Origin of the sequence: Mycobacterium sp. P7213 (genome assembly GCF_900604305.1) — a bacterium.
Lineage (GTDB): Bacteria > Actinomycetota > Actinomycetes > Mycobacteriales > Mycobacteriaceae > Mycobacterium.
Map to the genome: position 1 here is coordinate 1 of NZ_UWOA01000015.1, position 57,475 is coordinate 57,475.

The window sequence follows — 57,475 nt, forward strand, 5'->3', positions numbered from 1 at the left end:
CCCAGCGCCCGCCAAGGCCGCTCCGGCCCCGGCGGCGGGGTCTCTGCCGCGGGCGCGGGCGGAGCCGCTGGAGCTGCCGGAGCTGCCGGCTTGGCGGCCGCGGGCGCGGCGGGCTTGGCGGCCTCACCGTCAGCCGCCGGGGCCGGTGCCGGCTTGGCCGGTCCCGGAGTCGCCGCCGGGGCCGGAGCGGCCTTGGCGGGCGCTGGGGCTGCGGCCGCTTCGGCCTTGGGCGCGGGCTTGCCGCCGCCGAAGGACTCGCGCAGGCGCCGCGCGACGGGGGCTTCCACGGTTGAGGATGCCGATTTTACGAATTCGCCCTGCTCGCTCAGGCGGGCGAGAACTTCCTTGCTGGTGACACCGAGTTCCTTGGCCAACTCGTGTACGCGGGCCTTTGCCACTACATCTCCTGTCTATGAGGCGACAGCGGTGGTGGGCCGCGCCTCGGGTTTAGCTATGACGCATGGTCATCGGGACTTCACGGTGTGCTCATGTTCTTCGCTACCTGTTCTGTTGCCCGGGGAGGTGAGCGGACCTTCGAATCCTTCGAAGCACTCCTCCACCCCGGATACATCCGGAGAACCGCTGATCCGCAGCGCGCGCACGAATGCCCGTCTTCGAATCGCCGCGTGCAGGCACTCCGATGCGGGATGCAACCACGCACCCCGCCCCGGCTGGTTGCCCGCGCGGTCAATAATCACGGCGCCGTTGCCGTTCTCCGTTGACACCGCGACCACCCGAAGCAATTCGACGGTCAACGCACGTTTCCGGCATCCGACACACGTGCGCACCGGTCCATCTGGGGAACGGTGCGTCCGCGAGGCGGTTGTCGAAGTCTCGCGCTGGATCACGGCTCAGTCTACCCATACAACGGCGATGACCCGAACCACCTGAATCCGGCGGCGCGCTGGTCGCGTTCCGCTCAGGCTTCGTGCGGCACGCCCTGGCCGGCCTCACGCTCAGCGCCATTGGCGCCGGGCTCCGGGACGTCGCTGCGGATATCGATGCGCCAGCCGGTGAGCCGGGCCGCCAACCGGGCGTTCTGGCCTTCCTTGCCGATGGCCAATGACAGCTGGAAGTCCGGCACCACCACGCGCGCGGCCCGGGCGGCCTGGTCGATCACGGTCACCGACACCACCTTGGCCGGTGACAACGCGTTGCCCACGAAGCGCGCCGGGTCCTCGTCGTAGTCGATGATGTCGATCTTCTCGCCGGCCAGTTCGCTCATCACGTTGCGCACCCGCTGGCCCATCGGGCCGATGCAGGCGCCCTTGGCGTTGAGTCCGGGAATCTGCGAGGCCACCGCGATCTTGGATCGGTGGCCTGCCTCGCGGGCGACCGCGACGATCTCCACCGATCCGTCGGCGATCTCGGGGACCTCCAAGGCGAACAGCTTGCGCACCAGGTTTGGGTGGGTCCGCGACAGCTCGATCCGCGGTTCCCGCAGGCCCCGAGTCACACCGATCACGTAGCAGCGCAGCCGGTCGCCGTGCTCATAGGCCTCACCGGGTGCCTGTTCGGCGGGGCGGATGACACCGTCGAAGCCCTTGGCCTCGGTACCGAGTCGCACCACGATGACACCGCGCGCGTTCTCCCGGGCGTCGCGCTGGACGACTCCGGCGACGATGTCGCCCTCCCGCGCCGAGAATTCGCCGTAGGCCTTCTCGTTTTCGGCGTCCCGCAGCCGCTGCAGGATCACCTGACGGGCCGTGGTCGCCGCGATACGCCCGAAACCCTCGGGAGTGTCGTCGTATTCGCTGATCACGTTGCCGTCGTCATCGGTCTCGCGTGCCATCACCCGCACCACGCCGGTCTTCCGGTCGACATCGATCACCGCGTCAGCCTGATGACCTTCGGTGTGGCGGTACGCGGTGAGCAACGCCGATTTGATCGTGTCCACGACCACGTCAACCGAAATGCCCTTGTCTGCCTCGATAGCGTGCAGCGCGGCCATATCGATGTTCATTGGCGCCACTCCTCTCCGTAGCTACGACCTCCTAGCCGCTGACCGGCTTGGGGTGTCCCCACCGCATCGTCGCCGGCGCAGTTCATGCTCCGGCCTCCGTTTCCCCCGCAGGGGCTTTGATGCCCGCCAGCTCCAACTCACGTTCGCCCGGCGGCGAGAATTCGACTTGCACCACGGCTCGGCTGATCTCGCTCAGCGGCAGCCGGCGACGATTCCAGTCCCGCCCGGCACGCACCACCAGCGTCACGACGTCGTCGTCGACGACGCCCACTCGACCGGTCAGCCCCGACCCGTCGGACAGCGTCAACTCAACTTTGCGACCGTGCGCACGCCGAAAATGTTTCGCGGAGGTCAGCGGCCGGCCCACGCCGGGCGAGCTGACCTCCAGCACGTATTGACTGTCGAATTCCAGGGTGTCGAGCAACTCCGACGCCGAGCGGGCCAACGCCGCGGCGGTGTCCAGATCCAGTGGGGTGTCGCCGTCGGCTACCACGGTGATTCGCGGCAGTGCGTCCTGATCGTCGACCACGACGTCCTCGATCTCGAATCCGGCGCGGGTGAACTCAGCATCGAGCAGCTCGATCACCTGAGTCTGGGAAGGTAGCCCGGTGGCCACGGCGAGCTCCTCATCTTGAGTTGTTCAGTCGGCGCGTTCCCACGCGCCAGGCGCGGCCGGGAACCAGTTATCAACGATACGCCGTGGGAAACACAGCCACAGCAAACCGGCAAAAGCGCCCGTCAGCGTACCTTGGCACGCTCGCGGCCACGTCGCGTCCCTACCGCGCAGCCGCAATGGCAGGATGTCAGGGTGCCCGGCCCCCTGTCCGCCATCGACCGACGGCGCGTGCTCACCGGCGCCGGGATGCTCGCCCTGCTGGCCCTTGCCGCGCCGGCCTGCAGCTCGGCTCCAACGACCCCCGCCGTCGACGACCTGGAAGCGCAACGCCAACTGGCAATGCGCGACAGTGAGCTGGCCGCCGCAGCCGCCGCGGCACTGGTCGACCCGGAGTCCAAGGCGGTGGCCGCAGCACTGGATCAGGTGGCGCGGGAGCGAACCGAGCACGCCCGGGCACTGGCAGCCGAGATCGCCCGCGCCGCCGGGAAGACACCGGCGGACGAGGCCGAAACCACCACCCCCGGTGCCGCGCCGGACGGGCCCGCTCCACCGGTCTCGCAGGTGGTCAACGCGTTGCGGGCCGCCGCCGACAGCGCCGGGAAGCTGGCGGTCGCCTCGTCGGGTTACCGGGCCGGACTGCTGGCCTCCATCGCCGCAGCGTGCACGGCTTCCTACGCAGTAGCCCTGGTGCCGCAGGCATGACATCTCCGCAACCCCGCCCGGCGTCGGGCCCCGACGCGGCCCTCATTGATGCCCTGGCCACCGAATACGGCGTCGTCTACGGCTACGGACTGGTGTCGGCGTACTCGCTGCCGGAGTTCAACGCCCTGGTGGTCACCACCATCCGTCAGCACCGTGAACGCCGGGACCGCACCATCGCGATCCTGACCAGCCGCTCGGTCGCCGTCCCGCCCGCCGCGGCCGGGTATCAGTTGCCCCTGCCGGTGACCACGTCCAACGAGGCCCTGCGGTTGGCGGTCCGGATGGAATACGACACGGCGGCGGCCTGGCGCGCGGTCGTCGAGCAGGCCAGCGAGGCCACCGACCGGGAGTTCGCGGCGACCGCGCTCGGCCAAAGCGCCGTGCTGGCCGCGCACTGGAACCGCGCGGCGGGCAACTGGCCGATCACCCAGGCCTTCCCGGGCGGCCAGGACTGAGCGAGACTGACCTCGACCCGCGTTGCGCGCGGCACCATGCGCAGCCAGCCGTCGGGTTAACCGTCTTCGGCGCGGACCGCGGCCACGATCTGCCCGGCCAACTCCGCCCCGACGGCCAGCTCGCGGGTCTGCCCGGAGAAGCGGTCGCGCAGTTCGACAACGCCGTCAGCCCAGCCGCGGCCCAGCACGACGATCCATGGCATCCCGATCAGCTCGGAATCCTTGAATTTCACCCCCGGCGAGGCTTTCCGGTCGTCGAAGAGCACCTCCAGACCAAGCCGGTCCAGTTCGGCGGCCAGCTCGGTCGCGCCGGCGCGCGCGGCCTCGTCCTTGTTGGCAACAACCACGTGTACGTCGAAGGGAGCGACCTGCGACGGCCACCGCAAGCCCAGCTCGTCGTGCTGCTGTTCGGCGATGACAGCTACCAGCCGGGAGACGCCGACGCCGTAGGAGCCCATGGTGAGCCGCACCGGACGGCCATCCTCGCCGAGGACGTCGGCGGCAAACGCGTCGGTGTACTTGCGGCCGAGCTGGAAGATGTGGGCGATCTCGATGCCCCGGGCGCTGACCAGCGGGCCGGCCCCATCCGGTGACGGGTCCCCGTCGCGGACCTCGGCCGCCTCAATGGTGCCGTCGGCATGGAAATCGCGCCCGGCGACCAGCCCCACGACGTGTTTGCCGGGTGCGTCGGCTCCGGTGATCCAGCTGGTGCCATCCACCACACGGGGGTCCACTAGGTAGCGGACGCCATTGTCCTGCAGTGCCTTCGGGCCGATGTAGCCCTTCACCAGGAACGGGTGCTTGACGAAATCACCGTCTCCGAGCAGGGCGTATTCGGCCGGTTCGAGCGCCGCGCCGAGGCGCTTCTCGTCGATCTCGCGGTCGCCCGGCACCCCGATGCCCAGCAGCTCCCACTCGCCGTCGGGCTGGCGGACCTTGAGCAGGACGTTCTTGAGGGTGTCGGCGGCGGTGACAGTACGGTCCAGTGCGCCGTTGGCCCAGTCCACCAGGGTGGCGATCGTCGGGGTGTCACCGGTGTCGTGAATCTGCGGTTCCGCCAAGCCGTCCACCGGTTGCGGCTCGGGGCGGGCGGTGGTCACGGCTTCGACGTTGGCGGCGTAGCCGGACTCGAGGCAGCGCACGAAGGTGTCTTCACCGACTGCGCTCTCGGCGAGGAACTCCTCGGAGGCCGACCCACCCATGGCGCCCGAGACCGCGGAGACGATCACATACCGCACGCCGAGCCGATCGAAGATCTTCTGATAAGCCACCCGGTGCGCGTCATAGGCGGTGGCCAGACCGGCGTCGTCGACATCGAAGGAGTACGAGTCCTTCATGACGAATTCGCGGCCGCGCAGGATGCCGGCCCGGGGCCGCGCCTCATCGCGGTACTTGGTCTGGATCTGATACAGCACCACCGGGAAGTCCTTGTAGGAGCTGTACTCCCCCTTGACAGTCAGGGTGAACAGTTCCTCGTGGGTGGGGCCCAGCAGGTAGTCGTTGTCGCGGCGGTCCTTGAGCCGGAACAGTCCGTCGCCGTACTCGGTCCAGCGGTTGGTGGTCTCGTACGGTGCGCGCGGCAGCAGCGCCGGGAACAGGATCTCCTGGCCGCCGATGGCGTTCATCTCTTCGCGGACCACCCGCTCGATGTTGCGCAGCACCCGCAGACCGAGCGGCAGCCAGCTGTACAGACCGGGCGCGATCGGCCGGATGTAACCGGCCCGGATCAGCAGCTTGTGGCTGGGGACTTCGGCATCGGCGGGGKCGTCGCGCAGGGTGCGCAGGAACAGTTCGGACATCCGGGTGATCACAGGCCGAGAGCCTATCTTCAGCCGCGAGGAGGCGCGGACCTGCCCGGCGCCCCTACAGCTGCCCAGCCTCCATCGCCTCCAGGGTGTGCTGGGCGCGGGCGATCTGGTCGGCCGAGAACCTGATGAACAGTGCCGCCGCACCCACCAGCACGGCAAGCGCGGCAACCCACAGCAGTGAATAGGTGTAGCCGTGGCCGAGCGCATCCAGTTGGCTGTCGGTCATGTTCTTCACCGGGCCGGTGGTGCCGCCCAGGTACAGCGTTCGCGAGGTCTGCACGGCCTGGATGATCACCAGGACCACCGGGCCGCCCAGGTTGTAGACCATCAACGTGACCGCCGAGACCGGGCCGATCTCGCGTGGGCCGACGTCGGCCACCGCACACAGCGGCAGCACCACCGAGATCACGCCGATGCCGAAGCCACCCACGACGAACAGCATCACCAGGTCGGGGACGTACGGCACGCCACGGTCCAGCGTCGACCCGAACAGCATGGCGGCCCAGACCAGGCTGCCGGCGCCGATGATGAGCCAGCGCGGCGCGATCAGCGCGGCCGCCCAACTGGTCAACAAGTTGCCGACACCCATTGCCACCGCAAACGGGATAAAGCAGATACCGGCGCGCAGGGCCGAGTAGCCCAGCACGTCTTGAACCAGTAGTCCGATCATCACGCTCACCGTGAGCATCACGCCGCCTGCGATGAAGTACGCCGTGAAGGTGGCGACCCGGCTGGGGTTGTCGAACACCGCTGCCGGTACCAGTGGGTTGGCGGCGTTGCGTTCGACGAGCAGAAAGGCCAGTAGGAACAGCGCCGCGGCGGCGCCAGCGCCGATCACCCACGGGCTCACCCAGCCCTGGGGCGGGCCCTGGGTGAAGACCAGCACCGCCGCGGTGCACGCGCCGGTGGCCAGCAGTGCCCCGGTGAGGTCCAGCCGGAGCCGTTCGGCGTTGGTTTCGGTCAACCGCGACACCGCTATCGTCACGATGACGATCCCGATCGGGATGTTGATCAAAAACGCCAGCCGCCACGAGATGACCGTGAGGGCACCACCGAGCACCAGGCCCATGACCGAGCCGATGCCCTGCATGGCGGCCGACACCGCCATCGCCCGATTCCGGGCCTGACCGGGCGCGTAGGTCGTCGCGATGAGCGCCAGGCCGGTCGGTGCGGCTATGGCGGCCCCAATGCCCTGGACCGCCCGGGCGGCGATCAAGGTGGCAGAGTCGGTAGCCACCCCGCAGACCAGCGAGGCGATAGTGAACACCCCGACCCCGGAGACGAACGCCCGCTTCCGTCCGATGGCGTCGCCCACTCGGCCGCCGAGTAGCAACAAGCCGCCGAAGGTCAACACGTAGGCGGTGATGACCCAGCTCTTGGCAGCGTCGGACAGATCAAGGTCGGCCTGCATCCGCGGCAGCGCCACCACGACGATGGTGCCGTCCAGCGTCGACATCAGTTGCATACCGGTGATCGCCACGATGGCGATACCGAGCACGCTCGACGACAACGACCGGCCGGCCGACTGGGATTCCCCCGGCGCGGCCATAGCAGGTCAGCTTAGCCACCGACGGCCCCGCCGACGTGACCTCCGGGCGAAGTTACAGGGCGCCGAACGCGTCCTGCACGTCCTGGGCATGCGCGACCTGCTTGGCGGTGTAACCGATCAGCAAGGAGATCCCACCGACCAGGACCGCCACCGCGGCAATCCACAGCAGCCCATAGGTGTAGGCGGAATCCAACGCGGCGATCTGCGCGGGATTCATGGTCTTGACCGGCATGTTGGTGCCGCCGAGGTACAGGGTGCGCGACGTGATGACGGCCTGGATGACCGCCAGAACCATCGGCCCGCCCAGGTTCTGCAGCATCAGTGCGATCGCCGAAGTCGGGCCGATCTGGTCGAAGCCCACGCCGGCGATCGCCGACAGGGTCAGCGGCACCACGATCACGCCGATACCGAGCCCACCGAGCACGATCAACGTGACGAAGTTCGGGAAGTACGGGAGGTTGCGGTTGATCGTCGAGCCGTAGATCATCGCGCCCAGCAATACGACGCCGCCGGAGATCACCAGCACCCGGGGCGGGAACCGGCGCACCAGCTGGGACGACAGGCCCAGGCCGACACCCAGCCCGATGACGAACGGGATAAATCCCACGCCGGCACGCAAGGCCGAATAACCCATCAGATCCTGCACGTACAGACCGATGGTCACGGTCAAGGTGAACAGCACGCCGCCGGCGAGGAAGATCGCCGCGAAGGTCAGCAGCCGGTTGCGGTCCTTGAACAGGCTGAACGGCACGACCGGATTCTCGGCGGTGCGCTCCACCACAGCGAACGCCAGCAGCGCCAAGACCGCGACCACACCCGAGCCGATGGTGATGACCGAGATCCAGCCCTTCTCCGGGCCAATCGTGAAGGCAAACACCGCGGCCGTGCAGCCCAGCGTCGCCAGCAGCGCGCCGGCGGCATCCAGCTTCATGCGCTCCCGGTGGGTCTCGGTCAGCGCGGTGCGGGCCAGGTAGACCATCAGCAGGCCGATGGGCACGTTGATCCCGAACGCCAGCCGCCATGACACCTCGGTCAGCGCGCCGCCGACCACCAGGCCCATCACCGAGCCGACGGCGGTCATGGCTCCGAATATCGCGGTGGCGGCATTGCGGGCCGGCCCCTTCGGGAACGTGGTGGCGATGAGCGCCAACGCCGTCGGTGAGGCGATGGCTGAGCCGACACCCTGCAGGAGTCGCGCGATCACCAAGGTGGGCGCATCCCAGGCCACGGCACAGAGCACCGACGCGATGGTGAACAGCGCGACCCCGCTGATGAAGGTGCGCTTGCGGCCGATGGTGTCGCCGAGTCGCCCGCCCAGCAGCATCAGGCCGCCGAAGGTCAGGACGTAGGCACTGATCACCCAGCCGCGACCCGCGTCGGACAAGCCCAGGTCGTCCTGGATCTTAGGAAGCGCAACGATTGCGACAGTGCTGTCCATGGTGGCCAGCAGCTGCATGCCACCGATGGCGATCACGGCGTAGATAAAGCGACGAGACGGCAGCCAGGACGACACATATTTGCTGGTCCAGCTCACGAGATCGGAGCCGCTACGTCCAGGGGGAACCGCCCCGGTCGCACCTTCGGACCACTGCGCGCTCGCCCGCCCTGCATCATCGAGTGCAGTCATAACCGGCTACCCTACAGTAATATTAAGAGCTGTTTAAACCCCGAGACCTGCGACGGCGCCGATAATCACGATCGCGGGAGGTCGGATGCCCTCCGCGCGGATTTTCTCGGGCGCGTCGGCCAGGGTCGCTCGCAGCGTGTGCTGGGCCGGCGTGGTGCCGTGTTGCACTACCAGAACCGGCGTATTCGCAGGTCGACCGCCCTTTTGCAGCACCGCGCTGAATTGCTCGATGCGTTCGACAGCCATCAGCAACACGATCGTTCCGCGCATTGCGGCCAGGGCGTCCCAATTCACTAACGATTCGGGATCGTCGGGTGCGACATGCCCGCTGACCACCACAAATTCGTGGTTCACGGCCCGATGGGTGACCGGTACCCCGGCCAGGGCCGGGACCGCTATGGCACTGGTCACACCCGGCACAACCGTCACCGGAATCCCGGCGTCGGCACAGGCCAGCACCTCTTCATAGCCGCGGGCGAACACGAACGGGTCGCCGCCCTTGAGGCGCACCACGAACTTGCCGGCCTTGGCACGTTCGATCATCAGGGCGTTGATGGCGTCCTGGGCCATGGCCCGCCCATAGGGGATCTTGGCGGCGTCGACGACTTCGACGGTCGGGGGCAGTTCGGCGAGCAGCTCCGGCGGCGCGAGCCGGTCGGCCACCACGACATCGGCGTGCGCAAGCATGCGACGGCCACGCACCGTGATCAGTTCTGGGTCGCCCGGCCCGCCACCCACCAGCGCCACACCGCCACGCACCACATCGGGGGTCGCCTCTGCGTCCACGGTGATGGTGCCGCTCTGCAGGGCCTCCCGGATCGCCGAGCGGATCGCCGCCGACCGGTTGTGCTCGCCGCCGGCCAGCACGCCCACCGACAGCCCGGAGTAAGCGAAGGTGGCCGGGGTGACCGCGGAACCCTCGACGGCCAGATCGGCTCGCACACAGAAGATCTGGCGACGGTCCGCCTCGGCCACGATGGCGGCGTTGACCTCCGGGTCGTCGGTGGCCGCGATCGCGTACCAGGCATCGGCCAGATCCCCGTCGCGGTAGGTGCGCGAGACCAATGTGATGCCCGGCCTACGCTCGCCCAGCGCTTCGACCGCCGGGGTGGCGCTGGGTGCGATCACCAGCACCTGCGCGCCACTGTCCACCAACAGCGGAAGACGCCGCTGCGCGACGCTTCCCGCGCCCACGACAACAACCTTGCGGCCGGCCAGCCGTAAACCGGCTAGGTAGGGATTCTCGGTCACCCGATAACTCTAGTGGCGACCGTCAGCGCGGCGAAGCCGGGCGCAACGGGTCGCCACCATCAGCCCCCGTGCGGCCGTCAGCGCGGCGAAGCCGGGCGCAACGGGTCGCCACCATCAGCCCCGGCGCGACCGTCAGCTGAGTTGCAGCTTTTGGCTGCCCCACTCCCACACCTGCTCGAACAACACCGGCTCGTCAGACAGTCGCGCACCCAGCGAGGGCACCATCTCTTTGAGCGCCGGCAGCCAGTCGGCGAACCTCCCGGCGAAGCAGCGCGCCAGCACCTCCAGCATGGTCGGCACCGCGGTCGATGCCCCGGGCGAGGCACCGAGCAGTCCCGCGATGCTGCCGTCGCCGGCGCTGACGATCGTGGTGTCGAAATCGAGCTGTCCGCCGCGGATGACCTGCACCCGCTGGCCGGCCCGGATCTCGTGCCAGTCCGCGTCATCCGCGGCCGGAAGGAACTCCCGTAGTGCCTCGATGCGGGAGCCGTGGGTTCGCCGCAGTTGGCCGAGGAGGTAGCCGACCAATTCGCGCTCCCGGATCCCGGCGCCCAGCAGTGACCGCACGTTGTCGAAGCGGACCGATCGCGGCAGGTCGGTGGCGCGGCCGTGCTTGAGGAACTTCGGCGACCATCCGGCAAACGGTCCGAACAGTAGCCACGACGCACCGTTGACCAGTCGGGCGTCCAGGTGCGGGGCGGTCGTCGACGGCGCGCCCGGCACCGGAGCCCCGTACACCTTGGCGCGGTGCGCGGCGGTGAGCTCGGTGGCCCCGCAGCGCAGGAACACCCCGCCGATCGGGAAGCCGCCGAAGCCCCGCGCTTCGGGGATTCCCGCGCGCTGCAGCAGGCCCAGGGTCGCTCCCCCGGCTCCGATGAACACGAATTTGGCATTGAGTCTTCGGGTTTCGCCGATTCTGCGGTTGACCAGAGTCAACGTCCAGCTGCCATCGGGCTCCCGGCGTAGCGAGCGCACCTCGTGGCCGAAGAGCACCGCGGTGCCGTGCCGCACACCGTAGCCGATCAGCTGACCGGTCAGCGCGCCGAAGTCGACGTCGGTGCCGTGCCGCGCCCAGTCCAGGGCCACCGGAACGTTGGGGTCTCTTCCGGCGGCCATCGCGGGCAGCCGCGCGGCGAACTCGCCGAAGTCGGTGATGAAGTCGGTTCCGGCGAACAACGGGTTGTCGGCCAGCGCACGATGACGCCGACGCAGGTAGTCCACCCCGTCGGCGCCGTGGACGAAGCTGACGTGCGGGACCGGGTGCACGAAGTCGCGCGGATCCTCCAGCAGTCCGTTCTCCACGGCATAGGCCCAGAACTGCCGGGTCACCTGGAACTGCTCGTTGACCCGCACGGCTTTGGCGGTGTCGATCGAGCCGTCGGGCCGCTGCGGTGTGTAAAACAGCTCGCACAGCCCGGCGTGGCCGGTGCCGGCGTTGTTCCACGGATCGCTGCTCTCGCCGGCCGCGGAATCCAACCGTTCGACGACGGTGATCGCGGCACCCGGTTCCAGCCGGCGCAGTATCGCCCCCAAGGTGGCGCTCATGATGCCCGCGCCGATCAGCGCTACGTCGGTCATCTCGGTCTGAACCGATGGGGCCACGCCACCAGCCTATCCAGGACGGCGGCGCCCGGCTCCGCCGCGCTTGCGATCCCCTCGGCCAGGATGGCGGTGACCTGCGGCCCCGCACACCGTTTAGGCTGACGCAATGGAGAGCTACGACCTGGCGATCATCGGAACCGGTTCGGGCAACAGCATTCTCGACGAGCGCTACGCGGACAAGCGGGTGGCGATCTGCGAACAGGGCACTTTCGGCGGCACCTGCCTCAATGTGGGCTGCATCCCCACCAAGATGTTCGTCTACGCCGCCGAGGTAGCCAAGACGGTGGCCGAAGCGTCCCGCTACGGGATCGATGCTCACATCGACGGTGTGCGCTGGGACGATATCGTCTCGCGGGTGTTCGGGCGGATCGACCCGATCGCCGCCGGCGGCGAGCAGTATCGCCGCAGCCTGCCCAACGTCGACGTCTACGGCGACCACACCCGGTTCGGGCCGGTCGGCTCCGACGGCCGATACCTCTTAGTCACCGCGGGCGGTGAACAGTTCAGCGCCGAGCAGGTGGTGATCGCGGCAGGGTCGCGCTCGGCGATCCCGCCCGCCATCGCCGACAGCGGGGTGCACTACTACACCAGCGACGACATCATGCGGATCGCCGAGCTGCCCGAGCATTTGGTGATCGTCGGCGGTGGCTTCATCGCCGCCGAGTTCGCCCACGTGTTCTCCGCCTTGGGCGTCCGGGTCACGGTGGTGATTCGTGGCTCAACCTTGCTGCGGCACTGCGACGAGACGGTTGCAGAACGGTTCACCCGGATCGCCGCGGCCAAGTGGGATCTGCGCACGCACTGCAACGTGGTCGCCGCCCGCAACGATGGGACCGGTGTCGTCGTGGAGCTTGACGACGGCTCGGTGCTGCAGGCCGGCGCGATGCTGGTGGCTACCGGACGAGTGCCCAACGGCGACCTGTTGGACGCCGAGCAGGCCGGTGTCCTCGTCGCCGGCGGGCGGGTAAGCGTGGACAAGTACCAACGAACCTCGGCGCGCGGGGTTTTCGCGCTCGGTGACGTGTCCTCGCCCTATGAGCTCAAGCATGTCGCCAACCACGAAGCCAGGGTGGTGCAACACAACCTGCTGTGCGACTGGGACGACGTGGACTCGATGCGGGTCACCGACCACCGTTATGTGCCCGCCGCGGTTTTCACCGATCCACAGATCGCCTCCGTGGGGCTGACCGAAACCCAAGCGCTGGCAAAGGGTCTCGATATCTCGGTGAAGATCCAGGACTACGGTGACGTCGCCTACGGCTGGGCCATGGAAGACAGCACCGGACTTGCCAAGCTCATCGCCGAACGCGGCACCGGACGACTGTTGGGCGCGCACATCATGGGCTACCAGGCGTCATCAATCATCCAACCGCTGATTCAGGCGATGAGTTTCGGTCTCACCGCGCCGGAGATGGCCCGCGGTCAATACTGGATCCACCCGGCACTGCCCGAGGTCGTCGAGAACGCGCTGCTCGGGCTCCAGTGAAAGGTTCGCCAGATGAAGTCCACCCTGCTGTCCCGGCAAGACCTCGACTTCCTGCTGTTCGACTGGCTGCGCGTCGAGGAACTGACCGGACGGGACCGGTTTTCCGAGCACTCCCGGGAGACCTTCTCCGACACCCTGGATCTGTGCGAACAGCTGGCAACCCGCTATTTCGCCCCGCACAACAAAAAGAGCGACGCGAACGAGCCCACCTTCGACGGGACGAAAGTCACCATCATCGGTGAGGTCAAGGAGGCACTGGCAGCCTGCGCCGACGCCGAGCTGATGGGCATGGCCATGGACTACAGCCTCGGCGGCGCGCAGCTTCCGGCGACCGTGGCCCAGGCCGGCTTCGTGTGGCTGATGGCTGCCAACGTCAGCACCGCGGGCTACCCGATGTTGACCATGGCGAACCTGAACCTGCTCGCCAAATTCGGTACCGAAGAGCAGATCGCCGCCTTCGTCAAACCCATGCTCGCCGGCCGTTTCACCGGGACGATGTGCCTGTCGGAGACTCAGGCCGGATCATCGCTGGCCGACATCACCACCCGAGCGGAGCGGCGCGCCGACGGCACCTTCCGACTGTTCGGATCCAAAATGTGGATCTCCGGCGGCGAGCACGAACTGACCGACAACATCGTCCATCTGGTGCTGGCCAAGATCCCCGGCGGTCCGGCCGGCACCAAGGGGATCTCACTGTTCATCGTGCCGAAGTATCTGGTGAATCCCGATGGCACGCTCAGTGAGCGCAACGACGTCGTCCTGGCCGGGCTCAACCATAAGATGGGCTATCGCGGCATCACCAACACCGTGCTCAACTTCGGTGAGGGCGTCCACCAGCCCGCCGGCGAACCGGGTGCCGTCGGTTATCTCGTGGGCGACGAGCACCGCGGGTTGAACTACATGTTCCACATGATGAACGAAGCGCGCTTGGGTGTGGGTATGGGTGCGATCGCGCTCGGTTACACCGGCTACCTCAAGTCGCTGGAGTACGCGCGCACCCGGCCACAAGGCCGACCGGCGACGACGAAAGACCCTGCGGCGCCGCAGGTTGCGATCATCGAGCACGCGGACGTCAAGCGGATGCTGCTGGCGCAGAAGTCGTATGTCGAGGGGGCGCTCGCGTTGGCGCTGTATTGCGCGCGGCTCGTCGACATTCAGCACACGGCCCAATCCGACGAGGAACGCGAGCACTCCACCGCCCTGCTGGACATCCTCACCCCGATTGCCAAGAGCTGGCCTTCGCAGTGGTGTTTGGCCGCCAATGATCTGGCCATCCAGGTACACGGCGGGTACGGCTACACCCGCGAGTACGACGTGGAACAGCACTACCGGGACAACCGGCTCAACCCGATCCACGAGGGCACCCACGGCATCCAGAGTCTGGACCTGTTGGGCCGCAAGGTGGTGCAGCGCAATGGGGCCAGTCTGGCCGCACTACAGCGGACGATGAGCGAGAGCATCGCGGCCGCGCATCGGGCCGGCGGCGAACTGGCCGAATTGGCAGCACGACTCGACGCCGTGGTCCAGCGCCTGGTGGCCGTCACTGCGGGGATGTTCGCCGCCGGTGACATCGACGCCGCACTGGCCAACAGCGCGATCTACCTGGAGGCCTTCGGCCATGTGGTGATCGCCTGGATCTGGCTGGAGCAGTTGATTGCCGCAGACGGACGCACCGGAGACTTCTTCGACGGCAAACGCCAGGCTGCGCGCTACTTCTTCCGATACGAGTTGCCCAAGACCGGACCGCAGCTGGACCTGCTGGAGAGCCTGGACCGTACGACCCTGGATATGCGTCCGGAGTGGTTCTGAGCGCCGTCTGACGGGAGAGGCCAACCACCCTGGGTACCAAAGTCCCCGGATGCCCCGATGTTCACCCATGCCACAGTCTGGTCCATACTGCGACTTGACACCCGTCAAGTTTTCGACGACCGCGAGGAGTCCCCAGTGAGCGCGCTGACCACCCACCGCAACACCAGCGAGCACGGCCGAGTACTCGCCGACCCTCAGGCCTACACCGATAACGAGCGCCTGCACAGCTCACTGGCCTGGCTGCGCGCCAACCAGCCGGTGTCGTGGGTGGACGCCCCGCCGTACCGGCCGTTCTGGGCAGTCACCAAGCACGCCGACATCATGGACATCGAGCGCGACAACGAACTCTGGGTCAGTGAACCGCGTCCCATGCTGCTACAGGCCAAGGTCGAGGACCGGGTCAAGGCCGACCAGGAGGCCGGCATCGGACTGCGCACGCTGATCCACATGGACGACCCGCACCACCGGGACATCCGCAAGATCGGCGCGGACTGGTTCCGCCCCAAGGCCATGCGCGACCTCAAGGTCCGCGTCGACGAACTGGCCAAACGCTACGTCGACCGGATGGCCGAGATCGGCCCGGAGTGCGACTTCGTCACCGAGATCGCCATCAACTTTCCGCTGTACGTGATCCTGTCACTGCTGGGCCTGCCCGAGGAGGACTTCCCGCGCATGCTCAAGCTGACACAGGAGATGTTCGGTGGCGAGGACGCCGAGCACCAGCGCGGCCAGGGCGGCGCAGACGAGATCATGGCCGTGCTGCTGGATTTCTTCAATTACTTCTCCGCCCTTACGGCCTCGCGGCGGGCCAACCCCACCGGGGACTTGGCCTCGGCCATCGCCAACGGCCGTATCAACGGCGAACTCATGTCCGACATGGACACGCTGTCCTACTACGTCATCGTCGCCAGCGCCGGCCACGACACCACCAAGGACGCCATCTCGGGCGGCCTGTGCGCGCTGGTCGAGCACCAGGATCAGTTCGAGCGTCTCCAGAACGACATGAGCCTGATACCGCTGGCTGTCGAGGAGATGATCCGCTGGTCCACGCCGGTCAAGCAGTTCATGCGCACCGCCACCCGCGACACCGAGGTGCGCGGCGTGCCGATTCCCGAGGGTGAGTCGGTCCTGCTGTCCTACGTCTCGGCCAACCGCGACGAGGACATCTTCGACAACCCCTTCACGTTCGACATCGGCCGCGACCCCAACAAGCACCTGTCGTTCGGCTACGGCGTTCACTTCTGCCTGGGCGCGGCTCTGGCCCGTCTGGAGCTCAACAGCCTGTTCACCGAACTGGTGCCGCGCCTGGAGTCCATCGAGTTCGCCGGCACGCCCGAACTGTCGGCGACCACGTTTGTCGGCGGCCTCAAGCGCCTTCCGGTGCGGTACTCGATGCGCTAGCCGGACCGGGCCAGGCGGCTACAGCGGCGTGACGTACGCCGAGCTGATCCCGCCGTCCACCAGGAACGTCGAGCCAGTGATGAACGAGGCGTCATCGCTGGCCAGAAAGGCGACCGCGGCCGCGATTTCCTCCGGCTCGGCGAACCGGCCCACTGGCACGTGCACCAGCCGTCGCGCGGCGCGCTCCGGGTCGGCGGCGAACAGCTCCTGCAACAGCGGAGTGTTCACCGGCCCCGGGCACAGCGCGTTGACCCGGATGCCCTGCCGGGCGTACTGCACACCGAGCTCACGGGACATGGCCAGCACGCCGCCCTTGGAGGCGGTGTAGGAGATCTGGGAGGTGGCCGAACCCATCACCGCCACAAACGATGCGGTGTTGATGATCGATCCCCGCCCGGCGGGCGTCATGTGCCGCAGCGCCGCCCGGCAGCACAGGTACACCGACTTGAGGTTGACGTCCTGAACCCGTTGCCAAGCAGGCAGTTCGGTGGTTTCGATCAGGTCATCGTCGGGCGGCGAGATGCCGGCATTGTTGAAGGCGATGTCCACCGACCCGAATGTCTGGGCCGCGGTGTCGAACAGCGCGTCGACCTGGTCCTGATCGGAGACGTCGACCTGGACGAACAGACCGTCGAGCTCGTCGGCGACCGCGGTGCCCGCCGCCTGGTCGAGGTCACCGACCACGATCTGGGCGCCTTCGGCGCGCATCCGCCGCGCGGATGCCAAGCCGATTCCGCCACCGGCACCGGTCACCACGGCCACCCGTCCGGCCAGGCGTTGGGTCAGGTCGGTCACTGCGTCTCCTTCACTGCGATGAATACGTTTTTGGTCTCGGTGAACGCCAGTGGGGCGTCCGCGCCCAATTCCCGGCCCAGCCCCGACTGTTTGAAGCCCCCGAACGGAGTGGTGAAACGCACCGAGGAGTGCGAATTCACCGACAGGTTGCCCGCTTCCACCGCCCGCGAGACGCGCAGCGCCCGGGACAGGTCGTTGGTCCAGATCGAGCCGGACAACCCGTAGACGGTGTTGTTGGCCATGGTGATGGCGTCGGCCTCGTCGTCGAACGGCAGCACCGTCACCACCGGGCCGAAGATCTCCTCGGTGACGGATCGGTCGGTGGCCGCGGGAGTCAGAACCGTGGGCGGGAACCAGAATCCGGGTCCGGTGGGCGCGTGACCGCGGAAGGCGACCGGGGCGTCGTCGGGCACATAGGAGGCCACCTTCTCCCAGTGCGGGCGGGACACCAGCGGGCCCATCTCGGTGTCACGGGAGGTCGGATCGCCGACCACGACACCCGTCACCGCGGGCTCCAGCAACTCCATGAAGCGGTCATAGACGCTGCGCTGCACCAGGATCCGGCTTCGTGCGCAGCAGTCCTGTCCGGCGTTGTCGAACACGCCGTAGGGCGCCGTCGCCGCCGCCTGCTCCAGGTCACAATCGGCGAAGACGATGTTGGCGCTCTTGCCACCGAGTTCCAGCGTGACCCGCTTGACCCCGGCCGCCCCCGCCTGCAGCACCCGGGTGCCGGTGGTGGTGGAACCGGTGAACACGATCTTGGCCACGCCCGGGTGGGTGACCAGACGCTCCCCCACTTCCGCCCCGCGGCCCGGCAGCACCTGCAGCAGGTCGGGGTCCAACCCCGACTCAGCGGCCAGTTCCGCCAAGCGCAGCGTGGTCAGCGGCGTCCATTCGGCGGGCTTGATCAACACCGCGTTACCGGCGGCCAGCGCCGGGGCGAAACCCCATGCGGCGATCGGCATCGGGAAATTCCACGGGGTGATGATCCCGACGACGCCGAGCGGCTCGTGGAAGGTGACGTCGAGACCGCCGGCGACCGGTATCTGCTTGCCGGACAGCCGCTCCGGGCTGGCGGCATAGAACTGCAGCACGTCGCGGACATGGCCGGCTTCCCATTCCGCGGCCGACACCGGATGGCCGGAGTTGGTGACTTCCAGCGCAGCCAGCTCGTCGATGTGGGCGCCGACAATCGCGGCGAAGTCCCGCAGCGCGGCGGCTCGCTCGGCCGGGGCAAGCTTGGCCCACCGCTTCTGGGCGGCCTGCGCCCGGCGCACCGCGTCGTCGACGGCGGCGGCTTCGACATGGTCGACGGTGGCGAAGGCCGCGCCGGTGGCCGGGTTGATCAGGTCGGTACTGATGTCTCGGCTCCTTGCTCGTTCGTTCCTCGCTCGCCGTCGCCTTCGCGGATCATTCGCTCACCCGTGTTGCCGCGTACTTGCCCGCTTCGGCCACGATCGCGGCGAACAGCCGCAGATCGTCCGGGGATTCCTCGGGATGCCACTGAACCGCGAGCACGAAGTCCTCCCCGGGAAGCTCGATCGCTTCGATGACCCCGTCGTCATCGCGCGCACTGACGACAAGTTTCGCACCCACCTCGGCGATCGCCTGATGGTGGTAGCACTGCACCTGGCAGGTCTCGCCGAGAAGCGCGGCCGCCCGGGTGCCGGCCACGGTGCGCACCGGCATCGGGGTGAAGACGCCGTTGCCCGCCCGGTGCCCGGATTTGCCGATGACGTCGGGCAGGTGCTGGTGCAGTGTCCCACCGAGGGCCACGTTGAGCACTTGGGCGCCACGACAGATCCCCAGCACCGGCATTCCGCGCCGCATCGCCTCGGCCAGCAGGGCGAATTCCCATGCGTCCCGGGTGGTGTCGGGCCGATCGGTCTCGTCGTGCGGCGTCTGGCCGTACCCGAGTGGGTCGAGGTCGCGCCCGCCGGTGATCACCAGGGCACTCACCCCGGCGAGCACGCCGGCGGCGATCTCGGGCGTCACCGGCTGCGGCGGCAGCAGCACTGCGATACCGCCGGCGGCGGTGATGCCCTGGATGTACTGGGCGGGCAGTAGGCCGGCGCGCGCATCCCAGACCCCGAACTTCGCTCGGTCCAGGTAGGTCGTCAGACCCACCACCGGGCGAGGGGGTTCAGAAGCGTTCAAAACCCCGGACCCTCTCCCAGTCGGTCACCGCGGTGTTGAATGCGTCCAATTCGACACGGGCGCTGTGCAGATAATGCTCGACCACCTCGTCGCCGAACGCCTTGCGCGCGACTGCCGATTCGGCGAACAACTCCATAGCCGCGCCCAGCGTGGTAGGCAGGTGCGGCAACCCGCCCCGGTAGGCGTCACCGTCGACCGGTTCGGGCAGCGCAAGGTCATTGTCGATGCCGTGCAACCCCGCCGCGATCAGGGCGGCCACCGCCAGATAGGGATTCACATCGCCGCCCGGCACCCGGCACTCGACTCGCATCGAGTCGCCGCGGCCGAGAACCCGCAGCGCACAGGTGCGATTGTCCAGGCCCCACGCAATCGCCGTCGGAGCGAAGCTGCCCCCGACGAATCGCTTGTAGGAGTTGATGTTCGGTGCGTAGCACAAAGTCAGCTCGGGCAGCGTGGCCAGCACGCCCGCCAAAAAGGCGCGGAACAACGCCGACATACCGTGCGGGGCGGCAGGATCGGCGAACACCGGAGCACCCTCGGTGCTGCGCAATGACAGATGCACATGGCAGCTGTTGCCTTCGCGTTGGTCGAACTTCGCCATGAACGTCAGGCTCTTGCCGTGTTGGTCGGCGATCTCCTTGGCACCGCTCTTGTAGACGCTGTGGTTGTCGCAGGTGGTCAGCGCCTCCTCATAGCGGAAGGTGATCTCCTGCTGGCCGGTGTTGCACTCCCCCTTGACGCCCTCGCACCGCAGTCCCGCGCCGGTCATCCCCAGCCGAATGTCACGCAGCAGCGGCTCCAGCCGAGTGCCGGCGACCAGACCGTAATCGGCGTTGTAGTCCGTTCCCGGAGTCAGCCCGCGATACCCGCCGGCCCACGCCTGCCGGTAGCTGTCTTCGAAGACCAGAAACTCCAGTTCCGTTGCGGCGTAGGCAACCAGCCCGCGCTCGGTCAGTCGGGCGACTTGGGCGGCCAGGATCTGGCGCGGGGCCACCGCGACCGGGGTGCCGTCCGGCCACAGTGCGTCGGCCAGCACGTGGGCGGTGCCAGGCAGCCACGGAATGCGCCGCAGCGTTGCGAAGTCCGGTTTGAGCACCAGATCGCCGTAGCCGGTTCCCCAGTCGGCGATGGAGTAACCGGAGACTGTGTTCATCTCCACGTCAACGGCCAGCAGGTAGCTGCAGGCCTCCACGCCGTGTCCGGCGACCTCAGCAAGAAAGTGCTCCGCGGCGACCCTCTTACCGACCAACCGGCCCTGCATGTCGGCGAATGCCACCACAACGGTGTCGATCTCGCCGGAGGCGACCAGTTGTTGCAGCTCGGTCTGGGAGAGCATCGCGGCCCGGGTCATTGTGCTCCTTCGCCGACGACGGTCTTCCCTGACATTTGAGTGCTGTCAGGCTACCCGCCCGCGCTCAGTCGACGGGCTCCAGCCGTCGAAATTGAGCGGTGCGATAACAGTCAGCGCATGTGGAGCGACGGATCTTGCCGCTGGTGGTAATCGGCAGCGAGCCGGGAGCAACCAGCACCAGGTCGGCAACCCGGACCCCGTGAGATCGGGAAACCGATGCCGCGACATCTTTTTTCAAGGCCGCTATGGTCGCCAATTGCTCTTCCACGGTGTTGCCCCGGTTCTTGACCTCGGCGATGACCACCAGTTGCTCGCCGCCCTCACCGCTGACCGGCACCGCGGCAACGCGTCCGCCGGTGAGCTCCTGCACGGTCGCCTCGATGTCGTCGGGGTAGTGATTTCGGCCGTCGACGATCAATAAGTCTTTGATGCGACCGACCACCAACATCTCGCCCGCGTAGATGACGCCGAGATCTCCGGTGCGCAGCCACGGCCCCACCGGTGTGCCGGCGGACGGCGACTCCAGGTGCCCGCCGAAGGTGCGCTCGGTGGCCTCCGGGTTGTGCCAATAGCCGCTGGCGACGTTGGGCCCGTGCACCCAGATCTCACCGACATGCCCATCGGGGCTCTCGGTGCGGGTCTCGGGGTCGACGATCCGCACCGTGCACGCCCGCGGGGCGCCGACGCTGACCAGCTCCGCCCCGCCCGGGCCAGCCTGCGCGGTGCCGCCGACCAGGTTCTCGTAATCGAGCCGAACGGTCACCGGACGGTTCGCGCGCGGTGCCGAGGCGACGTAGACCATTGCCTCGGCCAGCCCGTACGACGGTGCCAGCGCGTTGGCAGGCAGGCCGAACCGGGAGAAGCGGTCAGTGAAGCGGCGGATCGTCGCCGCGTGGATGCGCTCGCTACCGCTCAAGATGGTGTGAACCCTGCTCAAGTCGAGGCCGGCCATGTCCTCATCGGTGGTCCGGCGCGCGGCCAGTTCGAACGCGAAGTTGGGCCCGGCGGTGAACGCACAGGGGTTGATGGCCAGCTGCTGGATCCATCGAGACGGCTTCTGCAGGAACGCGATCGGGCTCATCACGACCGAGTGGCGGCCCAGCAAGACGGCTCCCATCACCCCCAACAGCAGACCCATGTCGTGGTAGAAGGGCAGCCAGGACACCAGCGTGGTGTCGGGCGGCGGCGCTCCGCCGTCCTGCCCGAAGTAGTCCGCCATCACCTGTTCGATGTTGGCGAAGATGTTGCGGTGCGAGACCACGACGCCTCTCGGCGAGCCGGTCGAACCGGATGTGTATTGCAGCAGCGCGGTCTTGGTCGGCAGCGCGCCGGTTCCCTCCCAGGGCACGGGGGCATCGAGATCGATCAGGTCCACCTCAACGATCGCGGGCGAACTGCCGCCGACAGCGCCGACACACCCGTGGATATCGGCGGCGACGGCCGATGTGGTGAGCACCGCGGCCGGTGCGCAGTCCTTGAGCGCCGCGGTGACTCGTTCGTCGTGGCTGCCGAACGCCGGTACCGGTAGCGGCACCACGATGCAGCCGGCTTCCATCGCGCCGAAGAACCCGGCGATGTATTCCAGGCCTTGCGGTGCGAGCAACGCAACCCGGTCGCCCGGGGAGGCGATTGCGGCGACCTCCGCTGCCACGGCCTCGGTGCGGCGCAGAACCTGCCACCAGGTCAGGGTGTCGGCGTACCCGGCCGGATCGACCTCGTAGTCGATGTAGGTGAACGCCGGCCGATCGGGCCACTGCTGAGCACGTTCACGCAGCAACGCCGGTATTGATTCCCCCCAAGACAGCATTCTGTATCCCCCCAGATACGTATTTCATTATTTTTAGCCGGCGCTCCCTCGTTCGCCGGCTACGCCGGAACCTACTCTTCCCCGCTGCGTATTACCAGGTGCTGGCGCGCAACACGATCTCCATGGCGAACTGTGCGGTGAACTCACCGGCACTGCGTCGCCCGGGCAGCATCACCAACCGGTGCTCGCCGTAGACGAACCGCTGGCTGGCGTTGGCCACTGACGCGGTGGCCCGGGAACTGACCAGCACGGTGGTGTTGATCTCCACCGGCGGGCAGCGCTCGTCCCGGATCGCACCGCTCAGATCAGGCGCACGGGGGTGACCCCGGTCGAGCGCCACCAGGCCGGTGAAGCGGTCTGGTCGGGTGGCCGCGAGTTCCCAGGCATTGTCGGCACCGGTCCGATCGCCCACCAGCACGCCGCACTGCACGCCCAGCGAGTCGAGGATGCCGATCACCGATTTGGGCGTCAGACGCGGGTCCGCGCCGATCACGATGGTGCGCAACGAGGCGGTGTGCAATCGCTGACAAACCGCGTCGTAGGCGGTGACCGGGTGCTGCGCCGCGGCGAGCACAACGACGACGGGCCCGTTTTGGGGGCCTGCCACATCGACCGGAATCGGGAACCCGTCGATGGTCATCATCGTGCCCGGCATCTGCGCCACGCTACAGCCCCTCGGGCGCCAGGGGGCGGTTTTGGCGGGCCCCTTAACGGCTCTACAGACAACAGCCGTAAGTCACGGCAGGGTCAGAATCTCGGCGCCGTCGTCCGTTACCACCAGGGTGTGTTCAAACTGAGCACTCCACTGTCCGTCGCTGGTGACCACCGTCCAGTCGTCGTCCCAGATGTCGTAGTCCAGGCCGCCGAGATTGATCATCGGCTCGATGGTGAAGGTCATCCCCGGCTCGATGACGGTGTCGACTTCGGGCTGGTCGTAGTGCAGGATCACCAGACCGTTGTGGAAGGTCGGACCGATCCCGTGACCGGTGAAGTCACGGACCACGCTGTAACCGAACCGGTTCGCATAAGACTCGATGACCCGGCCTATCACCGACAGTGCGCGGCCGGGTTTAACCGCCTTGATGGCGCGCATGGTGGCCTCGTGGGTGCGCTCGACCAGCAGTCGGTGTTCCTGCGAGACGTCCCCGGCCAGGAAGGTGGCGTTGGTGTCGCCGTGCACGCCGTCGATGTAGGCGGTGACGTCGATGTTGACGATGTCGCCGTCGGCGATCACCGTCGAGTCGGGGATGCCGTGACAGATGACCTCATTGAGCGACGTGCAGCACGACTTGGGAAAGCCCTTGTAGCCCAGCGTCGAGGGATAGGCGCCGTGGTCGACCATGAACTCGTGGGCGATGCGGTCCAGCTCATCGGTGGTCACGCCGGGCGCGACGGCCTTGCCCGCCTCGGCAAGCGCACCCGCCGCGATCCGGCTCGCCACCCGCATCTTCTCGATCACCTCGGGAGTCTGCACCCACGGCTCGGACCCCTCGGCAGCCGTAGCGCGGCCGACGTATTCCGGGCGCGGGATCAGGCGGGGCACCGGCAGCGTCGGAGACAGCACGCCGGGAGAAAGCGGAGCACGAACGGGCATTACGCCAGCCTAACGGTGATCGCCAGGCCGGCGGAGCCGGGCGAAGCGGATCACCGCCATCGACACCGCGGCGCTGGTCAGCGCCGCCAGCGGAGCTTGCGCCGCGGACCCCTGATGTCCACCGAGCCGCACACCACGCGGCCGGTCAGCACCAGGTGCGGAGCCCCTTCGGCGGGCGGGTCGGTGCGGCGATCGCGGGCGCTGCCGCCGTAGACCTCGACATCGTCGATCGAGGCGCTGGCACCTTCGGGCAGTCGGATGTCGACCGATCCGAATCGCATGTCGAGTTCGATCACCACGACCGGACCGGCGAACCGGGCCTTAGTGAGGTCAAGGTCTACCGAGCCCAGGCGGCGCACCAATGCCAGCCGGGTCGGCACGATCCATTCTCCGTGGCGTTTGAGCGACCCGGCCCAGCCGCGCAGCTCGACCCGGTCGGCCGCCGAGGTAACGATGGCGCGGGGACCCGGCAGGTCACCGATCAGGGTGTCGAGCTCCGAGCGCATCCGTGCCTGCGACACCTGCGCCGCGCGCTCCTCGAACTCCCCGATGTCGATCAGTCCGAGGGAGACGGCGTTGTGCAGGCGGCGCAACGTGCCGTTGCGGTCCGCATCCGAGATCCGCAAGGCCACGTCGGCTATATCGTCGCTGAGACCCGTCATGGGTTCTCAATTTACGCCGCTACAGCAGGAAGTTGTCCGGCAGCGAGTCGAACATCACCTTGGTCATCCGGACCGCGTACTGCGAGCTGCCACCGCCGACGATCAGCGACGCAAAGGCCATGTCACCGCGGTATCCGGCGAACCAGGAATGCGAGCCACCGGCGAACTCGGCCTCCCCGGTCTTGCCGTAGACCGGGCCGCAGCCGGCGATGTCGCGTGCGGTGCCGTCGGTCACCACCAACCGCATCATCTCGCGCAGCCCGTCGAGCATCTCCGCGCTCACCGGGGCCGCCACCGGGCCGTTGACCGCCGTCGGACGGCCTTCGATCAAGCGGGGTACCGGTGTGTGTCCGGCGGCCACCGTCGCCGCAGCCAGGGCGACGCCGAAGGGGCTGGCCAAGACCTTGCCCTGACCGAAGCCGTCCTCAGTACGTTCAGCCAGGTCGACGGTCGGCGGAACCGAGCCGGTGACGGTGGTGATCCCGTCAACCAGGTAGTCCACCCCGATCCCGTAGCGGCTGGCCGCCTGCGACAGCGCCCGCGGCGGCATCCGGCTGGCCAGCTCGGCGAAAGTGGTGTTGCACGAATTGGCGAAGGCCCGCGACATCGGCACCAGGCCCAGGTCGAATCCGCCGTAGTTGGGGATGGTGCGCTGGCCGATGTCGAGTTCACCGGGGCAACCCACCATGGAGTTCGGCGTGGCCATGTCCCGTTCGATCGCCGCGCCGGCGGTGACCATCTTGAACGTTGATCCGGGGGGATACAGGCCACTGGTCGCGACCAGGCCGTCGGCATCGGCAGCCGCGTTCTGCGCAACGGCGAGCAGTTCACCGGTCGACGGCTTGATCACCACCATCATCGCCTTGTCGCCGCGGGTGTTGACCGCGTTCTGGGCGGCGCGCTGCACCGCCCGGTCCAGGCTGATGGTCAGCGAGGGTGCGGGCGCCGGATCGACCTCGTGCAGAACCGCGACGTCGACGCCGTTCTGGTTCTCGCTGACGACACGCCAGCCCGCGGCACCTTCGAGTTGGTTCGCGACGGCCTTCTTGACCTCGCTGATGAGCATCGGCGCGAAGTGGTCATCGGTGGGCAACAGATCCGGGTGCGGGGTGACCACGACGCCCGGGAGGGAGCCGATGACGGGCTCGACACGGTCGTGATCCGCCTTGCGCAGCGTGATCAGGTCGAGCGGAGACCTTGAGGAACTGGCCCGTTCGGCCAGCCACTGCGGCTCACCCAATGCGTCGTCGAAGGGGCGCAAGGTGTCGACTACCGCCCGCGCGGTGCGCATCAGGTTTCGGCCGGCCCGGGTGGCGTCCAACATGTAGTGGTAGACGTAGCCCGGCACCAGCACGTCGGTCCCGCCGGCCTCGTTGACGGCGGCGCGACGCGGCGGGTCGGCCCGCAGCGCGAAAGTCTGGTGCTCGCCCAGTTTGGGATGCAGGCCGGTGGCCGTCCAGCGGACCGCCCAGTGTCCTTCGTTTCGGACCATCTTGAGCTGGCCGTCGTAGGCCCAGGTCCGGTTCTTCGGCAGCGTCCAGGTGTAGCGATATGCCACGCTGCCGGTGTCGTCGTTGTAGCGCGCGCTGAGCAGTTGGGCATCCAGGTGTTCGGCCTGCAGGCCGGCCCAGGCGGCGTTGAGTGCGCTGCGTGCCGCAGACGGGTCGTCGCTGAGTTCTGCGGCCGTCGCGGTGTCTCCGGTGGCCAGCGCGGCGAAGAACCGCTCGGCGACGGGTCCTGGGCCGTCGGGGCGGGGTGTGCAGGCCGCCATGCCGGCCGCGGTCAGCACCACGGCCACCAGACCCGTGACGCGTGTGACGAATGAGCTTGCAGTTGTCATTGGGGCTGATGTTACGAAACAGAAACGGTTGCCCCGCGGAGGCGCACCGAGACTGTCGTTGGCGTGTCCGCTACTCGAACTTCTCCGCGCCAGCCGCAGTTTCGGCGAAGAACACGAAGAGATCCCGAGATCAGTCGAGCAACACGGTCGCGAAGGTGCCGACCTGAGTGAAACCCACCCGCTCATAGGTGGACCGGGCCACCGCGTTGAAGTCGTTGACGTAGAGGCTGGCGATGCGCCCGGTGCCGACGATGACCGCGGACAGCATCGCGGTGCCGCCGGCGCCCAGCCCGCGGCCGCGCCGGTCCGGATGCACCCAGACGCCCTGGATCTGCGCCACCGCCGGTGACTGGGAGCCCACCTCGGCCTTGAACACCACCTCGCCCCGCTCGAAGCGCGCCCAGGCCCGGCCCGACGCGATGAGGTTCGCCACGCGCCGGCGGTAGGCGCGGCCGCCGTCGCCGGCCCGCGGATCCACACCGACCTCGCCGATGAACATGTCGACGGCGGCCACCAGATAGGCATCGAGCTCGCCGGGACGCACTTGGCGCACTTCGGCATCCATCGGGCACGCGGGCATGGTGTGCAGTGCCATCAGCGGTTGGCTCTCACGCACGTCACGCGCCGGGCCCCAGGAATCGGCGAGGCGCTGCCACATCGGCAACACCAACTCAGCCCGGCCCACTAGCGACGAGCAGCGGCGGATCGCACCCACCGCCTTGTCAGCGAACGCGGTGAGGTCGGCCGGGGCGCCGCGCAGCGGGATCAGGTTCGCGCCCGCGTAACACAAGGATTCGTCCACGCCGCCGCGTGTCCACAGTTCCCCGCCGATCGACCGGGGATCGATACCGTGATCGGCAACCCGGGCGGCGACCATGCAGGAACCGATCGGATCCTCTTCGAGCACCCGCCAGACCGCAGCGGCGTCACGGGCGACGGACACCCGTCGCTGGTCGAGACGGAACTCGGGCGGAGCCGACATAGTGACTCTTTCTGGCGATCTCAACTGCCGCGCGCCTACGGCGACCCGGCTGCGATCAGCTTACGGCGACGGTGGGCGAACCGCCGGGAGATCCATCCTGCATCTCGGCCGCCAGACGCATGGCCTCCTCGATCAGGGTCTCCACGATCTGCGCCTCGGGAACGGTCTTGATCACCTCGCCCTTGACGAAGATCTGGCCCTTGCCGTTGCCGGATGCCACACCCAGATCCGCCTCGCGCGCTTCGCCGGGGCCGTTGACCACACAACCCATCACCGCGACCCGCAACGGGACGTCGATCCCCTCCAGCCCGGCGGTGACCTCGTTGGCCAACCGGTAGACATCCACCTGAGCCCGCCCGCACGAGGGGCACGACACGATCTCCAGACCGCGCGGCCGCAGGTTGAGCGACTCCAGAATCTGGTTGCCGACCTTGACTTCTTCCACCGGCGGCGCCGAGAGCGACACCCGGATGGTGTCGCCGATGCCGCGCGACAGCAGCGCGCCGAACGCCACGGCGGATTTGATGGTGCCCTGGAAAGCCGGGCCGGCTTCGGTGACGCCCAGGTGCAGCGGGTAATCACAGCGCTCGGCCAGCAGTTCGTAGGCGGCCACCATCACGACCGGATCGTTGTGCTTGACGCTGATCTTGATGTCGCCGAAGCCGTGCTCCTCGAACAGCGACGCTTCCCACAGCGCGGACTCCACCAATGCTTCGGGGGTGGCTTTGCCGTATTTGGCCAAGAACCGCTGGTCCAAAGAACCGGCATTGACGCCGATTCGGATCGGGATGCCGGCGGCGCCGGCCGCCTTGGCCACTTCGCCGACCCGCCCGTCGAACTCCTTGATATTGCCCGGGTTCACCCGGACCGCGGCACAACCGGCGTCGATCGCGGCGAAGATGTACTTGGGCTGGAAATGGATGTCGGCGATCACCGGGATCTGGCTGTGCCGGGCGATCTCGGCCAACGCGTCGGCGTCCTCCTGGCGGGGGCAGGCCACCCGCACGATGTCGCAACCCGAAGCGGTCAGCTCCGCGATCTGCTGCAGGGTCGTGTTGATGTCGTGGGTCTTGGTGGTGCACATCGACTGCACCGCGATCGGATGGTCGCTACCCACCCCGACTCCGCCGACCTTCAATTGGCGGGTCTTACGACGTGGCGCCAGGGTGGGCGGAGGTGCAGCCGGCATGCCTAGGCCGACGCTCATGAGGGGGCTCCTATCAAAACAGCCTGATCGGATTGACCAAGTCCGCGGTCACGGTGAGCAGCATGTAGCCCATCACCACCACCAAGACTACGTAAGTGGCCGGCATCAGCTTCAGATAGTTCACCGGGGCTGCCGCGACCTTCCCGCGGGCCGACCGGACCATGTTGCGAAGCTTTTCAAACAGCGCGATCGCGATGTGCCCGCCGTCGAAGGGCAGCAGCGGCACCAAGTTCAGCACACCCAGGATGAAGTTCAGCTGCGCCAAGAAGAACCAGAACGCCACCCACAGTCCGTGGTCGACGGTGTCGCCGCCGATGATCGACGCGCCCACCACACTGATCGGGGTCTCGGGGTCACGCTGCCCGTGCGGGTTGCCGATCGCATGCACCAGCGCGCCGACCTTGGAGGGGATGTTGGCCAGCGACTTGCCCAGCAGCACCGACAGGTCGCCGCTGAAGCCGAAGGTGGCCGGCACCGCGGTGACCGGGTTGTACTTGGTCGGCCCGAATTGGGCGGCGCCCACCCCGATCGCGCCGACCGTGCTGGGGACGGCCTCGCGGTCCGCGCCGTCGGAGATCCAGCGCTGGGTGGGGGTCACGTCGACGTACTTGGTGAGAGTGCGGCCGTCGCGCTCGACCACGATCGGCGTGGTGCCGCGCTGTTTGCGCACCGCGGTGGCCATCTCCTCGAAGGTCGACACCGGCGTGTCACCGACCTTGACCACCACATCGCCGGACTCGATGCCGGCCAGCGCAGCGGGGCCGGGGCCAGAGCAGTCGGCCAGCTCCCCCTTGACGACTTCGGGTGCCACACAAGCCGTTTCGCCGATGACGGCGGTGGTGGGAGCGTGCAGGTTGGGTAGACCCCAGATCACTGCGATGCTGTAGACCAGCACCAGGCCGATGATGAAGTTCATGGCGGGGCCGGCGGCCAGCACAGCCACCCGCTTCCACGTCTTCTGCTTGTACATGGCGCGGTCGACCTCGTCGGGCGCCAGTTCCTCCACCGCGGTCATGCCCGCGATGTCGCAGAAGCCGCCGGCCGGGATCGCCTTGAGGCCGTATTCGGTCCCACCGCGGCGAGTCGACCACAACGTGGTTCCGAAGCCGACGAAGTAACGGCGCACCTTCATGCCGGTGGCGCGCGCCACCCACATGTGGCCGCATTCATGCAGCGCCACCGAGACCAGGATGGCCAGCGCGAACAGCGCGATGCCGACCGCGAACATCATCGGGTGATTCCGACCTTTCTCGTAGCTATCGCCTCGACGGCGCGAGCCGCGCGTTCCTTGGCCCAGCGCTGCGCATCGAGTACCTCATCCACGGTAGCGGGTTGCGCGGCCCACTGGTCGGCGACGCCCAGCACCTCGGCGATGGTGGCCACGATCGCCGGGAAACCGATCCGGCCGCCGAGGAAGGCTTCGGCGGCTTCTTCGTTCGCGGCGTTGTAGACCGCGGTCATGCAGCCCCCGGTCTGACCGGCCTGCCGGGCCAGCTGCACCGCCGGGAACACGGCATCGTCGAGTGGTTCGAACTCCCAGGTGGAAGCCGTGGAGAAGTCGCAGGCCGCGGCCGCGCCGGGAACCCGCGCCGGCCAGCCCAGCGCCAGTGCGATCGGTAGACGCATGTCCGGCGGGCTGGCCTGCGCGATCGTCGATCCGTCGGTGAAGGTGACCATGGAATGCACGATCGACTGCGGGTGTACGACGACGTCGATGCGATCGTAGGGCACGCCGAACAGCAGGTGGGTTTCGATGAGTTCGAGTCCCTTGTTCACCAGCGAGGCCGAGTTCAGGGTGTTCATCGGACCCATCGACCAGGTCGGATGCGCCCCGGCCTGCTCGGGTGTGACGTGCTGAAGATCCGCTGCGCTCCAGCCGCGGAACGGCCCGCCCGAAGCGGTGAGCACCAACCTGGCCACCTCGTCGGGGGTCCCGCCGCGAAGGCATTGCGCCAGCGCGGAGTGCTCGGAGTCCACCGGCACGATCTGCCCCGGGTCGGCGGCCGCCAGGACCAGCGGGCCGCCGGCGATCAGGGACTCCTTGTTGGCCAGGGCCAGCCGGGCACCGGTCTCCAGCGCGGCCAGCGTGGGCCGCAGTCCGAGCGCGCCGACCAGGGCATTGAGCACCACGTCCGCCTCGGTGTCGTACACCAAGCGGGTGACCGCATCGGGCCCGCAGTAGGGAGCCTCGAGTGCTTCGCCGACCTGGGCGTCGGCCACGGCGATGTTGGCCACCCCGGTCTCGGCGCGCTGGTCGGCCAGCAGCGCTGCGTTACCGCCTCCGGCGGCCAGCCCGACGATCTCGAAGCGGTCCGGGTTCGCCGCGACGACCTGCAGGGCCTGGGTGCCGATCGAGCCGGTCGAGCCCAACAGCAGAACTTTGATCCGACGGCCCGTGCTCACCCACCTATTGTGCTCCCGCGTAGTTGCCGAAGCTCCACAGGTTGCCTTCCGGGTCGCGGACAGCGAACTCGCGGGCGCCGTAGTCGGTGTCGGTCAGCGGCCGGATCACGTCGGCCTGCCGGTCCAGGACCCGCTGGTAGAGGCCGTCAGGATCGTCGGTGACCACGAAACCACCCGCGGTGCCGGGTTCGCGGCACCAGTCATTGCCGGGTTTGTAGCTGCCGAGCATGATGCCGCCGACGCCCTGTGGCCAGCGCAGTTCGGCATGAGCGACGGTCTCGCCGTCATCGCCGTGACGGGCCGCGACGACGAAGCCGAAGGTGTCGACGTAGTAGTCGATGAGTTTGCGCGCGTCATGCGCTTGCAGGGTCAACCAGACGGTCGGATTCTGATGCGTCATGACTCCACTCTGCCCGTGGGGCGTGACCGCCGTCTTGAATGTTTTGGAACTCCTCGGCCAGCCAAGCCGCGGGCGAAACCCCGGCGTAGCGCACGAATTCGCGAGTCAGATGGGCCTGATCGGCGTAGCCGGCAGCGACCGCGATGCCCGCCAAGTCGACCCGCCCGTGCCGACGAGCGTCGTCCGCCATCCGGGCGGTCGCGTATTCGAAGCGCATCAGCATCGCCACGGCTTTCGGAGTGTGGCCGACCTCGCGACGAAACAGCGTGCTCAGATGCCGCTGGCTCAGCCCGACCTGTTCGGCAATGCCCGTGATCGACGCCCTCCCCCGGCTGCGCTGCAACAGCTGCCAGGCGTAGGTGACCTCGGGGCGCACGGTGGCGGCGTGGCGGCGCTGCTGGGCCACCAGGTACGTCGACACCAGTCCGAACGCGTCCGGCCAGGACCGTGCGATGGCGAGCTGCTCCTGCAGATCCACCGCGCCGCGGCCCAACACCGGTACCGCGTCGAACTCGGTCGCGCTCAACTCGACGCTGGGCATCCCGAACAACGCTCGCGAGGCCAGCGGGTGCACCGCGACCTGCACGCCGGCCTGGCCGCGGCGCTGTCGCACGTGGCTGGCCCGCACGTGCAACCCGCCGAGAATGATCGGATTCGGCCGGGCTGCCCGCAGCGCCTCAGCCGTGTCGGCGGCTTCCACTCCCTCGTCGAGGCTGACGATGAACGTCAACGTCGACGACGGCATCCCCCGGTGCACGGCATCGGGTACGTCCAGTGCGCGGTAGCCCACCATCGACGTGACACCCGGCGCGATGCGGGGCGATGCCATCGTGAATTCCCAGATCGGCGAGACTTCTGCGACGTCCCCGGCCATGGCGTCCACGGTAGGTGGCTCGGTCGCGATATGTCAGAATGTCGCGCAGTAGTAGTTGCAGGGGCGAACTTAAGGAGTCGAAGTGGCCGGTACCGAGGTGGAGCGCCACACCGGGGTTGACCCTGTCGAGGTGCCGTCTGCGGCGTGGGGTTGGAGTGCCATCAACTACCGCACCTGGCACATCGTCGGCTTCGGTATCGTCGGCTTCTTGCTGCTCATGCTGCGCGGCAACCACATCGGTCACGTCGAGGACTACTTCCTGCTGGGCTTCGCCGCGCTGACGCTGTTCGTCGTGGTGCGCGACATCGTCCTGCGTAACCGCGGCCGGCTGCGCTAACGCGTCCGGCTGAGCGCCGAAACCGACGTTTCGCAGCAGAACTGCGAGACGACGCCTGTAAACGTCGGTTTCGATGAAGTAGGGCTAGTCGCTTTCCGCCGCCAACTGCCCACACGCCGCTGCGATTTCGCGGCCGCGGGTATCTCGGACCGTGCATTCCACGCCTTGGGCCCGAACTCGCCGGACGAACTCCCGCTCCACCGGCTTAGGACTGGCGTCCCATTCGCTGCCGGGTGTGGGGTTGAGCGGGATCAGGTTGACGTGCACCAGCGGTCCCAGCGCCTTATGCAGCTTCTTGCCCAACAGATCGGCGCGCCACGGCTGGTCGTTGACGTCGCGAATCAACGCGTATTCCACTGACACCCGCCGGCCGGTGACGTCGGCGTAGTAGCGGGCGGCGTCGAGGGCTTCGGAGACCTTCCACCGGTTGTTGACCGGCACCAGGGTGTCGCGCAGCTCGTCATCGGGCGTGTGCAACGAGAGTGCGAGCGTCACCCCGAGCCGCTCGTCGGCAAGCTTGCGGATGGCCGGGGCCAGACCCACCGTGGACACCGTCACCGACCGCGCCGAGATGCCGAAACCGTTGGGCGCCGGCTCGGTGATGCGCCGCACCGCGGCCACCACCCGGGCGTAGTTGGCCAGCGGCTCCCCCATCCCCATGAACACGATGTTGGAGAGCCGGCCGTGGTCTCTGTCGCGAAGTTCGACCGAGGCCGCCCGTACCTGCTCGAGAATCTCTGCGGTGGACAGGTTTCGGGTGAGTCCGGCCTGACCGGTCGCACAGAACGGGCACGCCATGCCGCAGCCGGCCTGTGAGGAGATGCACACGGTGTTGCGGCGCGGATAGCGCATCAGCACCGATTCGAACTTGGTGTTGTCGTGGGCGCGCCACAGCGTCTTGCGGGTCTCACCGGCGTCGCATTCGATCTCGCTGGACGCGGTCAGCAGGGTGGGGAACAGCGCGTCGGCCACCGAGGAACGCACCGCAGCGGGCAGGTCGGTCATCTGCTGCGGATCGGCGATCAGCCGGCCGTAGTACTGGTTCGCCAGCTGCTTGGCACGAAATGCCGGCAACCCCAGCTCGGCGACCGCGGCCACCACACCTTCGGCGTCGAGGTCTGCCAGATGTCGCGGCGGAAGAGCCCGCCGCGGTGCGGTGAACACCAGCTGTTGCGTCATGATCGGTTCCAGTATGCCGGTGACTCAGGGCAGAACGGTCAGCACGATCCAGGTCACCACGGCCGACGGCAGCAATGCGTCGAGCCGATCCATGATCCCGCCGTGGCCCGGCAGCAGCCGTCCCATGTCCTTGATGCCCAGGTCGCGCTTGACCTGCGATTCGATGAGGTCGCCGAAAACCCCGGTGAGCACGAGCAGCAGCCCCAGCGGCAGCCCGACCCACCACGGCCTGTCGAGGAACACCGTCACCGCGAACACCGCCGCGGTAACGCCGAGCACCAGCGACCCCGCGAGGCCCTCCCAGGACTTCTTCGGGCTGATCGCCGGCGCCATCGGGTGCTTGCCGAACAGCACACCGACGGCGTAGCCGCCGATGTCGGAGAAGACCACCGGGAACAGCAGGCACAGCACCCGACCGGGGCCGTCATCCCGGAAGACCAGCAGGGCCGCGAAGCTCATGCACAGCGGCACCCAGACCGCGATCAGGATCATCGCCGACATGTCGCGCAGGTAGTTGACCGGGGTCTGGTCCAGCCCCTGACCGACCAGCCGCCAGATCATGCAGATCACCACCGTGGCACCGAAGGCACCCAGCACTCCCCGGGCCCCGAACGGCAACGACAGCCACAGCATCGCCTGGCCGCCCAGTGCCAGCGGGATGAACGGCACGTCGTAGCCGACCTCACGCAGCCGCCGAACGATCTCATGGGTGGCCACCGGGGCGGCCACGGCCAGAATCAGCACCCAGAAACGCGGGGCGAACAGCAGGGTGTAGACCAGCGTTCCGCTCAGCACGGCGCCCACGGCGATAGCCGCGGGAAGGTTGCGTCCGGCTCGCGACTGTTTCGGCTGCGAATCCGCGGCGTCTACGCCGGTGTCTTGGTCTGCCACGGTTGTGCCTGCTGAACGGCCGCTAGACCTCCAGCAACTCGCCTTCTTTGTGCTTGACCAGCTCGTCGATCTGGGTCACGTATTGCTGGGTGGAGCGGTCCAGGTCCTTCTCCGCCCGGCCGACCTCGTCTTCGCCGGCGTCGCCGTCTTTGCGGATGCGGTGCAACTCTTCCATCGCCTTGCGGCGGATGTTGCGCACCGAGACCTTGGCGTCCTCCCCCTTCGCCTTGGCCTGCTTGACCAGCTCTTTGCGTCGCTCCTCGGTGAGCTGCGGAACCGACACCCGAATCAGCGAACCATCGTTGCTGGGGTTCAGGCCGAGGTCGGAGTTGCGGATCGCGGTCTCGATGGCCCCCAACTGTGATGCCTCGTAGGGCTTGATCACCACCAGCCGTGCCTCGGGCACGTTGATGCTGCACAGCTGAGTGATCGGGGTGGTCGACCCGTAGTAGTCGATGACGATCCGCGAGAACATCCCCGGATTGGCCCGGCCGGTGCGGATGGTCGAGAGGTCGTCGCGGGCCACCGACACGGCCTTTTCCATTTTCTCTTCGGCATCGAAGAGAGCGTCGTCGATCATGTGCCCCGCTCCTTGTTATCGCTTCGCTGTAGCGCCGTCGCCGCCGGCGGTCATATGCCCTGCGCCCTTCAGCTGGTGACCAGTGTTCCGATCTTCTCACCCGCGACCGCCCGGGCGATATTTCCATCGGTCAACAGGTTGAACACCAGGATCGGCATGCCATTGTCCATGCACAGACTGAACGCGGTGGCATCGGCCACCTTCAGCCCCCGGTCGATGACCTCGCGATGGGTGACCGAAGTCAGCAGATGGGCGTCGGGATCGGTTCGGGGGTCGGCGGTGAAAATACCGTCGACCGCCTTGGCCATCAGCACCACCTGGGCGCCGATCTCCAGCGCGCGCTGCGCTGCGGTGGTGTCGGTGGAGAAGTACGGCAGGCCCATACCAGCGCCGAAGATCACCACTCGGCCCTTCTCCAGGTGTCGTTGTGCCCGCAGCGGGATGTAGGGCTCGGCGACCTGGCCCATGGTGATCGCGGTCTGGACGCGGGTGTCGATGCCTTCCTTGACCAGAAAATCTTGCAGCGCAAGGCTGTTCATCACGGTGCCGAGCATGCCCATGTAGTCCGAGCGCATCCGCTCCATACCGCGCTCCTGCAACTGGGCGCCGCGGAAGAAGTTGCCGCCGCCGATGACGACCGCGACCTGCACGCCGTCGCGGACCACTTCGGCGATCTGGCGGGCGACCTGGGCGACGACGTCGGGATCGAGCCCGACCTGCCCGCCGCCGAACATCTCCCCACCGAGTTTGAGCAGCACCCGGGAGTAATGGGGGCGGCCGGCCGGCCGGCTTCCGTCGGTACTCGTCGGCTCCGTCATCAGGCTCCTCCGGGCTGCACGCATATGACAGCGCCATCGCGGGAATCGTCCGCGACGGCATTGTCATCCTGCCCTACCGGAACGGTCAAACAGAGCCCGGGGTGGCGACACCGGCCCCAACCGTCACAACATATGAAGAATTTTTCAATTGATGCTTTCGTTGCTATGGTCTTCGCTGTGCCGAATTCGCTCCACCAGGTGAAAGCCGAGTTCTTCAAGACTCTCGGGCACCCCGCCCGGATCCGAGTCCTGGAACTGCTCGCCGAACGCGACCACACCGTCGGTGAGCTGCTTCCCGAGATCGGGCTCGAGGCATCGAATCTGTCCCAGCAGTTGGGCGTACTGCGCCGCGCCGGCGTCGTAACAGCCGCCAAAGACGGCAACACGGTGGTCTACTCCATCGCCTCACCGGTGATCACCGAGCTACTCACCGTCGCGCGCAAGGCCCTGACCGGAATGCTGAACGACCAAGTCGCCATCCTCGATGACCTGCGGGCCGGGCAATGAGCTGGCTCACCAGAATCCGTGCCCTGGGCCGTGTCACCGAACCGGCCGGCGCCCGCCCGCCGGCCACCACCGAACCGCCGGGAGGCGTGACGGGCTCGGTGCAGATCCGCCACGTCGACGCCGGATCGTGCAACGGCTGCGAGATCGAGATCGCCGGGGCATTCAGCCCGGTGTACGACGCCGAGCGATTCGGCGCCCGGCTCGTCGCCTCGCCACGTCACGCCGACGCCCTGCTGGTCACCGGGGTGGTCACCCGCAACATGGCCGAGCCGCTGCGAAACACCCTGGAGGCCACCCCGCAGCCCCGCAAAGTCATCGCGTGCGGGGACTGTGCCCTCAACCGCGGGGTGTTCGCGCAGTCCTACGCAACGGTGGGAGCGGTCGGCGAAGTGGTCCCGGTCGATGTCGAGATCCCCGGCTGCCCGCCGACGCCCGAGCAGATCCTCGCCGCGCTGCGGTCGGTGACCGGCCGGTGAGCACGCTGACGGTTTCGACCCCTGACACGTCACACCACCAGGGGCTCCCAGCAGTCCTCAGCGGTACTGCCACGGCCGGCATCGGTGCGGCCGGGGTCGGGATCGGCCTGGCCGGTGTGTTCGGCAGCGTGCCCGCGATCCGCATCGACTGGCTGGTGCCGCTGCTGGGTGTGCAGCTGCGCATCGATGCGCTCGGCGGGTTCTTCATGGGCCTGACCGGTGCGGTGGCTGTGGCCGCCGGCCTGTACTGGATCGGCTATGCACGCCACGAGCGCTACGGTGCGGTCCCGCTGCTGACGCTGCCGCTGTTCGTCGCCACCCTGCTGACGGTTCCGGCGGCCGGGTCGGTGACGACGTTCCTGCTTGCGTGGGAACTGATGGCGCTGGCCTCGCTGGTGTTGGTGCTCACCGATCAACGGCGCAGCGAGGTACGTTCGGCCGCGCTGATCTACGCGGTGATGACCCAGCTCGGCTTCGTCTCGCTGCTGCTGGGCATGGTGGTGCTGGCAGCGCACGCCGGCGACGACTTCGCCGGTATGGGCACGCTGCCCGATCGGGTGCGCGACACCGTCTTCGTGTTGACCCTGATCGGCTTCGGCTCCAAAGCCGGACTCATGCCCCTGCACGCGTGGCTGCCCCGGGCGCACCCCGAAGCACCCAGTCCGGTCTCGGCATTGCTCAGTGCCGCCATGGTCAACCTCGGCATCTACGGGATCATCCGTGTCGACGTGCAACTGCTCGGGCCGGGACCGCGCTGGTGGGGTCTGACGCTGTTGCTCGCCGGTGGCGCATCGGCGCTCTACGGAGTGTTGCAGGCATCGGTGGCAACCGACCTCAAACGGCTGCTTGCCTATTCGACGACGGAGAACATCGGGCTGATCACCCTGGCACTGGGTGCGGCGACGTTGTTGTCGGGTGCCGGATCGCGTGACGCCGCGGCCGTGGCCGCGGTCGCGGCGCTGCTACATCTGCTTGCCCACAGTGCGTTCAAGAGCCTCGGATTCCTGGCCGCCGGGTCGGTCCTGGCCGCCACCGGCCTGCGCGACCTGGATCGGCTCGGCGGGCTGGCCCGCCGGATGCCAGGCACGACAACGTTGTTCGGGGTGGCTGCGCTCGGCGCCGCCGGCCTGCCGTTGGGAGCGGGCTTCGTCAGTGAATGGCTGCTGATCCAGTCGCTGATGCATGCCCGAGCCGACCACGACCTCACGGTCACCCTGGTGACACCGCTGGCCGTGGGTGCGGTCGCACTGACCGCCGGCCTGGGGGTGGCCGCCATGGTCAAGGCCTTCGGCATCGGGTTCCTGGCTCGGCCACGCTCAGATGCCGCCGCAACGGCCCGGGAAGCGCCCGGCGCGATGCTCGCCGGGATGACCGTGGCCGCACTCGCCTGCCTGGTGCTGGCCGTCGCGCCGGGAGCCGTGGGCCCGCTGCTGCACCGGGTGCTCGACATCCTGCCGGTATCCGGGGCGGCCCCGGAGCTCGGAACCTACCTGCGCATTCCCGGGCTGGACGCGTCGATGTCCCCTGGCCTGCTGGCCGTCGTTCTGGCCGCCGCGGTCGTGGTGGTGCTGATCGGTTCACGCTGGCGGGCACAGCGGCGGCCGAGTACCGCCACGGTGCCACTGTGGGCTTGCGGCGCAGACGAATTGAGCCCACGAATGCAATACACCGCGACGTCGTTCGCCCAACCCTTACAGCAGGTTTTCGATGATGTGCTGCACACCGACACCGCGGTCGAAGTAAGCCGCCAAGCTCCGTCGAGCTACTACGTCGACCGGATCGCCTACCGGGCGCGGGTGGCCGACGTCGTCGAAGACCGCTGGTATGCCCCGCTGCTGCGGGCCGTGGCCGCCGCCGCGCAGCTGGTGCGCCGCGCTCACACCGGCAGTGTGCACCTCTACCTGGCTTACGGCGCGGTGGGAGTGCTGATCGCCATGTTGGTGGCGCGATGAACGCACTGACATACCTGGCGGGCTTCGTGCAGGTCGCCGGCGTCATCGCAGGAGCCCCACTGGTCATCGGCCTGATGCGCCAGGTCCGTGCCCGCGCCGAGGGCCGCACCGGCGCCGGGATCTGGCAACCGTGGCGTGACATCCGCAAACTGCTGGGCAAGCAGAATCTCACGCCGCTCGGCACCACCTGGGTGTTTGCCGCGGCGCCGGCCGCGCTGGCCGCCACCACACTGGTCATCGTCGCCACCGCACCTTTGGTGGCGACCGGCTCGCCGCTGGACCCGATCGCCGACCTGATCACCGTTGTGGGCCTGCTGTTTTTGGGAACGGTGGCTCTGACCTTGGCGGGCATCGACACCGCGACGGCCTTCGGCGGGATGGGCGCCAGCCGCGAGATCACGATCGCGGCGCTGGTGGAACCGACCATCCTGGTGGCGGTGTTCGCCCTGTCCATCCCGGCGAACTCAGCCAACCTGGGCGCCATCGTCGGCAACACCAGCGAGCATCCCGGTCAGGTGATCTCACTGGCGAGCGCGCTCGCGTTCGTCGCGCTGGTCATCGTGATCGTCGCCGAGACCGGCCGGCTGCCGGTGGACAACCCGTCCACCCACCTGGAGCTGACCATGGTGCACGAGGCCATGGTGCTCGAATATGCCGGGCCCAAGCTGGCCATGGTCGAATGGGCAAGCGGCATGCGGCTGACCGTGCTGCTGGCGTTGCTGGCAAAACTGTTCTTTCCCTGGGGCATTGCCGCCGCGGAGCCCAGTGTGCTCGACCTGATCGTCGGCGCCGGCGCGATCGCACTCAAAGTGGCGGCGCTAGCCGCAGTCATGGCCGCCGTGGAGGTCTTCCTGGCCAAGCTGCGCCTGTTTCGGGTGCCTGAACTACTCGCTGGGTCCTTTGTCCTGGCGGTGCTGGCCGTGACGGCGGCGAACTTCTTTTCGGGAGCGGCCGGATGAACGACGCGTGGATCGACTACGTCAACATGCTGGACCTGGCTGCCGGTGGCGTTCTGCTGGCCGCGGTGCTGGCGGTCTGGCACCGCGACCTGTCGGTGGTGGTTCGCCGGTTGCTCGTCGCCCAGGGTGTCGCGCTGGCCGCGATCCCGGTGATTCGCGGTGTGCACGAGCATGATCGAGCCCTGCTGTTGGTAGGCCTCGGCGTACTGGCGGTACGTGCGGTGCTGCTGCCGTGGCTGCTACACCGAGCGTTGGGCGCCGAACGCCAAGAACGCCGCGAGTCCGCTCCCCTGGTCAGCACGACCGCATCGCTGCTGATGGTCACCGCACTGGTGGTCGCGGCCTTCACCATCGCCCAACCGGTGGTCGCGCTGGCGCCCAGTACCGCGACGAACGCCGCCCCGGCGGCCATCGCGACGGTGCTGATCGCCCTGTTCACCATGGCGACCCGCCGCCACGCCATCTCACAGGCGGTCGGGCTGCTGATGCTGGACAACGGAATCGCTGCGACCGCGTTCCTGCTGACCGCCGGGGTCCCGCTGATCGTCGAACTCGGCGCCTCGCTGGATGTGCTGTTCGTCTTGATCGTGCTCGGAGTGCTGACCGGACAACTGCGCAACGCCTTCGGCGGCGTGGACCTGGACCTGTTGCGGGAGCTACGCGACTGATGACACTTCTGATTGTGCTTCCACTGCTGGCACCGGTGCTGGCCACGCTGTGCTCGGCGACGCTCGGCGGGCGCCGGTTCAGCGCCGCCGTCACGGTGATGTCGGCGCTGACCATCCTCGGATCCGGTGTCGCCCTGGCTTTTCAGGTCGGCGACGGGGCCCATCTGGCGCTGAACGGCCTGTTGCGGGCCGACGCACTGTCGGTGACGATGCTGATCACCATCGGTGTGGTCGGCAGTCTGGCCACCTGGGCGAGCATCGGCTACGTCGACGCCGAATTGGCATGTGGGCACACCGATGCGCGCGGCGCGCGGTTGTACGGCATCCTGACCCCGGCGTTCTTGGCGGCGATGGCTCTTGCGGTGTCGGCCAACAACATCGGCGTGGTGTGGATCGCGGTGGAGGCCACCACGGTCGTCACCGCGTTTCTGGTCGGGCACCGCCGCAGTCGGGCCGCGCTGGAGGCCACCTGGAAGTACGTCATGGTGTGTTCGGTGGGCATCACGATCGCGTTCCTGGGCACCGTGTTACTGCATTTCGCCGCACTGCATGCCGGGGCGGGCGCTGAAGACGCGCTGGACCTCGACGTGCTGGCCGCTCATGCCGGAGGGCTCGACCCGGCGGTGACCAGGTTGGCGGGCGCACTGCTGCTGATCGGCTATGGAGCCAAGATGGGCCTGGCGCCGTTTCACACCTGGCTCGCCGATGCGCACAGCCAGGCCCCGGCTCCGGTTTCGGCGTTGATGAGCGGGGTACTGCTCTCGGTCGCGTTCTCGGTGCTGATCCGGATCAAGCCGATCATCGATGCCGCGGTGGGCCCGGCGTTTCTGCGGACGGCACTGCTGGCCGCCGGTCTGGTGACACTGCTGATAGCTGCGTTGCTGCTCACCGTCACGACCGATCTCAAACGGATGCTGGCCTATTCATCGATGGAGACCATGGGCCTGATCGCGGTCGCCGCGGCGGCGGGCACCCAGCTGGCGATCACGGCGCTGCTGCTGCACGTGCTGGCTCACGGGGTCGGCAAGACCGTGCTGTTCCTGGCCGGCGGGCAGCTGCAGGCCGCCCATGGCACCACCGCGATCGGTGAGATCACCGCGGTGTTCGGCAGGTCACCGTTGGTCGGCGGCGCGTTCGCGGCCGGCCTGGTGGTCCTGCTCGGTTTGCCCCCGTTCGCGATTTTCGCCAGCGAGGTGGCGATCGCACTCTCGCTGGCCGATGCGCGCCTGGCCTGGGCTCTCGGTCTGGCACTGGTGGCGCTGGTGGTGGCGTTCGCCGCCCTGCTGCGCAACTCCGGCCGCCTGCTGCTGGGTACCCCGGACGTCGGCGCCCCGGCGATCCGGGTACCGGTGACGGTTGCGGGCGCGCTGGTGGCCGGGGTGCTGCTCTCGCTCGCCCTCGGAGTGACTGCGGGCCCGCTGACCGACTTGTTCACAACCGCCGCAAGCCAACTCGGAGTCCGCTGATGGAGCCGATCACCAGCACGCAGCCGGTCACCGGCGATGAGTTGATCGATGCGGCCACGGCTCTGCTCGCCGACGGGTTCCGGCTGGCACTGATGGCCGCTCACGATGACGGCGACACCCTGCGGGTGGTGTACCTGTTCCTCGCCGGCCGCCCGGATCGCCGCCGGGAGCTGACCCTGACCGTTCCGGCGGACGCCCCGACGATCCCCTCGCTGGCCCGGCTGTCTTTTCAGGCCGGGCGATTCGAGCGCGAGATGCTCGATCTGTACGGGATCATCCCGGTCGATCATCCGCAGCCGCGCCGCCTGGTACTGCATGCGCATTGGCCGCAGGGTTGGCATCCGATGCGCAACAATGCCGGACCACCCGGCGACTTCGTTGCGGCGGACCACTTCCCCTTCCTGACCGTGGACGGCGCCGGGGTCTATGAGATCCCGGTCGGCCCGGTACACGCCGGTCTGATCGAGCCGGGCCACTTCCGGTTCTCGGTCGTCGGCGAATCGGTGTTGCGCCTCAAGGCACGACTGTGGTTCGTTCACCGCGGGATCGAGCGACTCTTTCAGGGCCGGGCGGCGCTCGCGGCGGTGGACCTGGCCGAACGGATCAGCGGTGACACCTCAGCCGGTCACGCACTCGCGCACAGCCTGGCCGTCGAGGACGCGCTCGGTGTCGTGCTGCCCGATCCGGCACATCGGTTGCGCGCACTGCTCGTCGAGCTCGAGCGCCTCTACAACCACGCCGCCGATCTGGGTGCCCTCGCCAATGATGTGGGCTTCGGCCTGGCCAACGCCCACGCCCAGCGCGTCCGCGAACTTGTGCTGCGTATCAACGCGCAGGTGACCGGGCACCGACTCTTGCGCGGGGCGATCAGCCCCGGAGGTGTGGTGCTGCAAACACTTCCGGACCCGAGCCGGCTACAGGAGCTGGCTGATGACATCGCCGAGATCGCCGAGCTGACGTTGGGCAACTCGGTGATCTATGACCGGTTCGCCGGCACCTCGGTATTGCACCGCGACGACGCCGTGGCGATGGGCACCCTGGGCTACGTGGCTCGGGCCAGCGGGATTGTCACCGACGCCCGCCTCGACCACCCGACCACCGTGCTGCCGGTGACCGAGGTGACTGCGAGCGCCGGGGATGTACTGGCCCGTTACACCGTTCGACGCGACGAATTCGCGGCCTCAGTGGCTCTGTGCCGCAACCTGATCGACAATCACGAGGGCCCGCTCGACATCCGGGAGTCCGTTCCGGCGACGACCGGCCCGGGTAGCGGGGTCGGCATCGTCGAAGGCTGGCGCGGAAGCATCGTGCATCGGGTGGAGATCGGAGCCGACGGCGTCATCGGGCGCGCGAAGATCGTCGACCCGTCCTGGTTCAACTGGCCCGCGCTGCCGGTGTCGATGACCGACACCATTGTTCCGGATTTCCCGCTGACGAATAAGAGCTTCAACCTGTCCTACGCGGGAAACGATCTATAGCGGCTCAGCGCAAACCTGGTATGTCAGGATATTTGACATGGATGACGTGGACGTTGCTCCGTTGGGCTATCTGCTGTACCGGGTCAGCTCGGCGCTGCGCCCGCAGGTGACCGCGGTACTCGGGCCGCTGGGGCTGGCCTTGCCCGAATTCGTCTGCATGCGAGTCCTGTCGCTGCGTCCGGGACTGTCCAGCGCCGAACTGGCCCGCCACACCGGCGTCACCCCGCAGGCGATGAACACCGTGCTGCACCGACTGGAGAACCGCGGCGCGGTCAGCCGCCCAGACTCGGTGCCGTCCGGGCGGGCACTGCCGGCGAACTTGACCGACGCCGGGCGGGAGCTACTGAAGCAGGCCGAAGATGCCGTACACGTCGCCGACGGTCGGGTGCTGGCTGCGCTGAGCCCAGCCGAGCAACACCGGCTGCGACAGATGTTGGAGCGAATCGGCGCGGAGTGACCGCTAGGTCCAGGGCAGCGACCCGTCAGGCCCGGGCGGCGATGGTCGGCCAGGGCTTGGCGGCCTCCAGTTCGTAGGCCAACTCCAACAGTCGGGCGTCGCGCCCGATGGGGGCACTGAACATCATGCCCACCGGCAACCCGGCCGCGGATTCGGCCAGCGGCAGCGAGATCGCCGGTTCACCGGTGGCATTCTGCAGCGGMGTGAACGCCACCCAGTCCATCAGCCGGTCGATGATCTGCTCGTAGCCGGCGGTGGGGTCCAGGTGGCCCACCCGCGGCGTCTCGTGGGCCAGCGTCGGCGTGAGCGCGACGTCATAGTCGCCATACAGCCGCGCGGTGTGCCGGCGGCGCACCGCCGCCAGGCGCGCAACCGCCAGCGGAAGCCGGTGAAGATGACGGGTGGCATGACGATCCAGCCCCAGCGTCAGGTTGTCCAGCCGGGTTCGATCGAAGGTGGGACCGAACATCCGCTTGCCGCCCTTGACCAATGCGGTCGCCAAAAACGCCCAGTAGAGCAGGAAGTCGTCGGCGAAATGCGCGGGCACCGGTGGCCCGTCGAGGTACTCGACGTGGTGCCCCAGTTCCTCGAGCAGCGCGGCGGTCTTCAAGGTCAGCTCGCGCATCTCCGCCGCCGTCTCGCGCGCGATCGATTGGGTGACCACCGCGATCCGCAGACGCTGGGCACCAGGTGCCCGGATGTCACCGATCGGCGGCAGCTTGGTGTTGCGCGAGATCCGTTCTGCTGCTGCGTAAAAGGCGGCAGTGTCGCGCACCGAGCGGGTCACCACCCCATTGAAGACGATCCGCACCGGCATGGCACGCAAATCCTTGTCCAACGGCAGCCGGCCCCGCGACGGTTTGAGCCCGACCAGGCCGTTGCAGGCCGCGGGGATACGGATGGACCCGCCGCCGTCGTTGGCATGCGCGATCGGCACCACCCCGGCAGCCACGAACGCCGCCGATCCCGACGACGACGCCGCCGCGGTGTAATCGGTGTTCCACGGGTTGCGCACCGCGCCGATCCGCGGATGCTCGGCCGAAGCGCTGAAGCCGAACTCGCTCAGCTGGGTTTTGCCCAGCGCGATCAGCCCGGTGTTCAGGTAGAGCTTGGCGAAAGCGCCGTCGGCCGCGGCTGGGTGCGGCTGCCAGGCATCGGTGCCCTGCATGGTCGGCATCCCGGCGACGTCGACATTGTCTTTGATGAACGTCGGGACGCCCTGAAAGAACCCGGGATGCCCGGTGCCGCCGCCGCTGTGCCGGGCGGTCTCCCGCGCGCGGTCGAATGCCCGGTAGGCCAGGCCATTCAACTGCGGGTTGACCGCTTCGGTGCGCGCGATCGCGGCGTCGACCAGGTCCGCGGGCGTCACCTCGCCGGATCGGAGCCGTTCAACCAGGCCAACCGCGTCGGAATCACCGAGCGCATCGTCGCCGAAAGCTTGCACATATTGCATGCCGGTGACATTAGCCGACCGGCCAGTACAGCCTGTGACGCCCGAACGAAAATCACCGCCAGGCCCGAGCACCGGGCGCTGGCGGTGATTTTCGTAGCAGGTGACTAGGCCTGTCCGACCTCGAACCGCGCGAAGCGGGTCACGGTAACGCCGGCCTCGTCGAGCAGCGCCTTGACGCTCTTCTTCGAGTCCGAAACCGACGACTGGTCCAGCAGCACCACGTCCTTGAAGAAGCCGGTGACCCGGCCTTCGACGATCTTGGGCAGGGCAGCCTCGGGCTTGCCCTCCTCCTTGGCCGTCTCTTCGGCGATGCGGCGCTCGTTGGCCACCAGGTCGGCGGGCACGTCGTCGCGGCTCAGGTACTTGGCCTTGAGCGCGGCGATCTGCAGCGCCACCGCGTGGGCCGCCTCTGTATCCGAACCGGTGTACTCGACCAGCACACCCACCGCCGGCGGCAGGTCGGAGGCCCGCTTGTGCAGGTAGGTCTCCACGGTGCCGTCGAAGTAGGCGACCCGGCGCAGTTCGAGCTTCTCGCCGATCTTGGCCGACAGCGCCTCGATGGCCTCACCAACGGTGCGGTCACCGATATTGGCGCCCTTGAGCTCCTCGACATCGGAGGTCTTGGCCGCCGCGGCGGCGGTGACAACCTCTTCTGCGAGGGCCTTGAACTCGTCGTTCTTGGCGACGAAATCGGTCTCGGAGTTCAGCTCGATCAGCGCGCCACCCTTGGCAGCGACCAGACCTTCGGCGGTGGCACGCTCGGCGCGCTTGCCGACGTCCTTGGCGCCCTTGATGCGCAGCACCTCGACGGCCTTGTCGAAGTCGCCGTCGCTCTCGGCCAGCGCGTTCTTGCAGTCCATCATGCCTGAGCCGGTGAGCTCCCGAAGCCGCTTAACGTCGGCAGCRGTGTAGTTCGCCACTGTTGTGTGCCTTTCCTACGATGCGTCGGTGGTGGTTTCTGCGCCGGCAGCTGCGGCGTCGGCGTCGGGCGCGGAGGTGGTGGCGCCCGCCAGCAACTCCTGCTCCCACTCGGCCAGCGGCTCGACCGCTTCGGCCGCAGCCTTGCCCTCGCCGTTGCCCTGACCTGCCCGGGCCTGCAGCCCCTCGGCCACCGCGGAGGCGATGACCTTGGTCAGCAGAGCCGCAGAGCGGATCGCGTCGTCATTGCCCGGGATCGGGTAGTCGACCAGGTCGGGGTCGCAGTTGGTGTCCAGGATCGCGATGACCGGGATGCCCAGCTTGCGGGCCTCGCCGACGGCGATGTGCTCCTTGTTGGTGTCGACGACCCAGACAGCCGACGGCACCTTGGCCATGTCGCGGATACCGCCGAGGCTGCGCTCCAGCTTGTTCTTCTCGCGGGTCAGCATCAAGATTTCTTTCTTGGTGCGCCCCTCGAAGCCGCCGGTCTGCTCCATGGCCTCGAGTTCCTTGAGGCGCTGCAGACGCTTGTGCACGGTGGAGAAGTTGGTGAGCATGCCGCCCAGCCAGCGCTGGTTGACATACGGCATCCCGACCCGGGTGGCCTCGGCCGCGACCGACTCCTGTGCCTGCTTCTTGGTGCCGACGAACATGATGGAGCCGCCGTGCGCGACGGTCTCCTTGACGAATTCGTACGCCTTGTCGATGAAGGTCAGCGTCTGCTGCAAGTCGATGATGTAGATGCCGTTGCGGTCGGTGAAGATGAACCGCTTCATCTTGGGATTCCAACGACGGGTCTGATGCCCGAAGTGAGCGCCGCTGTCCAGCAGCTGCTTCATGGTTACGACAGCCATGAGTGCATGCTTCCTTTTTTGTCGGTTGTCGCCCGGCGACGGGTGAGGCCGGGCCCTGGTGTCTGCTGAGATGCCGGACCCCTGTTGGGGACCACCCGACATCCGGTTGTGTGCAGACACGCGAAGTCAGCCCGCATAAGCGAACTGCGCAAATGAGTTTACACGGTCCGAACAGGTGCTTTGTCCACAGCGGTGACTGGCCCGATTCGGGGCCGCCGAGGTGAACTGGGCGGATGAGATGCGTGGCGTTGTTGCTGGTCGGAGGCCTTCTGCTGGCGGCGCCGGCGCATGGCGACTCGGTTCGGCTGGACTGGCCGCTGCGGCCACGGCCGGCGGTGATGCGGCGATTCGACGCCCCGCGCCCGGATTGGCAGCGCGGCCACCGAGGTGTGGACCTGGCCGGAGAACCGGGCCGGCCGGTGTACGCCGCAGGTGCGGGCACGGTGGTGTTCGCCGGACGTTCCGGTGGACAACCGGTGGTGTCCCTGGCCCACCCCGGCGGGCTGCGCACCAGCTACCAGCCGGTGTCAGCGGCAGTCCGGATCGGTCAGCTGGTGGCCGCGGGATCGGTGATCGGTGTCTTGGAGCCCGGCCATCCGGGCTGTGCGGTTTGCCTGCACTGGGGCGCGATGTGGGGACCGGCGTCGCGAGCCGACTACCTCGACCCGTTGGGGTTGCTGGCCTCGACGCCGATCCGGCTCAAGCCGCTGTCGGGCCGAACTTCGGCTAGCGCGGAGGCAGTCGACGCAGGAAGTCCAGCATGGCGGCGATGACGACATCGGGCTGGTCTCGTTGGACCCAATGCCCAGCGCCGGCAATGACTTTCAGTTCGGCGTGCGGGATCAGCGCGGCGGCCGCTCGGGCACGGGCGATAGGCACGCCGGTATCCCGGTCGCCGTGGATGATCAGCGCCGGAGCCGGGAATGACGCCAGCTGCGCCGTGTAGTCGGTTTTCAGCCGGTTCCAGCGCATCTCGTCGTGCTGCCATTGCTCGAAAGCGGCAAACCCGGGATGCTGTGCGGCAGCGATGATCTGCGCGATCAGCTCGGGGGTGCGTTGCGCTGGATCACGGATCAGCGACTTGAGGCTCCACGTCAGCGCGGCGCGGTTCGTGGCCATCCAGCGAGTGGCGAGATCCAGCGCACCGCTACGTTGCAACGCCCACGCCAGCAGGTGTCTGCCGCCGGCCAGCCGCGGCATCAGACCGTAGCTGTCCAACAGCAGCGCCCCGGTGACCCGTTCGGGCCGGTCCAGCACGTGCCCGATTGTCAGTGCCCCGCCCAGCGACAACCCGCCGATGGCGTAGTGCCCCAGTCCGAGGGCGTCAACGAATTCCCGCACGTAGGCGACCAGCCGCTGCTGCGTCACCCGCCAGGTGGGCAGCGGGCTCTCACCGCAGCCGGGGTGATCGGGAGCGACGACACGGAAGCCGCCGGCAGCCAGGCGTGGTCCGACCTCTCCCCAGGACAACTCGGCGCTGTCCGTACCTCCGCCGTGCAACAGCACCACGGCTCCGCCCGCCCGGAAATCGGCATTGTCGGGACGAAAGTCGAGGTAGGAGACCAGTCCGGACGGCAGTTCGACAGTTGACCGCACCGTCACGCCCGCGGGTGCGCCTGATCGTGCACGGCACGCAACCGGGCGACGGTCACATGGGTGTAGAGCTGCGTGGTGGCCAGGCTGGAGTGGCCGAGCAACTCCTGCACGATCCGCAGGTCTGCCCCACCCTCCAACAGGTGCGTGGCCGCCGTGTGGCGCAGCCCGTGCGGCCCCATATCCGGCGCTCCCCCGACCGCGGCGACGGTCTGGTGCACCACGGTGCGCGCCTGGCGCGGGTCGAGGCGCCCGCCGCGGGCCCCGAGCAGCAACGCCGGGCCGGACTCCAGCGTCGCCAGCGGCGGCCTCCCCCTGGCGAGCCATGCCTGCAGTGCGGCGGCGGCGGGCTCCCCGAACGGCACCGTGCGTTGCTTGTTGCCCTTGCCCACCACCCGCACCACTCGGCGCGTACTGTCCACGTCGTCGATGTCCAGGCCGCACAGTTCGCTGACCCGCACGGCGGTGGCGTAGAGCAACTCGGCGATCAGCCTGTCCCGCAGTGCCAGCGGATCATCTTGCTGGGCACCGGATTTGGCGGCCGTCATCGCGTCTTGCGCCTGGTCACGGCGCAGAACCGCCGGCAGCGTCCGGCGCGCCTTCGGCAGCTGCAGGCGCGCACCGGGATCCGATGCCAGTAGCCCGCGCCGCGCCGCCCACGCGGTGAAGGTCTTGACCGTCGAGGTGCGGCGCGCCAGTGTGCTGCGCGCGGCACCGGCGCCGGCCTGCGCGGCCAGCCAACTGCGCAGCAGCGGAAGGCTCAGGCCTTCGATGCCGGCGTGCCCCTGCTCGGCGAGGAACGCGAACAGCGATCGCAGGTCACCGAGGTAGGCGCGCCGGGTGTGATCGGAACGGCCCCGCTCCAAGGCGAGGTGCTCGTCGAACTCCTCGAGAATCGCGTCCACGTCGACCACGGTCTCAGACGGCGCGCCCGAGCACTCAGGTGACGCGCCGCAGCGTTTCCGGGGTGAGATCAACCCGTGACGGATAGCCGTCCACGGCCATGATGAGGTCGGCTTCGGCCAGCAGCGAGCGCAGCACATGCACGATCCCGGCGGTGCCGCCCAGAGCCAGGCCATACGCGTACGGCCGCCCGATGCCCACCGCGGTGGCGCCCAAGGCAAGAGCCTTGATGATGTCGGCGCCGGTGCGGATACCCGAGTCGAAGAGCACCGGCATCCCGTCGGCTGCCGCCACCACGTCTGGCAGGCAGTCCAGTGCGGGCAGTCCGCCGTTGGCCTGGCGGCCGCCGTGCGTGGAGCAGTAGATGCCGTCCACTCCGCCGTCCCGAGCCCGCCGCACGTCGTCGGGGTGACAGATGCCTTTGACGATCAGCGGCAGGTCTGTCAACGACCGCAGCCACGGCAGATCATCCCAGGTCAACGGGTTTCCGAAGGTCTGGACCCAGGACAAGATGGCGGCTTGTGGATTCTCCTCGGGCGGCTGGGCCAGGCCGGCCCTGAACACCGGGTCGGACCAGTAGTTAGACAGGCAGTGCCCGCGCAACTGGGGGAAGTTCGACGTGGACAGGTCCCTGGGACGCCAGCCCGGAACCCAGGTGTCGAGGGTGACGACGATCGCCTTGTAACCGGCAGCCTCCGCGCGATGCACCAGGCTGGCGGCCAGCTCGCGGTCTTTGGGCGTGTACAGCTGGAAAAAGCCTGGGGTGTCGCCGAATTCCGCAGCGACATCCTCGAGCGGGTCGGCGGTCAGGGTGGACACCATCATCGGAACGCCAGTGGCCGCCGCGGCACGCGCGCTGGCCAGATCCCCGTGGCCGTCCTGGGCGCAGATGCCGATGACACCGATCGGCGCCATGAAGACCGGCGAGGGCAGCCGCAACCCGAACATCTCGATCGACAGGTCGCGCTCGGCGGCGCCGACGAACATCCTCGGGATCAGCCCCCACCCGTCGAAGGCGGTGACGTTGGCCCGCTGAGTGCGCTCGTCACCGGCACCGCCGGCCACATAGGACCACACCGAGGGAGAAAGCGCCGCAGCGGCTTTGGTCTCCAATTCGGTGTAGGTCATCGGCAGCGCGGGCATCACCCCGGCCAGGCCCTGCAGGTAGATCTCGAACTGGTAGTCCCCGAAAGCCATCGCGTTAGCCTGTCTGTTCTTCGGCTGATTCTTTAGCGGCGAGTTCCTTCTTCCACTGCCGGAAGGTCTCTTCGGTGCGCCCGCGCCGCCAGTACCCCGAGATCGACGCCCACTTGGCGTCAACGCCGCGCTCCTTGCGGACATACGGCCGCAGATTGTGCATGACGGCCTGGGCCTCGCCGTGGATGAAAACCTGAACCTGGCCCGGCAGCCACGCGGCGGTGGTGACCGCCTCGATCAGCGGGGCGTTGTCCCCGGCCCGCTCCTGCCCCACCAGATCAGCACGTCCCCCGCGGTGCAGCCAGCTCAGCTCGACCCCGTCCGGCACGTCCAGCGCGATCTCGTCGTCGGGCCCGGCGACTTCGATGAATGCCTTGCCCACTGCGTCGGCCGGTAGGGCTTCCAGCGAGGCAGCGATCGCCGGCAACGCGCTCTCATCACCGGCCAGCAGGTGCCAGTCGGCGTCGGGGTCCGGCGCGTAGGCACCGGAAGGACCCATCAGGTAGACCGAATCCCCGGGCGCAGCGCTGGCCGCCCACGGCCCGACAACGCCGTGGTCGCCGTGCACGGAGACATCGATGGCGATCTCTCTGGCGAGCGGATCGGCGCGGCGCACCGTCAGGGTGCGGACCACCGGACGCTGCTCGTCGGGCAGGGCCGCGAAGCTGTCCAGGGTCAACGGCTGCGGTAGCGCTGCGACATCGACGTCATAACGCACAAAGATCACCTTGACGTACGAATCGGTGAAATCGCTGGGCTTGAATGTGTCGAACCCGTTGCCGCCCAACACCACTCGAATCATGTGCGCCGAAGCCTGCTCAGTACGGACAACTTCGAAGGTGTGAACCGGTCGTCCCGCCACGCTGTCTCCCCTCTTCGCCCTGCCCAGCCGACTATACGAGCTACCGATTCGGGCGGGCTATCCCCCAGCTCCCTTCCCGCCGCGCCACCAGGCCGGCGACCTCCAGCATCGCCAGCGGCCCGAACACCTGTGCCGGCGCCAACCCGGAGGCCACCGCGATCTGATCGACGGTGACCACGCCGCGCCCGGGCAGCGCTTCGTAGACCTGGCGTTCGGCGACGGTGAGCCCGTCCAGCGGTGTGGCCGGCCGCGGCGGATCGGCTGCCAGTTCACCCACACGACCCGCGAGCTCGATCACTTCGTCCACCCGGGTCACCAACTCGGCGCCGCCGCGCAGCAGCACGTGGCAGCCGGCCGAGGCCGCGCTTGTGACCGGCCCGGGAACCGCCGCCACCGGCCGGCCCAGCAGCCGGGCCCACGCAGCGGTGTTGGCCGCTCCGCTGCGCAGTCCCGCCTCCACCACCACCGTGACCCCTGCCAGCGCCGCCACCAGCCGGTTGCGGGTCAGGAACCGATAGCGGGCCGGACGTACTCCGGGCGGATACTCCGTTACCAGCAGGCCGCTGGCGCCGATGCGATGCAGCAGCGCGGAATGGCCTGCCGGGTAAGCGATGTCGATGCCGCCGGCCAGGACCGCCACGGTGGTCCCGTCTGCGGCCAGTGCCGCACGGTGGGCCGCGCCGTCGATTCCGTAGGCGCCGCCGGAAACCACTGCCACGTCGCGTTCGGCTAATCCGGCGGCCAGGTCCGCAGTCACCAGCTCGCCGTAGGCGGTTGCTGCCCGGGTCCCGACGATCGCGGTGGCTCGCTCGGAGACCTCGTCGAGGCGTGCCGGCCCCACCGCCCAAAGCACGAGCGGTGGCCGACAATCCGGCTTGCCCACGGCATCAGCGCCCCCGAACGCGGCGAACGCCAGCACCGGCCACTCGTCGTCATCGGGAGTGATCAGGCGGCCGCCGCGGCGGTCGAGGATCTCCAGATCCTCAGCGGCGAGATCGATCTCGCGTCGGACTTCGGTGTGGCGGGCCAGCTCCGGACCGACTGCACCGCACCGAATCCGTTGCGCTGCCTCCACCGGGCCGATCCGATCGACCAGCGCGGCCAGCTCCGGGCGTGGCGGCTCGGCGACCCGGGACAGGAAGGCCCACGCCCGCATCGTGGTGGTGTCTGCGGCGGTCATCGGGCCGCACCTGCCTGGCGGAAGCTCAGGGCTGCGGCGACCTCGTCCAGTCCCGGTGACGCCCGCCCGGCCAGATCGCTCAGGGTCCAGGCGACCCGCAGGGTGCGATTGGCGCCCCGGATCGACAGCAGACCGCGGTCCAGCGCGGTGCGCAACGGAGCCATCGCCGCGGTACTGAGCCGAAACCTGCGGCGCAGCAACGCCCCGCTGACCTCGGCATTGGTGTGAAAGCCGTGTGGTGCCCACCGGTGTGCTGCGGCGGCGCGGGCGTGCGCGACCCGGGTACGGACCGCGGCGGTCGACTCGCCGTCCGCCGCCGAGAACGCACCGGCGCGCACCGGATGCATCTCCACCCGCAGGTCCACCCGGTCCAGCAGCGGACCGGACAGCCGGCCCAGGTAGCGCCGCTTCTCCATCGGTTTGCAGGTGCAGTCTCTGGGGTCGGCCGGCGCGCACGGGCAGGGGTTGGCCGCCATGACCAGCTGGAAGCGGGCCGGATAGCAGGCCACCCCGTCGCGCCGCGCCAGCCTGATCTCGCCGTCTTCCAGCGGTGTACGTAGCGCCTCTAGCGCACTGACCCGGATCTCGGCGCACTCGTCGAGAAACAGCACGCCCCGGTGGGCACGGCTCACCGCACCGGGCCGGGCCATTCCGGACCCGCCGCCGACCAGCGCCGCGACACTCGAGCTGTGATGCGGTGCGATGAAAGGCGGCCGGGTGATCAGCGGCGCGCTGCCCGACAGCAGCCCCGCGACCGAGTGGATGGCGGTGACCTCCAACGACTCGCTTTCGGTGAGTGCCGGCAGTAGTCCGGGAAGGCGTTGGGCCAGCATGGTTTTGCCGATTCCGGGTGGGCCGGTCAGCATCAGATGATGGGAACCGGCGGCAGCCACCTCGACAGCGAATCGGGCCTGCGCCTGGCCGACCACCTCGGCGAGGTCCGCGATCGGCTCGGCAGCCGGAGCCGCGGTGGTGATCCGGTCCTGCAGCCGTGCAGCCCTCTCCAGCCAACCGTGCAACCGGCCCAGCGTTGCCACACCGTAAACGTCGATGCCGTCCACCAAGCTGGCTTCGGCGAGGTTGTCCACGGGGACCACCACCGCAGCCCAGCCGCCCTTCTTGGCCGCCAACACCGCCGGCAGCACCCCGTGGACCGGCCGCACCCGCCCGTCGAGTGCGAGCTCCCCGAGCAGCACCGTCTTCTCCAACCGCGACCACGGTGCTTTGCGGTCTGCCGAGAGCACCGCGGCGGCCAGCGCCAGGTCATATACCGAGCCCATCTTCGGCAGCGTCGCCGGCGACAGCGCCAGCGTCAGTCGGGCTGCGGGCCAACGCTGCCCAATGTTGGTGATCGCCGCGCGCACACGATCCCGCGACTCCTGGAGCGCGGCGTCGGGCAGCCCCACCAGATGCACTCCAGGAAGCCCTGAGCTGATGTCGGCTTCGATCTCCACGATCAAGCCGTCAAGGCCGCGCACCGCGACCGAGAACGCCCGACCCAGTGCCATTCAGCCCACCCCCTGCAGATGGGTGATCTCCGGGGTGCGACTGCGCCCGATCCGCACCCCGATCACGTCGAGACGGACCCCTTCCCAGCGCGATTGCTGGCCCGCCAGCCACACCCCGGCCAGCCGCCGCAGCCTGCGCACCTTCGCTGGCCCCACCGCGTACGCCAGCCCGCCGAAGCCGTCACCGCTGCGGGTCTTCACCTCGACGAACACCACGGTGCACGTGAGCCGCTCCGCGGCGATCACATCCAGTTCGCCGTACCGGCAGCGCCAGTTGCGGGCCAGAATTGCCCACCCGTGCCCGACCAGATGGTCGACGGCCACTTGCTCGCCGAAGGCCCCCAGCTCGGTGCGAGACATGGTTGTCATGCCGGTCAGCGTCGGTCAACACTCCGACAGCGTCGAGCCGACACGATCCGAAACCAGCTGCCGGGCACGAAGTTGTCCCCAGTACAGCGTTCATCCACAGCTGCAGATGCAGCCGGTCCGGCCCGCTCGCTGCGACCGTGAACCCGTCACCGCCGGCCCACATAGGCTTCGTCGTGCACCCGTTGCGCCATATGGGGGTAATGCAATTCGAAAGCTGGCCGGTTGGAACGGATCCGGGGAAGTTCGGTGAAGTTGTGCCGCGGCGGTGGGCAGCTGGTGGCCCATTCCAAAGAGTTGCCGTGTCCCCACGGGTCGTCGACGGTGACCGGCTCGCCGTAGCGATAGCTGCGAAAAACGTTCCAGATGAACGGGAGCATGGAGGCGCCCAAGATGAATGCGCCGACCGTCGCGACGATGTTCAGTGACTGAAAGCCGTCGGTGGCCAGGTAGTCGGCATAGCGGCGCGGCATTCCGGCCGCCCCGAGCCAATGTTGCACCACAAACGTGGTGTGAAACCCGATCAGCGTCAGCCAGAAGTGGAGTTTGCCCAGCCGCTCATCGAGCAGTCGGCCGGTCATCTTCGGAAACCACAGATAGATGCCGGCGAAGGTGGCGAACACGATCGTGCCGAACAACACGTAATGGAAATGGGCCACCACGAAGTAGGTGTCGTGGACGTGAAAATCCAGCGCGGGGCTGGCCAGCATGACGCCGGTCAAGCCGCCCAGAAGGAACGTCACCAGAAACCCGATCGCGAACAACATCGGTGTCTCGAAGGTCAGCTGCCCTCTCCACATGGTGCCGATCCAGTTGACGTATTTGATGCCGGTCGGCACCGCGATCAGAAGCGACATCAACGAGAAGAAGGGCAGCAGCACTGCCCCGGTCGCGAACATGTGGTGCGCCCACACCGAGGCCGACAGAAAGACGATGGCCCACGAGGCGTAGATCAGCGTGGTGTAGCCGAACAGCGGCTTGCGACTGAAGATGGGAAGTACTTCGCCGATGATGCCCCAGAACGGTAGCGCCACGATGTAGACCTCGGGGTGGCCGAAGAACCAGAACAGGTGCTGCCACAGAATCGGCCCACCGGCGGCCGGGTCAAAGACGTGCGCCCCCAAATGACGCTCAGCGACCAAGCCGAACAACGCGGCCGTCAGGACGGGGAAAGCCAAGAAGATCAATACGCTGGTTGCCACGATGTTCCAGGTGAAGTTCGACATCCGAAACATCGTCATGCCGGGTGCGCGCAGGCAGACCACCGTGGTGACCATATTGACCGCGGCCAGAATCGTTCCCAGCCCCGACACGATGAGCCCTAGGACCCACAGGTCAGCGCCGGCTCCCGGTGAATGGACGCTGTCACTGAGTGGCGTATAGCCGGTCCAGCCGAATTCCGCGGCGCCGCCGGGGGTGATGAATCCCGCCACGACCAAGAGCCCACCGAACAGGAACAGCCAGTACGACAGCGCGTTGAGCCGCGGAAACGCGACATCGGGCGCGCCGATCTGCAGTGGCAAGACCAGATTGGCGAAACCGAATGCGATCGGCGTGGCGTACAGCAGCAGCATGAGCGTGCCGTGGATGGTGAACAGCTGGTTGTACTGCTCATTGGACAGAAACTGCAGGCCCGGTGCGACCAGCTCGGCACGCATCAACAGCGCCATCAGTCCCGCGGTCAGGAAAAAGCCGAACGCGGTCACCACGTACATCTGACCGATCACCTTGTGGTCGGTAGTGGTCACCAACTCGATAACCGCCTGGCCGCGGGGCTTACCGCGTGGCGGGAAGGGTCTGGCTGCGGCGGCAACCTCGGTGGTGGCCCTACCAGCCTCGCCGATGACCATAGCTCTCCCGTCACCACGCACGACTGCGATCAGCTGTGTGGCCGGGATACCCCTCGGGGGCAAGCCGAAACCCCGGAGCGTCCCGGGGCGACGAACGGGTTCAGCCGGCGTGGGCGCCCGGCGCGCGAACGATCAACGGCACACCGGGGAAGTAGGCCGCCATCTCGGCGCGGGCACGGCGCAACGCGGCGGTGCCATAGCCTTTCTTGCGGTGGTCGGGATGAATCCAGATCCGCACGTTGACCTCACCGTGGTTGAGGTCGCCGAAAACCATCCCGACCTTCTGCCCGCCGTCGATCGCGACGAACAGTGCCGCGTCCTCGTCCTCGACGCGCGCCAGCGCGGAGCTGATCTCGTCACCGATGTCGCCGGCCGGTCGCCCGGTCCCGTCGGCGCTGGCACCGACGTCGGTGGTCCGGTCCGCCAAAATGTCTCGGTCCTGCTCACCGGAGAACACCCGCAGCGCCAGGGTCTCGCCGGAACTGGCCGGCCGGTCACCGAGGGTGAATGTCAGCTCGTTGTTCAGGTCGTTGAGCTCGTCGGCGATCTTGTCACGCGACTCTTTGGTGAGCTGATCCAGCGACATTCCGATCACCGCTTCGCAGCCCAGCGGCGAGACGCCGAGCAGGTCCGCGATCGCCTGCACGGCCGACGCGCGGTCGGTGGAATCGACGATCACGTC

Annotated in this window: 55 protein-coding genes (1 of these 55 cut by a window edge); 15 read left to right on the plus strand and 40 right to left on the minus strand. The window is 68.0% G+C overall.

What is annotated here, in order from left to right; all coding sequences use genetic code 11:
• The 4 genes from EJK91_RS07490 to rimP form a co-directional block, all read right to left on the minus strand.
• On the minus strand, window positions 1–398 hold a 398-nt coding region (locus tag EJK91_RS07490), incomplete at its 3' end, for a translation initiation factor IF-2 N-terminal domain-containing protein (protein WP_206430392.1).
• Window positions 399–464: 66 nt separating this feature from the next.
• Window positions 465–755: a YlxR family protein gene (locus EJK91_RS07495; protein ID WP_444850802.1), complete on the minus strand. Its 291-nt coding sequence runs from the start codon at window positions 753–755 to the stop codon at window positions 465–467.
• A 164-nt stretch (window positions 756–919) separates the two neighbouring features.
• The gene (gene nusA, locus EJK91_RS07500; protein ID WP_024443170.1) at window positions 920–1,963 is read right to left on the minus strand and encodes a transcription termination factor NusA; all 1,044 of its coding nucleotides are present in this window, start codon (window positions 1,961–1,963) and stop codon (window positions 920–922) included.
• Window positions 1,964–2,045: 82 nt separating this feature from the next.
• Complete coding sequence (gene rimP, locus EJK91_RS07505) at window positions 2,046–2,579, minus strand: ribosome maturation factor RimP (protein ID WP_024443171.1); 534 nt, start codon at window positions 2,577–2,579, stop codon at window positions 2,046–2,048.
• A gap of 246 nt (window positions 2,580–2,825) precedes the next feature.
• On the opposite strand from rimP, the gene EJK91_RS07510 reads away from it, so the two are divergent.
• Both EJK91_RS07510 and EJK91_RS07515 read left to right on the plus strand, forming a co-directional pair.
• Window positions 2,826–3,281 (plus strand): hypothetical protein, encoded by a 456-nt coding sequence (locus EJK91_RS07510; protein WP_369797609.1) that lies wholly within the window; start codon window positions 2,826–2,828, stop codon window positions 3,279–3,281.
• Window positions 3,278–3,736 carry a ferritin-like domain-containing protein gene (locus EJK91_RS07515; protein WP_024443173.1) on the plus strand — a complete coding sequence of 153 codons (459 nt, stop codon included), beginning with the start codon at window positions 3,278–3,280 and terminating at the stop codon, window positions 3,734–3,736. Before EJK91_RS07510 ends, EJK91_RS07515 begins: the two co-directional genes overlap by 4 nt.
• Before the next feature lie 56 nt (window positions 3,737–3,792).
• Here EJK91_RS07515 and EJK91_RS07520 read toward each other — a convergent pair whose 3' ends face one another.
• The 5 genes from EJK91_RS07520 to mqo form a co-directional block, all read right to left on the minus strand.
• A complete protein-coding gene (locus EJK91_RS07520) occupies window positions 3,793–5,547 on the minus strand; it encodes a proline--tRNA ligase (RefSeq protein WP_125078598.1) in 1,755 nt (584 codons plus the stop codon).
• 52 nt (window positions 5,548–5,599) lie between these two features.
• Window positions 5,600–7,093, minus strand: coding sequence for an MFS transporter (locus EJK91_RS07525; protein WP_125078599.1), 1,494 nt, complete (start codon window positions 7,091–7,093; stop codon window positions 5,600–5,602).
• Between the two features lie 52 nt (window positions 7,094–7,145).
• On the minus strand, window positions 7,146–8,549 hold the full coding sequence (locus EJK91_RS07530; RefSeq protein WP_369797610.1) for an MFS transporter: 1,404 nt from the start codon (window positions 8,547–8,549) through the stop codon (window positions 7,146–7,148).
• A 204-nt stretch (window positions 8,550–8,753) separates the two neighbouring features.
• Window positions 8,754–9,971 (minus strand): uroporphyrinogen-III C-methyltransferase, encoded by a 1,218-nt coding sequence (gene cobA, locus EJK91_RS07535; protein ID WP_125078600.1) that lies wholly within the window; start codon window positions 9,969–9,971, stop codon window positions 8,754–8,756.
• Window positions 9,972–10,103: 132 nt separating this feature from the next.
• The gene (gene mqo, locus EJK91_RS07540) at window positions 10,104–11,549 is read right to left on the minus strand and encodes a malate dehydrogenase (quinone) (RefSeq protein ID WP_125078626.1); all 1,446 of its coding nucleotides are present in this window, start codon (window positions 11,547–11,549) and stop codon (window positions 10,104–10,106) included.
• Between the two features lie 130 nt (window positions 11,550–11,679).
• Here mqo and mtr point away from each other — a divergent pair, with 130 nt between their 5' ends.
• From mtr to EJK91_RS07555, 3 genes are all read left to right on the plus strand, one after another.
• Window positions 11,680–13,059, plus strand: coding sequence for a mycothione reductase (mtr, locus tag EJK91_RS07545; RefSeq protein WP_046301482.1), 1,380 nt, complete (start codon window positions 11,680–11,682; stop codon window positions 13,057–13,059).
• Between the two features lie 12 nt (window positions 13,060–13,071).
• A complete protein-coding gene (locus tag EJK91_RS07550; protein ID WP_046301481.1) occupies window positions 13,072–14,868 on the plus strand; it encodes an acyl-CoA dehydrogenase in 1,797 nt (598 codons plus the stop codon).
• Between the two features lie 135 nt (window positions 14,869–15,003).
• Window positions 15,004–16,269 (plus strand): cytochrome P450, encoded by a 1,266-nt coding sequence (locus tag EJK91_RS07555; RefSeq protein WP_241178642.1) that lies wholly within the window; start codon window positions 15,004–15,006, stop codon window positions 16,267–16,269.
• 18 nt (window positions 16,270–16,287) lie between these two features.
• Here EJK91_RS07555 and EJK91_RS07560 read toward each other — a convergent pair whose 3' ends face one another.
• The 15 genes from EJK91_RS07560 to EJK91_RS07630 all read right to left on the minus strand — a co-directional run bounded on the left by EJK91_RS07560 (window position 16,288) and on the right by EJK91_RS07630 (window position 32,260).
• On the minus strand, window positions 16,288–17,064 hold the full coding sequence (locus tag EJK91_RS07560) for a 3-oxoacyl-ACP reductase (protein WP_024443182.1): 777 nt from the start codon (window positions 17,062–17,064) through the stop codon (window positions 16,288–16,290).
• Window positions 17,061–18,425 carry an aldehyde dehydrogenase family protein gene (locus EJK91_RS07565; RefSeq protein ID WP_125078602.1) on the minus strand — a complete coding sequence of 455 codons (1,365 nt, stop codon included), beginning with the start codon at window positions 18,423–18,425 and terminating at the stop codon, window positions 17,061–17,063. The genes EJK91_RS07560 and EJK91_RS07565 overlap by 4 nt, the downstream gene beginning before the upstream one ends.
• 49 nt (window positions 18,426–18,474) lie before the next feature.
• On the minus strand, window positions 18,475–19,221 hold the full coding sequence (locus EJK91_RS07570; RefSeq protein ID WP_241178643.1) for a gamma-glutamyl-gamma-aminobutyrate hydrolase family protein: 747 nt from the start codon (window positions 19,219–19,221) through the stop codon (window positions 18,475–18,477).
• A complete protein-coding gene (locus EJK91_RS07575; RefSeq protein WP_125078604.1) occupies window positions 19,208–20,572 on the minus strand; it encodes a glutamine synthetase family protein in 1,365 nt (454 codons plus the stop codon). Before EJK91_RS07575 ends, EJK91_RS07570 begins: the two co-directional genes overlap by 14 nt.
• A 64-nt stretch (window positions 20,573–20,636) precedes the next feature.
• On the minus strand, window positions 20,637–22,379 hold the full coding sequence (locus EJK91_RS07580) for an AMP-binding protein (RefSeq protein ID WP_125078605.1): 1,743 nt from the start codon (window positions 22,377–22,379) through the stop codon (window positions 20,637–20,639).
• Between the two features lie 91 nt (window positions 22,380–22,470).
• Complete coding sequence (locus EJK91_RS07585) at window positions 22,471–23,034, minus strand: alpha/beta fold hydrolase (RefSeq protein ID WP_024443187.1); 564 nt, start codon at window positions 23,032–23,034, stop codon at window positions 22,471–22,473.
• 81 nt (window positions 23,035–23,115) lie between these two features.
• The gene (map, locus tag EJK91_RS07590; protein ID WP_024443188.1) at window positions 23,116–23,973 is read right to left on the minus strand and encodes a type I methionyl aminopeptidase; all 858 of its coding nucleotides are present in this window, start codon (window positions 23,971–23,973) and stop codon (window positions 23,116–23,118) included.
• A 77-nt stretch (window positions 23,974–24,050) separates the two neighbouring features.
• Window positions 24,051–24,635, minus strand: coding sequence for a DUF1707 SHOCT-like domain-containing protein (locus EJK91_RS07595; RefSeq protein WP_024443189.1), 585 nt, complete (start codon window positions 24,633–24,635; stop codon window positions 24,051–24,053).
• A gap of 19 nt (window positions 24,636–24,654) precedes the next feature.
• Window positions 24,655–26,406: a penicillin-binding transpeptidase domain-containing protein gene (locus EJK91_RS07600; RefSeq protein ID WP_369797611.1), complete on the minus strand. Its 1,752-nt coding sequence runs from the start codon at window positions 26,404–26,406 to the stop codon at window positions 24,655–24,657.
• A 199-nt stretch (window positions 26,407–26,605) separates the two neighbouring features.
• Window positions 26,606–27,457 (minus strand): GNAT family N-acetyltransferase, encoded by an 852-nt coding sequence (locus tag EJK91_RS07605; RefSeq protein ID WP_024443191.1) that lies wholly within the window; start codon window positions 27,455–27,457, stop codon window positions 26,606–26,608.
• A 55-nt stretch (window positions 27,458–27,512) separates the two neighbouring features.
• Entirely contained in the window at window positions 27,513–28,664 is a 1,152-nt protein-coding gene (ispG, locus tag EJK91_RS07610; RefSeq protein WP_024443192.1) for a flavodoxin-dependent (E)-4-hydroxy-3-methylbut-2-enyl-diphosphate synthase, read from the minus strand.
• Between the two features lie 13 nt (window positions 28,665–28,677).
• Window positions 28,678–29,895, minus strand: coding sequence for a M50 family metallopeptidase (locus EJK91_RS07615; protein WP_046302067.1), 1,218 nt, complete (start codon window positions 29,893–29,895; stop codon window positions 28,678–28,680).
• On the minus strand, window positions 29,892–31,067 hold the full coding sequence (gene dxr, locus EJK91_RS07620) for a 1-deoxy-D-xylulose-5-phosphate reductoisomerase (RefSeq protein ID WP_046302068.1): 1,176 nt from the start codon (window positions 31,065–31,067) through the stop codon (window positions 29,892–29,894). Before dxr ends, EJK91_RS07615 begins: the two co-directional genes overlap by 4 nt.
• A gap of 4 nt (window positions 31,068–31,071) precedes the next feature.
• On the minus strand, window positions 31,072–31,467 hold the full coding sequence (locus EJK91_RS07625; RefSeq protein ID WP_046302069.1) for a VOC family protein: 396 nt from the start codon (window positions 31,465–31,467) through the stop codon (window positions 31,072–31,074).
• The gene (locus tag EJK91_RS07630) at window positions 31,421–32,260 is read right to left on the minus strand and encodes a helix-turn-helix transcriptional regulator (RefSeq protein ID WP_125078627.1); all 840 of its coding nucleotides are present in this window, start codon (window positions 32,258–32,260) and stop codon (window positions 31,421–31,423) included. The genes EJK91_RS07625 and EJK91_RS07630 overlap by 47 nt, the downstream gene beginning before the upstream one ends.
• Window positions 32,261–32,423: 163 nt before the next feature.
• Between EJK91_RS07630 and EJK91_RS07635 the strand changes: the two genes are divergently transcribed.
• A complete protein-coding gene (locus EJK91_RS07635; RefSeq protein WP_024443197.1) occupies window positions 32,424–32,678 on the plus strand; it encodes a DUF2631 domain-containing protein in 255 nt (84 codons plus the stop codon).
• An 84-nt stretch (window positions 32,679–32,762) separates the two neighbouring features.
• On the opposite strand, the gene rlmN is transcribed toward EJK91_RS07635, so the two are convergent.
• The 4 genes from rlmN to pyrH all read right to left on the minus strand — a co-directional run bounded on the left by rlmN (window position 32,763) and on the right by pyrH (window position 36,146).
• Complete coding sequence (gene rlmN / locus EJK91_RS07640) at window positions 32,763–33,857, minus strand: 23S rRNA (adenine(2503)-C(2))-methyltransferase RlmN (protein ID WP_024443198.1); 1,095 nt, start codon at window positions 33,855–33,857, stop codon at window positions 32,763–32,765.
• 24 nt (window positions 33,858–33,881) lie between these two features.
• Window positions 33,882–34,748 carry a phosphatidate cytidylyltransferase gene (locus EJK91_RS07645; protein WP_024443199.1) on the minus strand — a complete coding sequence of 289 codons (867 nt, stop codon included), beginning with the start codon at window positions 34,746–34,748 and terminating at the stop codon, window positions 33,882–33,884.
• Window positions 34,749–34,770: 22 nt separating this feature from the next.
• A complete protein-coding gene (gene frr / locus EJK91_RS07650) occupies window positions 34,771–35,328 on the minus strand; it encodes a ribosome recycling factor (RefSeq protein WP_024443200.1) in 558 nt (185 codons plus the stop codon).
• 68 nt (window positions 35,329–35,396) lie between these two features.
• Entirely contained in the window at window positions 35,397–36,146 is a 750-nt protein-coding gene (pyrH, locus tag EJK91_RS07655; protein WP_024443201.1) for a UMP kinase, read from the minus strand.
• 165 nt (window positions 36,147–36,311) lie between these two features.
• Here pyrH and EJK91_RS07660 point away from each other — a divergent pair, with 165 nt between their 5' ends.
• The 8 genes from EJK91_RS07660 to EJK91_RS07695 are packed head-to-tail and all read left to right on the plus strand — an operon-like array spanning window position 36,312 to window position 44,109.
• A complete protein-coding gene (locus EJK91_RS07660) occupies window positions 36,312–36,653 on the plus strand; it encodes an ArsR/SmtB family transcription factor (RefSeq protein ID WP_036458283.1) in 342 nt (113 codons plus the stop codon).
• Window positions 36,650–37,129 carry an NADH-quinone oxidoreductase subunit B family protein gene (locus tag EJK91_RS07665; protein WP_125078606.1) on the plus strand — a complete coding sequence of 160 codons (480 nt, stop codon included), beginning with the start codon at window positions 36,650–36,652 and terminating at the stop codon, window positions 37,127–37,129. The genes EJK91_RS07660 and EJK91_RS07665 overlap by 4 nt, the downstream gene beginning before the upstream one ends.
• A gap of 5 nt (window positions 37,130–37,134) precedes the next feature.
• Entirely contained in the window at window positions 37,135–39,081 is a 1,947-nt protein-coding gene (locus EJK91_RS07670; protein ID WP_125078629.1) for a proton-conducting transporter transmembrane domain-containing protein, read from the plus strand.
• Window positions 39,082–39,086: 5 nt separating this feature from the next.
• The gene (locus EJK91_RS07675; protein WP_125078628.1) at window positions 39,087–40,040 is read left to right on the plus strand and encodes a respiratory chain complex I subunit 1 family protein; all 954 of its coding nucleotides are present in this window, start codon (window positions 39,087–39,089) and stop codon (window positions 40,038–40,040) included.
• Window positions 40,037–40,708, plus strand: a complete 672-nt coding sequence (locus EJK91_RS07680; protein WP_024443206.1) for a hypothetical protein — start codon at window positions 40,037–40,039, stop codon at window positions 40,706–40,708. The genes EJK91_RS07675 and EJK91_RS07680 overlap by 4 nt, the downstream gene beginning before the upstream one ends.
• Window positions 40,708–42,174, plus strand: coding sequence for a proton-conducting transporter transmembrane domain-containing protein (locus EJK91_RS07685; RefSeq protein ID WP_125078607.1), 1,467 nt, complete (start codon window positions 40,708–40,710; stop codon window positions 42,172–42,174). Before EJK91_RS07680 ends, EJK91_RS07685 begins: the two co-directional genes overlap by 1 nt.
• On the plus strand, window positions 42,174–43,652 hold the full coding sequence (locus tag EJK91_RS07690; RefSeq protein WP_125078608.1) for a hydrogenase large subunit: 1,479 nt from the start codon (window positions 42,174–42,176) through the stop codon (window positions 43,650–43,652). Before EJK91_RS07685 ends, EJK91_RS07690 begins: the two co-directional genes overlap by 1 nt.
• 37 nt (window positions 43,653–43,689) lie before the next feature.
• On the plus strand, window positions 43,690–44,109 hold the full coding sequence (locus EJK91_RS07695; protein WP_036458287.1) for a MarR family winged helix-turn-helix transcriptional regulator: 420 nt from the start codon (window positions 43,690–43,692) through the stop codon (window positions 44,107–44,109).
• Between the two features lie 25 nt (window positions 44,110–44,134).
• On the opposite strand, the gene EJK91_RS07700 is transcribed toward EJK91_RS07695, so the two are convergent.
• From EJK91_RS07700 to rpsB, 3 genes are all read right to left on the minus strand, one after another.
• On the minus strand, window positions 44,135–45,562 hold the full coding sequence (locus EJK91_RS07700) for an amidase (protein WP_125078609.1): 1,428 nt from the start codon (window positions 45,560–45,562) through the stop codon (window positions 44,135–44,137).
• A gap of 104 nt (window positions 45,563–45,666) precedes the next feature.
• A complete protein-coding gene (gene tsf, locus EJK91_RS07705) occupies window positions 45,667–46,482 on the minus strand; it encodes a translation elongation factor Ts (protein ID WP_024443211.1) in 816 nt (271 codons plus the stop codon).
• Between the two features lie 15 nt (window positions 46,483–46,497).
• Window positions 46,498–47,334 carry a 30S ribosomal protein S2 gene (gene rpsB, locus EJK91_RS07710; protein WP_024443212.1) on the minus strand — a complete coding sequence of 279 codons (837 nt, stop codon included), beginning with the start codon at window positions 47,332–47,334 and terminating at the stop codon, window positions 46,498–46,500.
• Between the two features lie 233 nt (window positions 47,335–47,567).
• Between rpsB and EJK91_RS07715 the strand changes: the two genes are divergently transcribed.
• Window positions 47,568–48,107 (plus strand): M23 family metallopeptidase, encoded by a 540-nt coding sequence (locus EJK91_RS07715; protein WP_125078610.1) that lies wholly within the window; start codon window positions 47,568–47,570, stop codon window positions 48,105–48,107.
• Here the strand turns inward: EJK91_RS07715 and EJK91_RS07720 are convergent.
• From EJK91_RS07720 to EJK91_RS07760, 9 genes are all read right to left on the minus strand, one after another.
• A complete protein-coding gene (locus EJK91_RS07720) occupies window positions 48,061–48,936 on the minus strand; it encodes an alpha/beta fold hydrolase (protein WP_125078611.1) in 876 nt (291 codons plus the stop codon). The genes EJK91_RS07715 and EJK91_RS07720 overlap by 47 nt on opposite strands.
• Window positions 48,933–49,832, minus strand: a complete 900-nt coding sequence (locus EJK91_RS07725; protein ID WP_125078612.1) for a tyrosine recombinase XerC — start codon at window positions 49,830–49,832, stop codon at window positions 48,933–48,935. Before EJK91_RS07725 ends, EJK91_RS07720 begins: the two co-directional genes overlap by 4 nt.
• A gap of 34 nt (window positions 49,833–49,866) precedes the next feature.
• Window positions 49,867–51,027, minus strand: coding sequence for an alpha-hydroxy-acid oxidizing protein (locus tag EJK91_RS07730; protein ID WP_024443216.1), 1,161 nt, complete (start codon window positions 51,025–51,027; stop codon window positions 49,867–49,869).
• Window positions 51,028–51,031: 4 nt separating this feature from the next.
• A complete protein-coding gene (locus EJK91_RS07735; protein WP_024443217.1) occupies window positions 51,032–51,889 on the minus strand; it encodes a siderophore-interacting protein in 858 nt (285 codons plus the stop codon).
• A 40-nt stretch (window positions 51,890–51,929) separates the two neighbouring features.
• Window positions 51,930–53,069 carry a DNA-processing protein DprA gene (dprA, locus tag EJK91_RS07740; protein WP_024443218.1) on the minus strand — a complete coding sequence of 380 codons (1,140 nt, stop codon included), beginning with the start codon at window positions 53,067–53,069 and terminating at the stop codon, window positions 51,930–51,932.
• A complete protein-coding gene (locus tag EJK91_RS07745; protein WP_024443219.1) occupies window positions 53,066–54,577 on the minus strand; it encodes a YifB family Mg chelatase-like AAA ATPase in 1,512 nt (503 codons plus the stop codon). Before EJK91_RS07745 ends, dprA begins: the two co-directional genes overlap by 4 nt.
• Window positions 54,578–54,946, minus strand: a complete 369-nt coding sequence (locus EJK91_RS07750) for a YraN family protein (protein ID WP_024443220.1) — start codon at window positions 54,944–54,946, stop codon at window positions 54,578–54,580.
• Window positions 54,947–55,092: 146 nt separating this feature from the next.
• Entirely contained in the window at window positions 55,093–56,793 is a 1,701-nt protein-coding gene (gene ctaD / locus EJK91_RS07755; protein WP_125078613.1) for an aa3-type cytochrome oxidase subunit I, read from the minus strand.
• A 100-nt stretch (window positions 56,794–56,893) separates the two neighbouring features.
• Window positions 56,894–57,475 carry the 3' portion of a GNAT family N-acetyltransferase gene (locus EJK91_RS07760; RefSeq protein ID WP_125078614.1) on the minus strand. 84 nt of this gene lie beyond the right edge of the window, so 582 of the gene's 666 nt are visible here — the last part of the coding sequence; the start codon falls outside the window, past its right edge — the gene reads right to left on this strand; the stop codon is at window positions 56,894–56,896.

Coding starts and splice junctions, on each gene's coding strand:
- nusA (WP_024443170.1), bottom strand. CDS start 1,963: ATGAACATCGATATGGCCGCGCTGCACGCTATCGAGGCAGACAAGGGC.
- mqo (WP_125078626.1), bottom strand. CDS start 11,549: ATGACCGACGTAGCGCTGATCGGCGCGGGCATCATGAGCGCCACCTTG.
- EJK91_RS07685 (WP_125078607.1), top strand. CDS start 40,708: ATGACACTTCTGATTGTGCTTCCACTGCTGGCACCGGTGCTGGCCACG.
- EJK91_RS07615 (WP_046302067.1), bottom strand. CDS start 29,895: ATGATGTTCGCGGTCGGCATCGCGCTGTTCGCGCTGGCCATCCTGGTC.
- EJK91_RS07630 (WP_125078627.1), bottom strand. CDS start 32,260: ATGGTGGGCTACCGCGCACTGGACGTACCCGATGCCGTGCACCGGGGG.
- dprA (WP_024443218.1), bottom strand. CDS start 53,069: ATGACCGCCGCAGACACCACCACGATGCGGGCGTGGGCCTTCCTGTCC.
- EJK91_RS07660 (WP_036458283.1), top strand. CDS start 36,312: ATGGTCTTCGCTGTGCCGAATTCGCTCCACCAGGTGAAAGCCGAGTTC.
- EJK91_RS07750 (WP_024443220.1), bottom strand. CDS start 54,946: ATGACAACCATGTCTCGCACCGAGCTGGGGGCCTTCGGCGAGCAAGTG.
- EJK91_RS07515 (WP_024443173.1), top strand. CDS start 3,278: ATGACATCTCCGCAACCCCGCCCGGCGTCGGGCCCCGACGCGGCCCTC.
- EJK91_RS07605 (WP_024443191.1), bottom strand. CDS start 27,457: ATGTCGGCTCCGCCCGAGTTCCGTCTCGACCAGCGACGGGTGTCCGTC.
- EJK91_RS07585 (WP_024443187.1), bottom strand. CDS start 23,034: ATGCCGGGCACGATGATGACCATCGACGGGTTCCCGATTCCGGTCGAT.
- EJK91_RS07690 (WP_125078608.1), top strand. CDS start 42,174: ATGGAGCCGATCACCAGCACGCAGCCGGTCACCGGCGATGAGTTGATC.
- EJK91_RS07680 (WP_024443206.1), top strand. CDS start 40,037: ATGAACGACGCGTGGATCGACTACGTCAACATGCTGGACCTGGCTGCC.
- EJK91_RS07550 (WP_046301481.1), top strand. CDS start 13,072: ATGAAGTCCACCCTGCTGTCCCGGCAAGACCTCGACTTCCTGCTGTTC.
- EJK91_RS07665 (WP_125078606.1), top strand. CDS start 36,650: ATGAGCTGGCTCACCAGAATCCGTGCCCTGGGCCGTGTCACCGAACCG.
- EJK91_RS07715 (WP_125078610.1), top strand. CDS start 47,568: ATGAGATGCGTGGCGTTGTTGCTGGTCGGAGGCCTTCTGCTGGCGGCG.
- rpsB (WP_024443212.1), bottom strand. CDS start 47,334: ATGGCTGTCGTAACCATGAAGCAGCTGCTGGACAGCGGCGCTCACTTC.
- EJK91_RS07575 (WP_125078604.1), bottom strand. CDS start 20,572: ATGACCCGGGCCGCGATGCTCTCCCAGACCGAGCTGCAACAACTGGTC.
- EJK91_RS07600 (WP_369797611.1), bottom strand. CDS start 26,406: ATGGCGGCCTGCACACCCCGCCCCGACGGCCCAGGACCCGTCGCCGAG.
- EJK91_RS07745 (WP_024443219.1), bottom strand. CDS start 54,577: ATGGCACTGGGTCGGGCGTTCTCGGTCGCGGTGCGCGGCCTTGACGGC.
- EJK91_RS07595 (WP_024443189.1), bottom strand. CDS start 24,635: ATGACGGGTCTCAGCGACGATATAGCCGACGTGGCCTTGCGGATCTCG.
- rlmN (WP_024443198.1), bottom strand. CDS start 33,857: ATGACGCAACAGCTGGTGTTCACCGCACCGCGGCGGGCTCTTCCGCCG.
- EJK91_RS07525 (WP_125078599.1), bottom strand. CDS start 7,093: ATGGCCGCGCCGGGGGAATCCCAGTCGGCCGGCCGGTCGTTGTCGTCG.
- ispG (WP_024443192.1), bottom strand. CDS start 28,664: ATGAGCGTCGGCCTAGGCATGCCGGCTGCACCTCCGCCCACCCTGGCG.
- EJK91_RS07530 (WP_369797610.1), bottom strand. CDS start 8,549: ATGCAGCTGCTGGCCACCATGGACAGCACTGTCGCAATCGTTGCGCTT.
- EJK91_RS07730 (WP_024443216.1), bottom strand. CDS start 51,027: ATGGCTTTCGGGGACTACCAGTTCGAGATCTACCTGCAGGGCCTGGCC.
- ctaD (WP_125078613.1), bottom strand. CDS start 56,793: ATGGTCATCGGCGAGGCTGGTAGGGCCACCACCGAGGTTGCCGCCGCA.
- frr (WP_024443200.1), bottom strand. CDS start 35,328: ATGATCGACGACGCTCTCTTCGATGCCGAAGAGAAAATGGAAAAGGCC.
- map (WP_024443188.1), bottom strand. CDS start 23,973: ATGCCCGTTCGTGCTCCGCTTTCTCCCGGCGTGCTGTCTCCGACGCTG.
- EJK91_RS07580 (WP_125078605.1), bottom strand. CDS start 22,379: ATGCTGTCTTGGGGGGAATCAATACCGGCGTTGCTGCGTGAACGTGCT.
- EJK91_RS07625 (WP_046302069.1), bottom strand. CDS start 31,467: ATGACGCATCAGAATCCGACCGTCTGGTTGACCCTGCAAGCGCATGAC.
- EJK91_RS07510 (WP_369797609.1), top strand. CDS start 2,826: ATGCTCGCCCTGCTGGCCCTTGCCGCGCCGGCCTGCAGCTCGGCTCCA.
- pyrH (WP_024443201.1), bottom strand. CDS start 36,146: ATGACGGAGCCGACGAGTACCGACGGAAGCCGGCCGGCCGGCCGCCCC.
- mtr (WP_046301482.1), top strand. CDS start 11,680: ATGGAGAGCTACGACCTGGCGATCATCGGAACCGGTTCGGGCAACAGC.
- EJK91_RS07695 (WP_036458287.1), top strand. CDS start 43,690: ATGGATGACGTGGACGTTGCTCCGTTGGGCTATCTGCTGTACCGGGTC.